The 57,671-nt window shown below is 59.5% G+C and carries 52 protein-coding genes and 1 pseudogene (1 of these 53 running past the window's edge); 11 read left to right on the top strand and 42 right to left on the bottom strand.

Annotated elements, in window-relative coordinates:
* A protein-coding gene (locus PQR62_RS23400; protein WP_408160476.1) for an ABC transporter substrate-binding protein crosses the window boundary here: on the bottom strand, window positions 1–907 show its 5' portion. 224 nt of this gene lie to the left of the window's left edge; the window shows 907 of its 1,131 coding nt (coding positions 1–907); its start codon is at window positions 905–907; its stop codon lies beyond the left edge, outside the window.
* Window positions 908–950: 43 nt separating this feature from the next.
* Window positions 951–1,736, bottom strand: coding sequence for a class II aldolase/adducin family protein (locus PQR62_RS23395; protein ID WP_408160475.1), 786 nt, complete (start codon window positions 1,734–1,736; stop codon window positions 951–953).
* A 495-nt stretch (window positions 1,737–2,231) separates the two neighbouring features.
* Between PQR62_RS23395 and PQR62_RS23390 the strand changes: the two genes are divergently transcribed.
* The 3 genes from PQR62_RS23390 (at window position 2,232) to PQR62_RS23380 (ending at window position 5,137) form a co-directional block, all read left to right on the top strand.
* On the top strand, window positions 2,232–2,945 hold the full coding sequence (locus PQR62_RS23390; protein ID WP_408160474.1) for a gluconate 2-dehydrogenase subunit 3 family protein: 714 nt from the start codon (window positions 2,232–2,234) through the stop codon (window positions 2,943–2,945).
* Window positions 2,946–2,975: 30 nt separating this feature from the next.
* Window positions 2,976–4,745, top strand: coding sequence for a GMC family oxidoreductase (locus tag PQR62_RS23385; RefSeq protein ID WP_408160473.1), 1,770 nt, complete (start codon window positions 2,976–2,978; stop codon window positions 4,743–4,745).
* An 89-nt stretch (window positions 4,746–4,834) separates the two neighbouring features.
* Window positions 4,835–5,137 carry a c-type cytochrome gene (locus tag PQR62_RS23380; protein ID WP_408160472.1) on the top strand — a complete coding sequence of 101 codons (303 nt, stop codon included), beginning with the start codon at window positions 4,835–4,837 and terminating at the stop codon, window positions 5,135–5,137.
* Between the two features lie 76 nt (window positions 5,138–5,213).
* On the opposite strand, the gene PQR62_RS23375 is transcribed toward PQR62_RS23380, so the two are convergent.
* From PQR62_RS23375 to PQR62_RS23335, 9 genes are all read right to left on the bottom strand, one after another.
* Window positions 5,214–5,993: an ABC transporter ATP-binding protein gene (locus tag PQR62_RS23375; RefSeq protein WP_408160471.1), complete on the bottom strand. Its 780-nt coding sequence runs from the start codon at window positions 5,991–5,993 to the stop codon at window positions 5,214–5,216.
* Between the two features lie 44 nt (window positions 5,994–6,037).
* Window positions 6,038–6,835, bottom strand: a complete 798-nt coding sequence (locus tag PQR62_RS23370; RefSeq protein ID WP_408160470.1) for an ABC transporter permease — start codon at window positions 6,833–6,835, stop codon at window positions 6,038–6,040.
* Between the two features lie 43 nt (window positions 6,836–6,878).
* Window positions 6,879–7,781, bottom strand: coding sequence for an ABC transporter permease (locus PQR62_RS23365; protein WP_408160469.1), 903 nt, complete (start codon window positions 7,779–7,781; stop codon window positions 6,879–6,881).
* A 128-nt stretch (window positions 7,782–7,909) separates the two neighbouring features.
* The gene (locus tag PQR62_RS23360; RefSeq protein WP_408160468.1) at window positions 7,910–9,265 is read right to left on the bottom strand and encodes an LLM class flavin-dependent oxidoreductase; all 1,356 of its coding nucleotides are present in this window, start codon (window positions 9,263–9,265) and stop codon (window positions 7,910–7,912) included.
* Between the two features lie 93 nt (window positions 9,266–9,358).
* The gene (gene tolR / locus PQR62_RS23355) at window positions 9,359–9,787 is read right to left on the bottom strand and encodes a protein TolR (protein WP_408160467.1); all 429 of its coding nucleotides are present in this window, start codon (window positions 9,785–9,787) and stop codon (window positions 9,359–9,361) included.
* A gap of 2 nt (window positions 9,788–9,789) precedes the next feature.
* Entirely contained in the window at window positions 9,790–10,608 is an 819-nt protein-coding gene (locus PQR62_RS23350) for a MotA/TolQ/ExbB proton channel family protein (RefSeq protein ID WP_408160466.1), read from the bottom strand.
* 68 nt (window positions 10,609–10,676) lie between these two features.
* On the bottom strand, window positions 10,677–11,402 hold the full coding sequence (locus tag PQR62_RS23345; protein ID WP_408160465.1) for a TonB family protein: 726 nt from the start codon (window positions 11,400–11,402) through the stop codon (window positions 10,677–10,679).
* A gap of 528 nt (window positions 11,403–11,930) precedes the next feature.
* Window positions 11,931–12,695 (bottom strand): SDR family oxidoreductase, encoded by a 765-nt coding sequence (locus tag PQR62_RS23340; protein WP_408160464.1) that lies wholly within the window; start codon window positions 12,693–12,695, stop codon window positions 11,931–11,933.
* Window positions 12,696–12,752: 57 nt separating this feature from the next.
* On the bottom strand, window positions 12,753–13,190 hold the full coding sequence (locus PQR62_RS23335) for a GNAT family N-acetyltransferase (protein WP_408160463.1): 438 nt from the start codon (window positions 13,188–13,190) through the stop codon (window positions 12,753–12,755).
* Between the two features lie 198 nt (window positions 13,191–13,388).
* Between PQR62_RS23335 and PQR62_RS23330 the strand changes: the two genes are divergently transcribed.
* On the top strand, window positions 13,389–13,523 hold the full coding sequence (locus tag PQR62_RS23330; protein WP_408160462.1) for a hypothetical protein: 135 nt from the start codon (window positions 13,389–13,391) through the stop codon (window positions 13,521–13,523).
* Between the two features lie 1,269 nt (window positions 13,524–14,792).
* Here PQR62_RS23330 and PQR62_RS23325 read toward each other — a convergent pair.
* From PQR62_RS23325 to PQR62_RS23315, 3 genes are all read right to left on the bottom strand, one after another.
* Entirely contained in the window at window positions 14,793–15,002 is a 210-nt protein-coding gene (locus PQR62_RS23325) for a hypothetical protein (protein ID WP_408160461.1), read from the bottom strand.
* A 367-nt stretch (window positions 15,003–15,369) separates the two neighbouring features.
* Window positions 15,370–16,170 (bottom strand): type I methionyl aminopeptidase, encoded by an 801-nt coding sequence (gene map, locus PQR62_RS23320; protein WP_408160460.1) that lies wholly within the window; start codon window positions 16,168–16,170, stop codon window positions 15,370–15,372.
* Window positions 16,167–16,442: a ParD-like family protein gene (locus PQR62_RS23315; protein WP_408160459.1), complete on the bottom strand. Its 276-nt coding sequence runs from the start codon at window positions 16,440–16,442 to the stop codon at window positions 16,167–16,169. Before PQR62_RS23315 ends, map begins: the two co-directional genes overlap by 4 nt.
* A gap of 410 nt (window positions 16,443–16,852) precedes the next feature.
* On the opposite strand from PQR62_RS23315, the gene PQR62_RS23310 reads away from it, so the two are divergent.
* Entirely contained in the window at window positions 16,853–19,372 is a 2,520-nt protein-coding gene (locus tag PQR62_RS23310; RefSeq protein WP_408160458.1) for a PAS domain S-box protein, read from the top strand.
* A gap of 87 nt (window positions 19,373–19,459) precedes the next feature.
* On the opposite strand, the gene PQR62_RS23305 is transcribed toward PQR62_RS23310, so the two are convergent.
* On the bottom strand, window positions 19,460–20,767 hold the full coding sequence (locus tag PQR62_RS23305; RefSeq protein WP_408160457.1) for a UDP-N-acetylglucosamine 1-carboxyvinyltransferase: 1,308 nt from the start codon (window positions 20,765–20,767) through the stop codon (window positions 19,460–19,462).
* Window positions 20,768–20,900: 133 nt separating this feature from the next.
* Here PQR62_RS23305 and PQR62_RS23300 point away from each other — a divergent pair, with 133 nt between their 5' ends.
* Window positions 20,901–22,202 carry a M20/M25/M40 family metallo-hydrolase gene (locus PQR62_RS23300; protein WP_408160456.1) on the top strand — a complete coding sequence of 434 codons (1,302 nt, stop codon included), beginning with the start codon at window positions 20,901–20,903 and terminating at the stop codon, window positions 22,200–22,202.
* A gap of 138 nt (window positions 22,203–22,340) precedes the next feature.
* On the opposite strand, the gene PQR62_RS23295 is transcribed toward PQR62_RS23300, so the two are convergent.
* The 16 genes from PQR62_RS23295 to PQR62_RS23220 form a co-directional block, all read right to left on the bottom strand.
* Window positions 22,341–22,709, bottom strand: a complete 369-nt coding sequence (locus PQR62_RS23295) for a response regulator (RefSeq protein WP_408160455.1) — start codon at window positions 22,707–22,709, stop codon at window positions 22,341–22,343.
* Between the two features lie 35 nt (window positions 22,710–22,744).
* Complete coding sequence (locus PQR62_RS23290; protein WP_408160454.1) at window positions 22,745–23,734, bottom strand: chemotaxis protein CheX; 990 nt, start codon at window positions 23,732–23,734, stop codon at window positions 22,745–22,747.
* Window positions 23,735–23,746: 12 nt separating this feature from the next.
* On the bottom strand, window positions 23,747–24,298 hold the full coding sequence (locus tag PQR62_RS23285) for a hypothetical protein (RefSeq protein ID WP_408160453.1): 552 nt from the start codon (window positions 24,296–24,298) through the stop codon (window positions 23,747–23,749).
* Between the two features lie 25 nt (window positions 24,299–24,323).
* Complete coding sequence (locus PQR62_RS23280) at window positions 24,324–25,043, bottom strand: methyl-accepting chemotaxis protein (protein ID WP_408160539.1); 720 nt, start codon at window positions 25,041–25,043, stop codon at window positions 24,324–24,326.
* Window positions 25,044–25,120: 77 nt separating this feature from the next.
* Window positions 25,121–27,544, bottom strand: a complete 2,424-nt coding sequence (locus PQR62_RS23275) for a HAMP domain-containing protein (protein ID WP_408160452.1) — start codon at window positions 27,542–27,544, stop codon at window positions 25,121–25,123.
* A gap of 192 nt (window positions 27,545–27,736) precedes the next feature.
* Complete coding sequence (locus PQR62_RS23270) at window positions 27,737–29,188, bottom strand: FAD-dependent oxidoreductase (protein WP_408160451.1); 1,452 nt, start codon at window positions 29,186–29,188, stop codon at window positions 27,737–27,739.
* A 10-nt stretch (window positions 29,189–29,198) separates the two neighbouring features.
* Complete coding sequence (gene phnX / locus PQR62_RS23265; protein WP_408160450.1) at window positions 29,199–30,017, bottom strand: phosphonoacetaldehyde hydrolase; 819 nt, start codon at window positions 30,015–30,017, stop codon at window positions 29,199–29,201.
* Window positions 30,014–31,144 carry a 2-aminoethylphosphonate--pyruvate transaminase gene (locus PQR62_RS23260; RefSeq protein ID WP_408160449.1) on the bottom strand — a complete coding sequence of 377 codons (1,131 nt, stop codon included), beginning with the start codon at window positions 31,142–31,144 and terminating at the stop codon, window positions 30,014–30,016. Before PQR62_RS23260 ends, phnX begins: the two co-directional genes overlap by 4 nt.
* Before the next feature lie 90 nt (window positions 31,145–31,234).
* A complete protein-coding gene (locus PQR62_RS23255) occupies window positions 31,235–32,914 on the bottom strand; it encodes a putative 2-aminoethylphosphonate ABC transporter permease subunit (protein WP_408160448.1) in 1,680 nt (559 codons plus the stop codon).
* Complete coding sequence (locus tag PQR62_RS23250) at window positions 32,911–34,035, bottom strand: putative 2-aminoethylphosphonate ABC transporter ATP-binding protein (protein WP_408160538.1); 1,125 nt, start codon at window positions 34,033–34,035, stop codon at window positions 32,911–32,913. Before PQR62_RS23250 ends, PQR62_RS23255 begins: the two co-directional genes overlap by 4 nt.
* 92 nt (window positions 34,036–34,127) lie before the next feature.
* The gene (locus tag PQR62_RS23245; RefSeq protein WP_408160447.1) at window positions 34,128–34,733 is read right to left on the bottom strand and encodes a phosphonate degradation HD-domain oxygenase; all 606 of its coding nucleotides are present in this window, start codon (window positions 34,731–34,733) and stop codon (window positions 34,128–34,130) included.
* 75 nt (window positions 34,734–34,808) lie between these two features.
* Window positions 34,809–35,834, bottom strand: coding sequence for a putative 2-aminoethylphosphonate ABC transporter substrate-binding protein (locus tag PQR62_RS23240; protein ID WP_408160446.1), 1,026 nt, complete (start codon window positions 35,832–35,834; stop codon window positions 34,809–34,811).
* A gap of 180 nt (window positions 35,835–36,014) precedes the next feature.
* Window positions 36,015–36,743, bottom strand: a complete 729-nt coding sequence (gene phnF / locus PQR62_RS23235; RefSeq protein ID WP_408160445.1) for a phosphonate metabolism transcriptional regulator PhnF — start codon at window positions 36,741–36,743, stop codon at window positions 36,015–36,017.
* A gap of 105 nt (window positions 36,744–36,848) precedes the next feature.
* The gene (locus PQR62_RS23230; RefSeq protein ID WP_408160444.1) at window positions 36,849–37,349 is read right to left on the bottom strand and encodes a nucleoside 2-deoxyribosyltransferase; all 501 of its coding nucleotides are present in this window, start codon (window positions 37,347–37,349) and stop codon (window positions 36,849–36,851) included.
* Between the two features lie 236 nt (window positions 37,350–37,585).
* Window positions 37,586–37,792 (bottom strand): hypothetical protein, encoded by a 207-nt coding sequence (locus tag PQR62_RS23225; RefSeq protein ID WP_408160443.1) that lies wholly within the window; start codon window positions 37,790–37,792, stop codon window positions 37,586–37,588.
* A 161-nt stretch (window positions 37,793–37,953) separates the two neighbouring features.
* The gene (locus PQR62_RS23220; protein WP_408160442.1) at window positions 37,954–39,228 is read right to left on the bottom strand and encodes an amidohydrolase family protein; all 1,275 of its coding nucleotides are present in this window, start codon (window positions 39,226–39,228) and stop codon (window positions 37,954–37,956) included.
* A gap of 239 nt (window positions 39,229–39,467) precedes the next feature.
* On the opposite strand from PQR62_RS23220, the gene PQR62_RS23215 reads away from it, so the two are divergent.
* The 5 genes from PQR62_RS23215 to PQR62_RS23195 all read left to right on the top strand — a co-directional run bounded on the left by PQR62_RS23215 (window position 39,468) and on the right by PQR62_RS23195 (window position 44,688).
* Complete coding sequence (locus PQR62_RS23215; protein ID WP_408160441.1) at window positions 39,468–40,676, top strand: extracellular catalytic domain type 1 short-chain-length polyhydroxyalkanoate depolymerase; 1,209 nt, start codon at window positions 39,468–39,470, stop codon at window positions 40,674–40,676.
* 191 nt (window positions 40,677–40,867) lie between these two features.
* Complete coding sequence (locus PQR62_RS23210) at window positions 40,868–41,062, top strand: hypothetical protein (protein WP_408160440.1); 195 nt, start codon at window positions 40,868–40,870, stop codon at window positions 41,060–41,062.
* A gap of 207 nt (window positions 41,063–41,269) precedes the next feature.
* Window positions 41,270–41,461, top strand: coding sequence for a hypothetical protein (locus tag PQR62_RS23205; RefSeq protein ID WP_408160439.1), 192 nt, complete (start codon window positions 41,270–41,272; stop codon window positions 41,459–41,461).
* Between the two features lie 150 nt (window positions 41,462–41,611).
* Window positions 41,612–43,900: a VTT domain-containing protein gene (locus PQR62_RS23200; RefSeq protein WP_408160438.1), complete on the top strand. Its 2,289-nt coding sequence runs from the start codon at window positions 41,612–41,614 to the stop codon at window positions 43,898–43,900.
* A gap of 77 nt (window positions 43,901–43,977) precedes the next feature.
* The gene (locus tag PQR62_RS23195; RefSeq protein WP_408160537.1) at window positions 43,978–44,688 is read left to right on the top strand and encodes an endonuclease/exonuclease/phosphatase family protein; all 711 of its coding nucleotides are present in this window, start codon (window positions 43,978–43,980) and stop codon (window positions 44,686–44,688) included.
* A 109-nt stretch (window positions 44,689–44,797) separates the two neighbouring features.
* On the opposite strand, the gene PQR62_RS23190 is transcribed toward PQR62_RS23195, so the two are convergent.
* From PQR62_RS23190 to PQR62_RS23140, 11 genes and pseudogenes are all read right to left on the bottom strand, one after another.
* Window positions 44,798–45,166: a hypothetical protein gene (locus tag PQR62_RS23190; protein WP_408160437.1), complete on the bottom strand. Its 369-nt coding sequence runs from the start codon at window positions 45,164–45,166 to the stop codon at window positions 44,798–44,800.
* A 254-nt stretch (window positions 45,167–45,420) separates the two neighbouring features.
* On the bottom strand, window positions 45,421–45,981 hold the full coding sequence (locus PQR62_RS23185) for a TetR/AcrR family transcriptional regulator (protein ID WP_408160436.1): 561 nt from the start codon (window positions 45,979–45,981) through the stop codon (window positions 45,421–45,423).
* 233 nt (window positions 45,982–46,214) lie between these two features.
* Entirely contained in the window at window positions 46,215–46,901 is a 687-nt protein-coding gene (lepB, locus tag PQR62_RS23180) for a signal peptidase I (protein ID WP_408160435.1), read from the bottom strand.
* A gap of 158 nt (window positions 46,902–47,059) precedes the next feature.
* On the bottom strand, window positions 47,060–48,472 hold the full coding sequence (locus PQR62_RS23175) for a CoA transferase (RefSeq protein WP_408160536.1): 1,413 nt from the start codon (window positions 48,470–48,472) through the stop codon (window positions 47,060–47,062).
* 195 nt (window positions 48,473–48,667) lie between these two features.
* The gene (tssJ, locus tag PQR62_RS23170; protein ID WP_408160434.1) at window positions 48,668–49,198 is read right to left on the bottom strand and encodes a type VI secretion system lipoprotein TssJ; all 531 of its coding nucleotides are present in this window, start codon (window positions 49,196–49,198) and stop codon (window positions 48,668–48,670) included.
* A gap of 31 nt (window positions 49,199–49,229) precedes the next feature.
* Window positions 49,230–50,237, bottom strand: a complete 1,008-nt coding sequence (gene tssG / locus PQR62_RS23165; RefSeq protein ID WP_408160433.1) for a type VI secretion system baseplate subunit TssG — start codon at window positions 50,235–50,237, stop codon at window positions 49,230–49,232.
* 140 nt (window positions 50,238–50,377) lie between these two features.
* On the bottom strand, window positions 50,378–52,153 hold the full coding sequence (tssF, locus tag PQR62_RS23160; RefSeq protein ID WP_408160432.1) for a type VI secretion system baseplate subunit TssF: 1,776 nt from the start codon (window positions 52,151–52,153) through the stop codon (window positions 50,378–50,380).
* A 504-nt stretch (window positions 52,154–52,657) separates the two neighbouring features.
* Window positions 52,658–53,662 (bottom strand): annotated as a pseudogene (locus tag PQR62_RS23155) (SEL1-like repeat protein); the annotation flags it as partial.
* 36 nt (window positions 53,663–53,698) lie between these two features.
* The gene (locus PQR62_RS23150; protein ID WP_408160430.1) at window positions 53,699–54,991 is read right to left on the bottom strand and encodes an SEL1-like repeat protein; all 1,293 of its coding nucleotides are present in this window, start codon (window positions 54,989–54,991) and stop codon (window positions 53,699–53,701) included.
* A gap of 3 nt (window positions 54,992–54,994) precedes the next feature.
* Window positions 54,995–57,025, bottom strand: a complete 2,031-nt coding sequence (locus PQR62_RS23145) for a phospholipase D-like domain-containing protein (protein WP_408160429.1) — start codon at window positions 57,023–57,025, stop codon at window positions 54,995–54,997.
* The coding region (locus tag PQR62_RS23140) for a DUF2345 domain-containing protein (protein WP_408160428.1) at window positions 57,022–57,671 on the bottom strand (650 nt) is incomplete at its 5' end. The genes PQR62_RS23140 and PQR62_RS23145, both read right to left, overlap by 4 nt.

The raw sequence follows: 57,671 nt of genomic DNA, 5'->3' as shown, positions 1-57,671 counted from the left end.
TGGCGTAGTCCTCGACGATGTATTTGGGAGGCAGCGGGCCTTCGCCCCAGATCTGCAGCAGTTCCTGCCGGTTCCTGTCTTCCGAGGCCCACCAGGCAGCCTTGACCAGCGTCTTCACCAGGCGCGCGGTAGTCTCGGGATACTTCTTCGCGAAGTCTTCGTTCACCAGCAGGCCGTTGTAGGACGTGAATGCCAGGGTATCCGGCCCGACATCATCGCGCGTCGAGTAGATGACGCGTGCCACGCCTTTATCGCGCAAGGCCAGCGCTTCACTGCCGATGAAGATGGCGTCGACGTCGCCGGTGGTGAGCACCGTGGCGGCATTGCCCGGATCCAGCTTGAGCGAGCTGATGTCCTTTTCGCTCAGACCGTTGGCGGCGAGGATGCGCAAGGCCTGCAGATGGATCTGATTGCCCTTGTTGTAGCCGACGCGTTTGCCGCGCAGCTCGCGAATGGAGCTGATCGGCGAATTCACCGGCACCACCACGTAGGCGTTCACCAGCTTGTTGAGCGGCAGGATCAGCCGCGTCTTCATGCCCGAGGAGCGGCCGATGATGGACAGCAGATCGCCCTGCCACGCGAAATCGATCTGGCCATTGGCCAGCGCCTGACCGACAAAGGGCGCCCCGCCCTTGAAGCCCGGATATTCAAAGCGGGTTTTTTCCCTGGCGAACTCCTGTTCGAACCAGTCCTTGTAGCGCACGATGCCCATGATGCCGCCGGATACCTGCTTGCCGTTCTGCCCGGCATAGGAAGGCGCGCCGATCCTGATCACCTCGGGCGGGTTCTCGGCTGCGGCATGAAGGCTGCACAAGGCCAATGCGATCAAGGCCGCCAGCTGCGCCGCCAATCCCATCCTGAAGCACACACGCAGCCGGAAATCCGGCACTGTCCATCTCGACTTCATCTGTTTCCTCTTGCTGATTGATAGGGGTGAATCCAGGGATTGCTTACAGCGCCAGTTCCGGATGCTCATGCAAAATGTGCTGGAAGGCCGGCTGGAAATTCAACCAGCCGAAATAAGGATCGGCACGTTCGGAGATAGCCCTGGCCTGGTCAGGCTCGATCAGTTTGAGCGGCCTGCCGCTGGACTCCGCCGCCAGTTGCGCCTTGCACACCTTTTCCAGGCAGAGAAAGAAATACACCGCTTCATCCACGCTCTGGCCGACGGTGAACAGGCCATGACTCTGAAAGATCAGCGCCTTGTTGTTGCCCAGGATGTTCGCCAGATTTTCGCGTTCGCCGTATTTGTAGGTGTCATACAAGGCGTGGCGCTGATAGAAAAATGCGGACTCGGAGGAGATCGGATCCAGCAGCCGGTTCTGCGCCGACCATGCGCTGCCGTAAGTGGAGTGCGTATGCGCCACCGAGACGATGTCGGGCCGCGCACTCAAAATGGCCGCGTGCGTGGGAATGCCGCCCGGATGCCGATAGCCGTCGCCTTCGATCAGTTCGCCCTTGAGATTGACGCGCAGCAGATCACTGGCCTTGATCCGGTTGAAGCTGACGCCGAAAGGATTGATCCAGAAATGATCGGGCACTTCCGGGTCGCGTGCCGAGATATGCCCCATCACGCCTTCGTCATAGTTAAGCCGGCCGAAAATGCGGAAGGCCGCCGCCAGTTTGATTTTCCGGTGCCGGCGTTCTTCCTCCAGAGTGGCAAACACCGGCTTGGGAATTTTCGGGAAGCTGCGTGGGTCGATCATTTCGGTTCTGCCTTCGTGTAAGAGGGGCATGGAGAATTTCTGCGGTCTTTTTCAGGTGATGTGAGGGGCCGCCTTATGCCGCATGGGTGTGAGGATGTCGCGCAGGCCTGCTCTTGTTGGCTGCGGCTCGCGCTGCGCAGGGCTCGCAGCCCCATCGCCATCCCCTCGTCTGATTTTGCAAAACGCAAAATATAGAAAACAAAACTTGCCGGGGGAACGAATAATTGCAACTACGGATATGCCATTTCCAAGTAGGCACGGAGGGTGATTTTCACTCTTCCAAAATCAGATATTCATAGAAAAAACTATTCGTTTTTGTGGCGGCGCGAGTTCCGTAACATCGCCTCCCAGGTTTTCATGGCGGTCGCTGAGACCGCCGGACTCAAGCTCCAGCGCGCTGCAGGAATGTGCAAGGCACACAGGTCCTGAGCCGTGCGGAGATCCATCAGCAAGATCCATCTGCAGCCCCAAGTTTGCCGCGGCCTCTGCAGCGCGCTGCAAACGCCACCTGAGGAATCAAGTCAAATGCCAGATTCAGTCCCGGACAGCCGCCGGCGCTTTCTCAAGACGGCGCTCGCCGGCAGCGCCCTGGCCGGCGCCGCGACGCACAGCAGCGCCGTCCTGGCCGCCGACCACAGCGCAGCGACCGCCGCCGAAACGGCCAGCGGCTATGTTTTTCTGACGCCGTCCGAAGCCAGTTTTGTAGAGGCGCTGGTTGACCACATGGTGCCAGCCGACCGCCACACAGCCAAAGGCAGCGATCTGCACATCAACGTCTATTTCGACCGCACGCTCAACGGCAACTGGGGCAAAGGCGACCGGCTTTATCTGGAAGGCCCGTGGAAGAAAGGCTTGCCGGGCCAGGGCTATCAGTTGCCCTTGACCCCGGCCGAACTGTTTCGCGCCGCCACGCTGGCGTTTGACGCGGTGCTGCGCAAAACGCACGGCAAGCCTTTCCCCGAGCTGGACAGCGCTGCCAAAGAGCGGGCGCTGCAGGCGCTGGAGCGCGGCGAGACCGACCTGGAAAACGGCATCGAAGCCCGGCTGTATTTTTCGCTGCTGTATCAGCTGACGGTGGAAGGCCTGTTCGCCGATCCGGTCTACGGCGGCAATGCCGGCAAGGCCGGCTGGAAGATGGTCGGCTTCCCCGGCGTGATTGCCACGCACACACGCAACATCGTGAGCTTCAAGAACAAGGATTTTCCACATCAGACGCTCGGCATCGCCGACGCCAGCTGATCCGGCAGCAAGGTTCAAGGAATAGACAATATGGCAAAGCAGTTAGCGGAAGTCGACGCGGTCATCGTCGGCATGGGATGGAGCGGCGGCATTATCGCCAAGGAGCTGGCGCAGGCGGGCCTGCGCGTCATCGGTCTGGAACGCGGCGCTGCGCGCTCCACCGAGGAAGAGTTTTCCATTCCCCACATTCGCGACGAATTGCAATACGGAGTGCGCCTGAACCTGATGCAGGACGTCAGGCGCGACACCCTGACCGTGCGCAATCAGATCAGTCAGGAGGCATTGCCGATGCGCCGCATCAGCTCGTTTCAGCCGGGCGATGGCGTGGGCGGCTCCGGCGTGCACTGGAATGGTCTCAGCTGGCGCTGGGGCGACATGGAATTCAAGATTCGCTCCATGTATGAAGAACGCTATGGCAAGAAATTCATTCCGGCCGACATGAGCCTGCAGGACTGGGGCGTGAGTTACGCCGAACTGGAACCCTACTTCGAACGTTTCGAGTCGACCGCCGGAGTTTCCGGCCAGGCCGGCGTGGTGGACGGCCGGATCATTGCCGACGGCAACCCCTTCGAAGCGCCGCGCCGCGCGCCTTATCCGCTGCCGCCTTTGCATCGCACGCTGTCCGGCGATCTGTTTGCACAAGCCAGCCGGCAGTTGGGTTTTCACCCCTTCAATGTGCCTGCGGCCAACGCCTCGCAGGCCTTCGTCAATCGCGATGGCATCGCCATGGGGCAATGCCAGTATTGCGGCTTTTGCGACAAGTTCGGCTGCGAGGCCAATGCCAAGGGCAGTCCGCACAACACGGTGATTCCGGCTGCATTGAAGCAGAACAGCTTCAGTCTGCGCACCCACGCACGGGTGACCCGCATCGAGACCGATCGCGGCGGCAAGCATGCGCGCGGCGTCACCTATATCAATATGCTGACCGGCGAAGAGACCTTCCAGCCGGCGCGCATCGTGGTGCTGGCGGCCTATGCCCTGAACAATACGCATCTGATGCTGACCTCCGGCATCGGCAAGGCGTATGACCCCGTATCGCAAACCGGTCTGGTGGGCAAGAACTACTGCTACAACACCGGCGCCCGCACGCAATTGTTCTTTGAAGACAAGACCTTCAATCCCTTCATGGGCGCCGGCGGCACCTCGGTGGCCATCGACGATTTCTATTCGAACTGGGATTTCGACCGCAGCGCGCACAATTACATCGGCGGCTTTGTTCCGCTGGCGGGATCTTCCGGCGGGCGCCCTATTGAATATCACCCGGTGCCGCCGGGCACTCCGCGCTGGGGCCCACAGTGGAAAGATGCGATGGCCAAGTGGTATCAGCGCAGCATGTCGATCGGTGCGCTGGCCAGCGTCATGCCCAATCGCTACAACTACTTCGATCTCGATCCGACTTACAAGGACGCCACGGGCGCCCCCATGTTGCGGCTCACCTTCGACTTCAAGGAAAACGAACACCGGATTTCCACCCATGCCGCGCAATTGATCGACCGCCTCGGCAAGGCCCTCAATCCTGTGCACATCACACCGCCCGCCCCTAAAGTCACGCCGTATTCGGTGGTCGGCTATCAGGGCACGCACAACACCGGCGGCACCATCATGGGCAGTCATCCCGGCGAGAGCGTGGTCAATAAATTCGGCCAGAGCTGGCAGGTGCCGAATCTGTTCATCGCCGGCGGCTCCATCTTTCCGCATAACTCGGCCTACAACCCGACCTCCACCATCGGTGCGCTGAGTTTCTTTGCCGCTGATGCGATTACCCAGCGCTATGTGAAACGGCCGGGGCAATTGCTATGAGGCGTCATTCATCCATGCACGCCTTCTGCCTTATCCCGATCGGCGCCTTCGCCCTCATCTGTTCAGGGGCGGCGCTTGCAGAGCCCGGCGTGCGGACGCTGGGAAGGCAGATCTTTCAGCAATGTGCGGCTTGCCACAGCCTGGCGCCCGGCGTCAACGGGCTGGGGCCGTCGCTGGCCGGCGTCATCGGCAGAAAGGCCGGCAGTCTGAGCGGATTTCGATTTTCCAACGCCATAAAACGCAGCGGCATTACCTGGGATGAGGCCTCGCTGGCACGCTTCATTCAAGAGCCGCAGCAACTCATCCCCGGCAACCGCATGCCCTTTTCCGGCGTCGAGGACGCGGCGCAAGCGCAGGCCTTGCTGGAATATCTGCGTCAGCCGGATCAGTGATCACCGGCACAACTGAAAAAGCCTGCCGATGGCAGGCTTCATTCATGCAGCCGACCGCCAGCCCGCAATCAGCACATCAGACGCTCACCGCCTGCCTTTGCTGCGGCGTCGAAAACTCTTCCAGCACCTCATTCTTGATCTGGGCAAAGTCATAGCTGCCACGGTCGCGCGGACGCACCAGCGGCACATCCACGATACGCCGGATGCGGCCCGGACGCGGTTGCATCACCACCACCCGGTCGCCCAGAAACACCGCTTCCTCCACATCGTGCGTGACCAGAATCATGGTGATGCCCTCCTGCTGCCAGATACGTTGCAGTTCTTGCTGCAGATGGGCTCTGGTCAGCGCGTCGAGCGCGCCGAAGGGTTCATCCAGCAACAGCACTTCGGGTCTGTTGACCAGCGCACGGGCAATCGCGACACGTTGCGACATGCCGCCTGAGAGCTGATACGGGTACGCCTTTTCAAAACCCTTCAATTGCACCAGCGCGATGTGATCCTTGATGGCGCGCTGCTTTTCGGCATCGCTGCCGGGCGCGTTGAGCAAGCCCAGACCGATGTTCTGCTCCACCGTCAGCCAGGGCAGCAGCCGGTGCTCCTGGAACACGATGCCGCGGTCGAGGCTGGTGCCGGCAATCCGTTTGCCGTCCAGCAGAATGTCGCCGCGATATTCCAGGTCGAGGCCGATGATCAGCCTCAGCAAGGTCGATTTGCCGCAGCCGCTGGAGCCGACGATACTGACGAATTCGCCGGGCCTGACCGACAGATTGATGTTTTCCAGTACCGGCAGCGCCGCGCCGTCCACGGAGAATTGCTTGCTCAGATGTTTGATGTCCAGCGTTGCTGCATGCGCCATGATGTGTCTTTTGATTGAGTTGAGGTTGCCGGACGAGTCCGGGATCAGCGTGCCGCCGGTCCGCGCCAGCGCAGCAGACGCTGCTCCAGCAGACCGGCCAGCCAGCTCAGCGCGAAACCGACTGCGCCGACGATGACGATGCCGAGAATGACCTGATCCATCCAGAAATTTTCGCGGCCGTCGCTCAGCAGATTGCCGATGCCGACGCCCGAGGTGAGCATGTATTCGGCGCCCAGCGTGGCCAGCCATGAATAGATCAGCGCCAGATAGATGCCGGTGAAGATGGACGGCATGGCCGAAGGAATCACGATGCGGGTGATCAGTTGCCAGCGCGAAAACGCCAGTACGCGCGCGACCTCGACAATCTCGCGCGAGACGCTGCCCACGCCTTCGAAGGTATTGAGCAGGACCGGAAAGAACACCGCCAGTGAAATGAACACGATCTTGCTGGTTTCACCCAGACCGAACCAGACCATGATCAGCGGAATCCAGGCAAACAGTGAAATCTGTTTGATGGTGTGCAGCGTAGGCCCGATCAGCAGGCGGCTCCAGCGTGACAGACCGAGCAGGATGCCGGCCGCGAGCCCGATGCCGGCGCCGATGACGAAACCGGCCAGATCGCGCAGCAGACTGACGCCGAGCGCCAGCCAGATCTCGCCGCCGATGCTCAGGCGCCAGCCGGTCTCCAGCACCTTCTGCGGCGAGACAAAGAGTTTGGATTCGGTCCAGCCGAACTGATAGGAGGCCCACCACAGAAGCAGCAGCAATAGCGGCAATGCCGCCCCGCGCAGATGCTTGCGATATCTGATGTAGCCGCCGGCCGGCGGGAGATGTGTGCTCATGCTTGTTCCTGGCTGTTAGGGATGATTGACGGTCGGCGCGGCTTCAGAAGGCATCGCGCCGCCAGCGCAGCAGTCTTTGCTCCACCAGCTCCAGCACCTTGTCGAGCACATAACCGATCGCGCCGACCATGATCACGGCGACCAGCACCAGATCGAGCTGAAACAGTTGCTGGCCGTTGGCCATCATGAAACCCAGTCCTTCCGACGAAGCCAGCAGTTCGACCACCACCAGAATCAGCCAGGAATGCGTCAGACCATAGCGTATGCCGCTCCAGATCGAAGGAAAGGCCGCCGGAAAGACGATGCGGCGCAACAGCTGAAGATGATTCAAGCGATAGACCTTGCCCATCTCGATGAATTTGGCCGGCACATTGCGTATGCCCTGATAGGTGTTGAGCGTGATGGGGATGAAGGAGGCCTTGGCGATCAGCACGAACTTCAGCGACTCGCCGATTCCGAACACCATGATCAGCAGCGGCAGCCAGCCCAGCAGCGGTACGTAGGCAATCATCTTGAAACTGGGATAGAGATATTCCTTGAGCGTCTCGGACAAGCCCATCGCCACACCGAGCAGCAGGCCGAAGCCGGCGCCGAGCAGAAATCCGTTGATCACGCGCACCATGCTGACCGCCACATTGGCCTTCAGCTCGCCGCTCTCCAACAGATTGAGGAAGGTGTCATAGACCATCTGCGGCGGCGGCAAGGTCTGCTGCGCAATCCAGCCTTGCCCGGAGCCGAGCAACCAGATCAGCAACAGCGCCAGCGGCACCGGCCAGGCCAGCACGAAGGCCAGCGTGCGCTCGCGCCAGAGGCGGCCGAGCAGACCGCTGCTGCGGCTGCGCTCAGGTGCTGCGTGCTGATTGGCGTGCTGCTGATGCAGTTCATAGACCTCCGTCTCCTGTTGCAGCAAGGAGATTTCCGGATGGGCGGTGACTGCTGGTGGCATGGGGTACTCCTGTGTATTCAATTTCTCAGCACGCGCGCACGATCTCGTTGACCAGACCATTCGTGCACGCGATTTCTTTCATTGCATCCAATACGTCCGATCTGCTGCTGCGGTCTCGGGCGTGGTTCTCACGCAGCCAGCGCCTTGGTGGCATCCTGCTGCTGCACATAACGGTTGACCGGATACGGCAAGCCCAGATTGCCGCGCAAGGTGGCGGCCTCATACTCGGTGCGGAACAGGCCGCGTTGTTGCAGCAGCGGCACCACCTTGTCGACGAAATCTTCCAGCCCCCTGGGTTGCAGATAGGCGTGAAGAATGAAGCCGTCCACCACTTCATCTTCGAACAGCTGCTGCAGGCGATCCGCGATCTGCACCGGCGTGCCGACGAACTGATCGCTGGGATTGGAGGCGTATAGCGCCAGCTGCCGCAGCGACCAGTTGTTTTCTCTGGCCTTGCGCTTGTAATGCTCGGCGGTGGATTTGAAGCTGTCCTTGCCGATGTCGCCCAGATCCGGCAAGGGCTCGTCCAGCGGGAACTGGCTGAAGTCGAAGAAGCTGAAGTAGCGGCTCAGGTATTTGATCGCCACGTTGACGTCCAGCAGCTGGCTGACCTCGTCGTATTTGCGGCGCGCCTCTTGCTCGGTATCGCCGACCACCACGGTGATGGAAGGGAAAATCAGAATCTCGTCGGCAGCGCGGCCATACGCCGCCGCCCGGCGCTTGATGTCCTGGTAATACGCCTTGGCGGCGGGCACATCTTCGACGCTGCCGGAGAAGATGGCATCGGCTTCGCGCGCGGCCAGATCACGGCCCTCTTCGGAGGCGCCGGCCTGGAACACGATGGGCCGGCCTTGCGGCGAACGCTCCATGTTGAGCGGCCCCTGCACGCCGAAAAACTCACCCTTATGATTCAAGGTATGCATCTTGTCGAGATCAACGTACTGACCGGTCTGCTTGTTGCGCACGAAGGCATCGTCTTCCCATGAATCCCACAGGCCCTTCACGACCTGTATGTATTCGTCGGCGATGCGGTAGCGCAGGCTGTGTTCATACAGTTTCTCGCCGCCGTGGTTGCGGGCGTGCCCTTCCAGCGCGCCGGTCACGGCATTCCATGCCGCGCGGCCGCCGCTCAGCTTGTCAAGCGAGGCCAGCTGGCGCGCGGTGGTGAACGGCTCGCTGAACGATGTGGTCATGGTGCCGACCAGCCCCAGATGCGTGGTGGTGGCCGCCACTGCGGACAAGGCGGTGATCGGCTCCAGGCGGCTCAGAAAATACGGCGTTGAATCGCGCGTGATGAAGGTCGAATCGGCGATGAAACCGAAATCGAATTTGCCCTTCTCCGCCAGCCGCGCCGCCTCGATGAAGGCTTCGATGCTGACCGGACTATTGGAGGCGGTGTCCGGATGGCGCCATGCCTGAACATTGGCGCCTATGCCCGACAGAAAGGCCGCCAGTCTGAGTTGTCTTTTCTTTGTTTGCGACATGTCGTTTCTCCTGCTTCTTGAAGAAATAATTGAATGTATCGAGGCGGCAGCAGGCTCTTTGCGTTCAGCCTGTGCGCCGCATCGCTGCGCGATTTACTTTGGAACCGGCTCCGAGACCAGCGCGATCTTCGAGAACCCGGCGTCGTTGATCTCGCCCATGGTTTCGATCACCTTGCCATAGGCCAGCCCCTTGTCGCCGCGGATGTTGATGCGTCGCTCCTTGTCGCCGGCAGCTTCCTTGGCCAGCGCCGCCACCAGGGTTTCATGCGAGACCGGAGTCTTGTCCACGAACAGTTTGCCTTCGGCATCCAGGCTGACTGCAATCGGCGGCTTCTCTTCCTTGAGCGGCTTGGCGTTGCTGGTCGGCAGATCGACCTTGACGCCTTGCGCCATCAGCGGCGCGGCAACCATGAACACGATCAGCAGCACCAGCATCACATCCACCAGCGGTGTGACGTTGATGTCGCTGACCGGTCCGCCGCCGATCTGATTGCCGGTGCCGTGTGAAAGTTTGGCGCCCATGTTCAGACTCCCTGCGCCGCCAGCTTGCCGCCGGCTTTGTGCGCGTGCGCATGCTGATCGATGCTGACGGTGCGGCCCGATTGCGCATCGTGGTAGCCGGCGTCGGCATCTTCCGGAATCGGTTCGCCCGCTTCCAGCTGACGCGACAATTGCACTTCGGTGATGCCGATCAGGGTCGCCAGACGGTTGTTGTAGCTGTTGAGCGCACCCGAGGCGCGGTTATAGGCAACCACCGCCGGAATCGCAGCGACCAGTCCCAGCGCCGTGGCAAACAGCGCTTCGGCAATGCCCGGCGCCACCACGGACAAGCTGGTGTTGTTGGATGCGGCGATGCCCTGGAAGGAATTCATGATCCCCCACACGGTGCCCAGCAGGCCGATGAAGGGCGCGACGGAGCCGACCGTGGCGAGGATCGACAGGCCGGATTGCAGCCGCTCGATTTCAATCCCGGTGGCGATCTGGCCGACGCGATTGATGCGTTCCTTCAGACTGTTGCGGCCGGACTCGCTCAGATGCAGATCGCGCTTGTGGGTCTCGCGCCACTCGCCGACGATGGCGCGATAGATGCGCGAAAACGGATCTTCCGGCTGCGCTTTCAGTTCATTGCTCAGACGTGCCAGCGAACGCTGGCCGGCCAGCGCAGCGATCCAGTTGCGGGCGCGTTTTTCCAGGGCGCGGAAGCGGAACAGCTTTTCCAGCGCCACACCCCAGCTGGCGATGGAGGCAACTGCGAGCACCAGCATGATGCTCTTGACGATGACGTCGGCTTGCAGAAACAACTGCAAGGGCGAAAGATGGGCTGCAACTTCAGTCGGGTTCATGACCGGCTCCTGAGAATGAATGATTCAAAAAATATGTTGTCGCTGCAACGGCGCAGAGCACCGCCTTTTCAGCGCAACGCGAAGACGATGGCGCCGCTCAGCAGATAGGAACTGCCGCCGAGATCGGGCAACCTGGGAAACGGGGCCGCAGCCTTGATGGCTTCAACCGCAGCCTTGTCCAGTACTTCATTGCCGGAGGACTGGATGTCGTATTTCAAGAGCTCGCCCTGAGGATTCAAGGTGATCTTGTAGCTCACCCGACCTTCGTCGCCGCGCAACTTGGCCACGCGCGGATAAGTGGTCTTGCCGTTGATGCGGCTGTAGACCTGATTCACGTAATCGCTGGGAATACCGTCGTTGCTGATCACGCGTGGTCTGGGCGCCGGCGGTGGCTCCGGCGGCGCAGCCTTGACCGGTTCCGGCGGCGGCGCCGGGGGTGTCGGCGGTGCCGCCACTTCAGCCTTCTCTGCTGCGACCGGCGCGGTACGTTGTACCGGCACCGGTGCCGGACGCGGCACAGCCGGTTTCGGCACAGCCTTCTGTGGCTCAGGCTTCACTTCAGGTGGCGGAGGCGGCGTCAGAACCTTAGGCTCGGGCGGCGCCAGCACCAGCTCGATGGCACGCTCCGGCGTCGGCGTCGGCGCTGTCTGGGTCGACAGGAAATAGACTGCGGCAATCAGCAGCACATGCAGCAACAGCGATCCGGCCGTGCCACGGTTTTGCCACCAGCGTTTGCCCGCGTGCAAGGACTCGGCAAAGATATCGTTGGGGTGAGGTAAAACAATAACGCTCATTGATTCTGCCAATGCAATTTGGCAAGGACTTGCGGCAGTGCTGCTTGCCGTCAGATGCTCGCCGTTGAAGAAACGAAACAGGCAGCAGCACAATGGAATCTGCCAATGTGCTGACGAGGCGCTAAGTTACCCCCTGAGATCACGGCTGAAAACGTATCTATTTTTATATTGATATGCAGTCTCTCGCGACCGGAACGCCTGCATCAGAATAAAACGCATAAGCCTTGGAAATCGCGGATCGCGATCCGGAAATCCTTTGTGGCAAAGGCTTTTCAGAGAGTCATGAGACAACGGAGATGGACCAGCATGGCGATCACGCGCCGCTTATGTCATTTTGAAAATTGCTAAACCGTTTTATGCATAAGCTGCTATTTCTCATGTTGGTGCAGTCTCAGCACCATTTTCGCCGCGCACTCGGACGTGGCGCGCAGGAGAAAAACAAACGCCCGGATAAAAAAAGGGCGACCGCGATTAAGCAGCCGCCCTCGTGTATCACCCAACATAGCGCTCAACTCAGAGCAGACCGGCTCAACCCCGTCCTACAAACGGCATATCGCTTGCCATTACCGTCAGGTTAAGCACATTGGCGCTCAGCGGCAGCGACGCCATGTAACGCACGGCATCGGCCACATGTCTGACATCCATCATCGGCTCTGTCGCGGTAGCACCGTTCGCTTGCAATACCCCCTTGGTCATTCGTGCCGACAGCGAGGTCAGTGCGTTGCCGATATCGATCTGGCTGCAGGCGATGTGGTAAGCGCGGCCATCCAGCGCGATGCTTTTGGTCAGACCGGTAATCGCGTGCTTGCTGGATGTATAGGCAGAACTCAGGGGCCGTGGCGTGTGTGCCGATACCGATCCATTGTTGATGATGCGCCCGCCTTGCGGTGTCTGGTTTCTCATCAGCTTGAAGGCGCCGCGGGCGCAAAGAAATGCGCCGGTGAGATTGGTATCGATGACGTTTTTCCATTGTTCGACGCTGAGTTCGTCAAAGGGAATGGCCAGCGCATTGACGCCGGCATTGTTGAACAGAACATCCAGCCGGCCAAATGCCGATATGATCTTTTCAAACATGGCATCGACGCCGGCCGGGTCGCGAATGTCGACCTGTATCGCCGTTGCGCGCTGCCCGGCGGCCTGCGCAGCGGCGACAGCCTCTTCCAGCAATTCGATGCGCCGGCCGGCGAGTATCACCGTGAATCCATCGGCCAGCAAGGCCTGCGCGACGGCCAGTCCGACCCCGGTTCCAGCCCCGGTCACGAGAGCAATTTTCGATTCGACAGTTTGATTCATGAGCGATCCTTTAATGTGCAGGCGGGTGTTTGCTATCGGCTTCCCGAAGTCAGCAGATTACACTTCTCTGGAAAAACGCTGACCGTCCCTTTCGAAGCCCAGGGACTCATAAAAACGGTGGGCATCGAGGCGCTGATCGGCGCTGGTCACTTCCAGCTTGACGCACTCATTGTCAATAAACCACTGATGCGCCGCCGCCATCAGCGCCTTGCCGATGCCCTGCCCGCGGTGCTCCCGATCTGCGACCAGACTGGTTATTCGCCCCAGAGAACCGGTGCGGTGAAACATGGCGAGCACGTGCAGGCTGATGCAGCCGATGATTTTATCCTCCTTGCTCGCAAGCAGCACGAGGTCGGCCGAGCTGCCTTGCATCGCGTTGAGTTTCGCCAGAACCTGGGCGGCATCGATTTTATAACCCAGCTGGCACAGCAAGCCGGCAATCTCAGCGTGGTCGGCCGGAACTGCCTGGCGCGTGTGGATGGGCAGATGTTCCATGTCAGCAATCCTGATATAAGAAATGAAGATTATAGGCACCTGCACCGGATCGGATAGACGGCTGCTGCATTCTTTGACGTTCCCGCGCATGGAATGCCGGTTGTCAGAATACGATACGCGCTTGCAGCCAAGCCTACCGTCTGCGCGCCGCACAGACCGACCCGCGCCAGCGATACGCCGATCTGCAGACCGGCAAAGATGTCGCCCGGCTATTACTACCCGGTCACGCCTGCGGTAATCGCTTCGCAGCAAAAAGTGGCTGATTTTTTCTTCAAGGGCGGCTACATCCAGAACCAGATTGCAGTGGGTGATGCAGTGATTGCGATGGGATGAAATGAATGATTGGGCCGTTAATGACGTGGCATGAAGAATGTTCATGGAGATCAGGCCAGGAAAAAGCCGGTCTGAGGTAGTCAGGATCCCGGGCAGACGAATCCGATATACGGAAATGTGTGCGACAAAAACAAATCGCCTCTGTACTAGCAGGCCGTCAATGACGTTTGAGGGAAAATTTAGTGCAACCGGTCAACGCGGCAGCTGTGACAAAGAATATTCGCGGCTCTTGAAGAGTCGCGATGAAGAATGTATTGACTGGTTAACTATTTCGCTCTGCGGCGAGCTGTCGGCATCGATGCGAAAACATGCAACTCTGTTCGCGCCTAACTTTTTGCGTGCATGGCCGTATCGGTGTCCCTAGCTTTTTCAACTCTAAACACCAGCCGCCAGATCACCAGACCACACACCGCGGATGCGATCGTTACATAGAACGCATACCAGACAAGTAGCTGCATCCCGTACGACATCAAGGTATCCAATAGCGACATCATGGCCTCCCACCGATAGAATTTTTATTTGAATCTGCTACTTATGACGCGCTTCATCAAACAGGCCCGACGATTTAAATCACACCTGATTTACGAAACCCGTTTCCACACCACCGCGCCGAAAGCACAGCTGGCGATTACGACGTATGTTGCGTACCAAACCAAGGCCTGAGTGCCATACGAAACGACTGATTCCATGATATTCATTGCCTGCTCCACTATTCTGTTGCGCAAAAGCACGTTGTTGAAGAAATATGAATTTTGGGTCACTCAAAAAGATTAAATCTTCTTATCTTTTTAAGTTGACGAAAGAATAACAAAATTATTATTTATTCGACAACTAAAATTAATTAATCGATAACATAATTTTAATTAATTAACTTTAAAAGTAATGTTGAATTTTGTTTCTTCGCAGCCTCTTTTTTTGCGATGAACTTAAATAAATTACTAATTTTCGCGTTTCTTCTATTGGGCTTTTCTGAATCCTGCTACTGACAGAAAGTGCTGTAAAGAATTGTCTATGACGCAACGCAAAATTTTCTTGAGAGACTTGGAACTATTTTGGGAATATGCACCTTCATGGATCACATATAGGGAAAGCCGGCTGGACAGCCACGGTTATCGCGCGTCTCCCGGGTTTCTGCTTAAGCTGGCGCTGATAGCGCGAACCACCAGCGAATCTAGTTGCAATTCAAATAATTTCTGATAAGCAACGATATGGGGCCATTTTTTATGTCAGTAGCGCGTCTGCTGGCAGATGGCTGTCGCTGCAGATAAATCAGCTCTCGTGGATCGCCCCGCCGGTCGCCTTCAAAGCCTTGTGTTGCTGGCCTCTCATGAATACCGACACCTGCCATCCCTGGTTGAGCTTGTTGTCAGTATGTTCACGACCGAAAAGCCTGCTGCTCTTGCAGAAACGAGAACAGAGGTTCAGATGAATGTCAGGAGCGACGCGCGTCCCTGTCAATACTTGATTGCTTTTTGGCATACCTACTCCCACGAGCAGCGGCAAGCCAGGCCTGCCGGGGAACTCGCCGGACTTGAAAAATGATCTTTCTGGCAACGCCTGCCTGTAATTTCTGCGCCGCAATATCGAAAGTTTGAAAAATCGTCGCCGGACAGCGACAAGCGTATGTCGCTGATCTGCGACTGAGAAAAAAAAGCCCCGAGGTCGGGGCTTTTTTCTTGGCGAAGATTTTCAGGATGGGCCGGTTTGCGGCGTCAAAGCCATCCTGGCGAATGTTTTATATTGTTTAGCAGCGCCACCAGCTCAACATCGACACTTCCTGGTCAAACTGCGCTCATCCACTATGTCTGCCGCAGTGATCCGAGCACCATCAGTCGGCTCGGATGCATCAGGCCGCCTTTTGAGGAATCGACATATAAGAGCCGAAGCCATCCGGCCAAGGCGTCAAGATCTCAAAGCCATCAGCGGTCACCGCGACCATGTGCTCCCATTGGGCCGAGAGCGATCCGTCTTCTGTCACGACGGTCCAGCCATCGTCCAGCTCGCTGCAATTGCGCTTGCCGGCGTTGATCATGGGTTCAATGGTAAAGATCATGCCCTCTTTCAGACGCAGGCCGCCGCCGGCGTGCCCATAATGCAGCACTTGCGGATCGTCGTGATAGATGGTGCCGATGCCGTGTCCGCAATATTCGCGCACCACACTGAAGCCTTCACGATGGGCTACCGTCTGGATTGCATGCCCCACATCGCCCAAGGTAGCGCCCGGCCGCACTTTCATGATGCCGGCGCGCATTGCTTCGTAGGTGGTCACCACCAGCCGGCGCGCCAATGCGCTCGGCTGGCCAACGAAGTACATGCGGCTTGAATCGCCAAACCAGCCATCCTTGATCACGGCGACGTCGATATTGACGATGTCTCCGTCTTTCAAGACCAGGCCAGATGGAATGCCATGGCAGATCACTTCATTGACCGACGCGCAAATCGTTTTCGGGAAGCCGTGATAGCCGATATTGGCCGGAATAGCGTGCTGCACGTTGACGATGTGATCGTGGCAGAGCTGGTCGAGCTGATCGGTAGTGACGCCGGGCTTGATGTGTTCGGCGATCATGTGCAGCACGTCGGCCGCCAGTTCTCCGGCCGCACGCGACAAGGCAATTTCAGCGGGCGTTCTGAGCGTAATTTTTCTCATTGCCGCCCTTTCGCCATGACGCGCTTGGCGCCCGCTGCACTGGCGCCGACACCTGCCAGGTGAGCGATCGCCGTCAGCTGTTCGCCCTCGTGCGCGATTTCCGCGCGGATCAGCAATTGACACACTTCGCTGTTGGTCAGCTCGGGATGCAATTCAGCCAGCATGCCCAGCCGCATCCAGTGCTCCGCCTGCGCGTTGATGGAGCGATGAAGCGCGTTTCCTGCGATACGCACGTTATCGTGCATCGCATCCGATATTTTGACGATTCCCATTATGGCCACCTATATATAAAACGTATACGTTACGTATATTTTACATGCAAATGCCGCTCGGTGTTAAGCGTGTTTTTCATCGGAGAAATTCATCCGCAACTGGCTTTGTCTGCCCTGTAAATCGAGGTAAACGAGACGGCAAGGAAGGCAATTCAATTGACTTGGCCTTTACACTGAAACGCTTCCAATAAAGCAACTGACTTGGAATCCACGGCTTTTCTGGCTATTGCACCAAGCAGTTGCTAGACTTGTCAGGGATGCATGCATCAGGAAATTCCTGATAGGCCCAATGTGGGGCCGCCGCTACTATTCAACGATTAAGATGTTGCGCCATGGCAAGGCGGTGCATTAATATGACCCGCCGAAAAAAAGACAATCGCGGAATAGCTGCGCCAGGGGGAATAAAACAGATGAAAAATCATCGGCAAAAAGATGAGTTGGCAATCTGGCATCGTGCGCCCTCCGTGACCAACGGTGATCCAGATGAGGTGCGCGCGGATGATCTGCGTTCACCCAACGGCCACTTCGAGGCGATCGTCCAGTCTTCTCACGACGCCATCATCAGCAAGACTCTCGACGGCATCATCACCAGCTGGAATCCCGGCGCGCAGCAGGTCTTCGGCTACGACGAACAGGAAATGCTGGGCCAGCCGCTGACACGACTGTTCCCGCCCGGCCGCGAACACGAAGAACTGTTCATTCTGGCGAAAATCCAGAACGGCGAAAAAGTTGAGCACTTCGACACTGTACGCGTCAAAAAAGACGGTAGCCTGATCGACATTTCCGTCACGATTTCCCCCATCCGCAATGAGCAAGGCAAGATCGTCGGCGCCTCCAAGATTGCGCGTGACATCAGCAATCAGGTGTTGCTGGAAAACGCGGCCGAGCAGTTTCAGGCGCTGGTCACCTCTTCCGATGACGCCATCATCAGCAAGTCGCTTCAGGGCATTGTCCAAAGCTGGAACGCCGGTGCCGAAAGAATTTTCGGCTACACCGCCGAGGAGATGATAGGCCAGCCCATGCTGCGCCTGTTTCCCGCCGATCGCGAGCATGAAGAGTTGTTCATCCTGGAACAGGTTCTGGCCGGTGAAAAGGTCGATCACTTCGACACCGTGCGTGTCCGCAAGGACGGCGCCAGCATCAGCGTTTCCGTCAGCATCTCGCCGATCCGCGACAAACAGGGGCGCATCGTCGGGGCTTCCAAGATCGCTCGCGATATCACGCTGCAGAAATGCGCTGAAGAAAATTTCAAGCTCACCTCCTCCGTCTTCACTTACTCCAGCGAAGGCATCGCCATTACCGATCGGCATGGCGTCTTTATCGAAGTCAATGAGGCGCTGACGCAGATCTCCGGTTACAGCCGTGAAGAATTGCTGGGCAAGACCTATCAGATGTTCCGCTCCGGGCAGCAAGGGCCGGACGTGCATCTGAAGATGCTCAACGAGTTGCGGCAGACCGGCAACACGCGCGCAGAGATCTGGAGCCGGCGCAAGAATGGCGAGCCTTATACCGGCCTGCTGACGATCAGCGCGGTGCAAGACAAACATGGCGATGCCCAGAAATATGTGGCGCTGTTCAGCGACATCACGCCGCTTCGCAAGCAGCAGGAAAAACTCGAACGTCTGACCAATTTTGATGACCTGACCGACCTGCCGAATCGCCTGCTGTTGCTGGATCGCTTGCGCCAGGCGATGCTGATGAGTCGCCATCGCGACCAGAAGCTGGCGGTGCTGTATCTGGATCTGGACGGTTTCAAACCGATCAATGACGAACATGGACACGATGTCGGCGATGCGCTGCTGATCGCGCTGTCGCGGCGCATGTCGGCCACGCTGCGCGATCTGGACACCATGGCGCGCATCGGCGGCGATGAGTTCGTCACCGTGCTGGTCGATATCAAGAGCCCCGAGCAGCTGAGCGCCCAACTGGATCGCATCCTGCGCGCCTGCTCCGATCCGATCAAGGTCAACGGCCGCCTGTTGCAAGTGTCGGCCAGCGTCGGTGTTACCACTTATCCGCTGGACGACGTCGACGAAGATCAGTTGATCCGCCATGCCGACATGGCCATGTGCGACGCCAAGAAGAACGGCAAGAACCGTTATCAGTTATTCGATGCCGCCCGCGACGCCAAGGAAAAAGGCCGCGATGCACAATTGCGCCGCCTGACGCAGGCGCTGGCCGATGAAGAATTCATTCTGCACTACCAGCCCAAGGTCAACATGCGCACCGGCCGCATCATCGGCATGGAGGCATTGATCCGCTGGCAGCATCCGCAGCGCGGCCTGTTGCCGCCGGCTGATTTCCTGCCGCTGATCGAAGGCCATCATCTGGGCGACGACATCGGCGTGTGGGTCATAGGCCATGCACTGGCGCAGATGCACAAATGGCAGCAGATCGGCATTCAGGTGCCGGTCAGCGTCAACCTCGGCCCGCGCCAATTGCAGCAGGAACAATTCTGCACCACGCTCACCGGCCTGCTACAACGCTATCCGCACATCTCGCCGGAATACCTCGAACTCGAAATCCTCGAAACCAGCGCGCTGCACGATATCGAAGCGGTATCCGCCATCATGCAGGCCTGCCGCAAACTCGGCGTGCAATTCTCCATCGACGACTTCGGCACCGGTTATTCATCGCTGACCTACCTGCGCCGCCTGCCGGCGGAACTGCTCAAGATCGACCAGACCTTCGTGCGCGACATGCTGAACGATCATGAAGACATGGCCATCGTGCGCGGCGTCATCGGTCTGGCCGAAGCCTTCCACCGCAAGGTGATCGCTGAAGGCGTGGAGACTGTCGCGCATGGCCTGAAACTGCTGGAACTGGGCTGCGAACTGGGCCAGGGTTACGGCATCTCACGCCCCTTGCCGCCGGAACAGCTACCGCAATGGATGGCATCGTGGACGCCGCCGGCGGAGTGGCTGGCCTAAGTATCTCGCCGGCGCTCAGTCAAGGGAATGCAGACAGCTTGCTCTGCGCATTCCTTTATTTTCTGGCCCCTCTCTCGCTTTATCCCGTCACTCCGTCTCGGAATCGGTCCACTCCACGCTGGCGCCGACCGAGCGTAGATTTTCCACGAACTTGGGATGCGCGCGCTTGATCGGCAAGGCATTTCTGATTTCAGATTTTCCCTCGATGCTGGCCGCCACCATGAACAGCGCAATCGCCACCCGGATGATGTACGGGCTTTCCACCGAGGCAGGGCTCAGGCGAATACCGCCGAAGGTAATCAGGCGGTGCGGATCGGACAGGAAGACATGGGCGCCGAATTTGGACAGCTCGCCGGTCCAGCCCATGGCGCCGTCGTAAATCTTGTTCCAGAACATCACGCTGCCCTCAGCCTTGACGCCGAGTGCAATGAAGATCGGCAGCAGATCAACCGGCAGATACGGCCATGGCGCGGCTTCGATCTTGGTCAGAATATTCGGCGTGAACGGCTTGTTGACCTTGAGCTGCCCATCCACCTCCGTATACGACCAGCCATCCTGATGGATCACGCGCACACCGAATTTGGCAAAGGTTCTGTCGATCAGGGGGAACTGCTCCGGCGCCGTATTTTTCACGCGGATCTGGCCGCCGGTGATGGCGCCCAGCGCCAGGAAGGTGGCGATTTCGTGGAAATCCTCGCTGAAGCGGAATTCGCCGCCGCCGAGTTTCTTGCCGCCTTCGATCGACAAACGGGAGGTGCCGATGCCGTCGATCTCCACGCCCAGCATCGCCATGAAGCGGCAAAACTCCTGCACGTGGGGCTCGGAGGCGGCGTTGACCAGCACCGAATTGCCGCCGGCCGACGCCGCGCACAGCACAAAGTTTTCAGTCGTGGTGACCGATGCATAGTCCAGCCAGTGGCTGTTGGCCCGCATCTGCGTTTCGGTGCGCACGATCAGCGAGTCGGCAGTTGCCTCGATGGATGCACCGAAGCGTTCGAACACCTCGACATGCGGGTCGATTTCGCGCACGCCCAGGGTACAACCTTTGACATCGTTTTCCAGCCGCGCCACGCCAAAGCGCGCCAGCAAGGGCGGCACCAGCATGATGGAGGAACGCATCTCCTCCGGCAGCCTATGCACGGCCGGATCAAAGCTGGTCAGATGATGATGCAGCTCCAGGATGCCGGTGGAAAAATCCATCGCCACGTCGCTTCCGAACACACGGAAAATATCCAGGATCTTTTTCACGTCGGTGATCTCCGGCACCCCGATCAGGCGCAGCGGCTGATCGGTCAGCAAGGTGGCGCACAGAATCGGGAGGACGGCGTTTTTGTTGGCCGACGGGATGACTTCGCCGCGTAAAGGGCGACCGCCGTGAACGATGAGATTGGACATATTGAGCGCTGAGGGGGAAGAAAGTTGTTGAGCCTGAATCATATCCCGGCCCTGCGTACCGCGCATCGCCGATATAATTGCCCGGCAACAATTTCAGCCCAGCCATTCACGAGCCCGTAGAGAGAATCTCCCCATGACTTTATCCGCAATGTCTTCCCGCCGCGCTAACCACAAGCTTCTGAAACTGCTGATGCTGCCCGCGCTGGCCTTGAGCCTGCAGGCGGCGCACGCGGCGCCTGTTGCACCGATCTTCGATCTGGCGCAGAAAGAGAAACCGGCCATGATAGACACCATGCGTGATCTGGTCGGCATCGAGTCCGGCAGCAAGGATCTGGAAGGACTGGCGCGCATCGCGGCACTCATCAAGGAGCGCCTGACCCAGCTCGGCGGCAAGGTCGAGCTGCTGGACGCGCCCGAGGTGTATCGCATGGACGACACGCAGCCCAAGCTGGGCCAGATCGTGCATGCGGAATTCAAGGGCAACGGCAAACGCAAGATCATGCTGATAGCGCATATGGATACCGTCTATCTGCGCGGCATGCTCAAGGATCAGCCCTTCCGCGTCGACGGCGACAAGGCTTACGGACTGGGCATCGCCGATGACAAGCAAGGCATCGCCACCATCCTGCACACCATCGCAATCCTGCAAAAGATGGGCTTCAAGGACTACGACACGCTCACGGTGCTGATCAACGGCGATGAAGAAGTCAGCTCACCCGGCGGCCGCAACCTGCATACCAAATTCGGCGCCCAGCAGGATGCGGTGTTTTCGTACGAAGGCGGCGGCACCGACGGCCAGTTGCGCCTGGCGACCAGCGGCATCGGCGCCGCTTATCTGGAAGTCGCCGGGAAATCCTCGCATGCCGGCGCCTCTCCGGAAAAAGGCGTGAACGCGCTGTATGAACTCTCGCATCAGCTGCTGCAACTCAATGCGCTGTCGCAGCCTGAGCGCGGCCTCAAGCTGAACTGGACCGTGGCGCAGGCCGGCACCAACCGCAACGTCATTCCGGCCACCGCCAGCGCGCAGGCCGATGCGCGCGCGCTGAAAGTCAGCGACTTCGACGAACTGCAGGCGCAACTGAACGAAGGCATCAAGAAACAGCTGATTCCCGACGCCAAGGTCAGCGTGAAGTTTGAAGTGCGCCGCCCGCCGCTGGAAGCCACCCCGGTTTCGCGCAAGGTCGCGGCCCACGGCAAAGCCATCTATCAGGAAATCGATATGCCGCTGAACGTGGCGGAAATTGCCACCGGCGGCGGCACCGACGCCGCGTTTGCGGCGTTGAAGTCCAAAGGCGCGGTAATCGAAGGCATGGGCCTGAGCGGCTTCGGCGCGCACTCCAACAGCGCCGAATATGTGCAGCTCAATACCGTGGTGCCGCGCCTGTATCTGTCTGCGCGTCTGATCATGGATGTGGCGCAGGACAAGGTGAAATAAGCCAGGCAGCTATCGCGCCGGCAGCGGCGCCGTAGCGGAATCAGGTGCATGAAAATGAAAAAGGAAGGGCCTTGCGGCACCTTCCTTTTTTTATGGCGAGTTTGCGTTGCGCAGCCCCGACAGCCGCCGGGATCAAGATCAGACGCCGACCAGCTTCTTGAAAGTCGGCAGTACGGCATCGCCCTTGAACGGCTTGACGATCCAGCCCTTGATGCCGGCCGCCTTGCCGCGTTCTTTCATGATCGGCGAATTTTCCGTGGTCAGCATGATGATGTTGACGCTGGCGTTGCCGAGTTCGCTGCGGATCTTCTCGGCCATGGTCAGGCCGTCCATGTTGGGCATATTGACGTCGGACACCACCAGTTTGATGGCCGGATCGCCCTTGAGTTTGTTGAGGCCATCGCGGCCGTCTACCGCCAGCGCCACGTCGAGGCCGTTCTTCTTCAGGAAATCGCCCACTTCTGCGCGGACGGTGCTTGAATCGTCGACTACCAAAATCTGTGCCATGAGTGTTCTCTTGTGAGGTGCGTGATTAAAATGACTTAAAACAATTCCAGTTCGCCCGAGTTGCACAGGTCTTCGACTGAGGCCTGGTTTTCTCTGAAGTCGTCGGGCGACCAGCTGAGGTTGAAAATAAAGCGTTGCTGCAGGCAGACCGGGCGACGGTCGCTGCCCTCCTTGGCGCTCAGCACATACTTGAAACAGAGCTGTGCATCATCCGAGCCGAAAGAGATGTAGCGGCGACCGTGGTTGACCACGATGGGAACTTGCGCCAGATGGCCGGCGCCGGCCGCTTGTATCTCATTCTGTGCAATGAAGCGGTTCTTGAACCAGCCCCAGATCAGATTGGTGATCTCTGCCAGCGTATTGTTGAGCTGGCGGAAATTGTCTTCATCGCCGTTGCCGGAACTCTCTTCCCCCAAAGGCGGCGCAATGCGCAGCAGCGACTCTTCTTCCGCCTGCAGCATCATGTAGCCGCGGCACCAGTTGCTCTCCAGCGGAATCAGCGTGAACAGCTCGCCGAAGATGATGCGGTCGCGCACCAGATAAGGCGTTTCGACCTCGACGTTCCAATCCTGAAACTGGTTTTCCAGCACACTCTTGCTAAGTTCGGCAATGCCGCGCACCAGCGCATTCGGATAGCGCAGGCTGAAGATGGATTTATCCAGCGCCTCCTGCAAGGAATCGATGTCGTCGATGCGGTAGATCGCCGCAAACAGACGGGCGTCGCGCGCAGCGATCTGTACGCCGTCGGCTTCGCGCTTGCGCCGCAGGAACAGCGGCAACTCGGGCCGGATCTGATTGATCTGGCGCGCCAGACCGCCATCGCCCTGCGCCAGACCGGCACAGCTTTCCGACAGCATCACACCGCCCAGATCGACGTTGCTGCGCAGCACCGTCATCAGATGTTCTTCCTGCACCCTGAGCCCGACCAGGCCGCTGCGCTCGCAAAAACCGCGAATGGTGTCGTGGCAATCGGCGTCGTTGTCGAGCACCAATACCTTGCTGATGAGTTCGGCTTGCCGATCCATGGTTTTCTCCGTTCAGAACAATTCGAGTTCGCCGGTACTGCCGCCCAGTTCTTCCGCACTGACTTCGAAATCGATATCGGCATAGGCAGACACCGTCAGGCTGACGTGAAAACGCCGGCTCTGGTCTATGTCCACCGCGAAGTGCTGGATGTGCTCGCAGTTGAGCGTTTGCAGATAGGCGGCGCACTGGGTGTCGATGACGTTCGGCGTCGACATGCCGATATGCGGAAAGAAGCTGCCCAGATCGCGGTTGAGAATCCCGCAGCACAGGTTGCCGGCTTCAGCAATGGCATCCATGAAGCTCTGCTCATCCATCTCGGCCGACTCCAGCCGGTTCAGGCGCGCGAAGTGTTCCTGGGTGCCGCGGTCCGGATTGAAATAGAACATCACCATCAGGCGGAACAAATATGACGAGACCGTCAGCACCACCATTTTTTTCTCGGGGATGTCACCGATATTGGCCAGCACGCTGACTTCACAGGCGGCGTCGGAAGGCACCAGGCTTTGCCTGAGCGCTTGGGTCAGCAAGGTGTCGAAACCGTCTTTGGCTGATTGACTGAGCATGATGATCGATGGGATGTGAAGTGAATCAGGCTGCCAGCGCTTCCTTGGTCTTCTTGTTGATCAGGTCGAGGCCGATGATGGCGCCGATGATCATCTTGCCGCCGGCCTGCAAGTCCTGGAAGGTAGTGGTCGTGATCAGGTCGTTCTGATACAGATTGCTGCGATAGCTCTTCGAGAGTTTCTCGGCGCGATGCGCCAGATCGCGCACTTCCGACGCCACGACGGCAAAGCCGCGGCCATGCGCGCCGGCGCGCGCCGCCTCAATTGAAGCATTGAGCGCCACGATCACCACCTGATTGACGATCAGCGAAAACTCATCGTTCTTGCGATGCATCTCGCGGTTATGCGTGATCAGCACATTCATGTCGTCATGCCAGCGCTCGAAGGTGCGCATCAGCCCCAGCAGATTACCGATGGTTTCCTGCGAAGCGTCGCAGTTTTGCAGAATACGGGCCATGCTTTCCGAGTTCTGCGAACTCAGGCGGGTCACCACTTGTTCGTTCTCACTGCGCATGCGCGCGAGTTCCTGATCGCTCTCATGTCGCTCTCTGTACAGTTCCAGCTGCTGCTGTTCCAGATTGGCCTGCTGCGCCTCCAGCGTGAGCTGCACGTTGCGCTTGAGGATTTCGACCTGTTCCAGATCGATCATGCGCGCCAGTCGCGCCTTCAAGCGACGCATCTGCAGCAGCCAGGGAAGGCTTGCCGCCACGGCGCCAAGCAAGACCAAGAGAATGGAATTCAACATCATGATGCTTTCAACTTTCCGGAAACATGAACCGCCTGTGGTCCGCCCATGCGGACTACAGGCTTACAGCAAAACGCTCAAGCCACCTGCGGATCGCCGCTCAGCGGCAGATTGACCAGGGGGGCTGGCGGCTCCTGACCAGCCAGCGGGTAAGGCACATCGATGCCATCGACTTCAACGGCGACGTTTTCCGGCAGCATCACGATGATCTGGAACGGTCGGAAGTCAGCCCCCTCATTGCGATCCAGGAAGCGGATTTCAATCTGGCCATGCTCGCGGGTGACGAAGTCCAGCACCGCATCCATGCCGACACCGCGACCGGACACGTCAGTCACTTCGCTACGCGTGGAGAAGCCGGCGCGCATGATCAGACGTGCTATGTCGGCATCGCTCATGACCTGATCGACGCTGATCAGATTCTTTTCGATGGCGATGCCGCGAATCCGCGCCAGCGCCAGACCGCGACCATCATCGGTCAAAGCCATGTGCAGCAGATTGTCCATCACGCCCAGTTCCAGCCTGATGGTGCCGGCCTCCGGCTTGCCCAGCGCCACCCGTTCTTCGGTGCTTTCCAGGCCGTGATCCATGGCATTTCGGATCAGGTGCATGAAGACATTGGTCAGCATCGACGAAGAATGCGCGTGGATCACGTAGCCGTTGTCTTCGATCTCGACATTCGGCGCCGCCTTGCCGAGCTCGGCCGCCAGCGCCGGCAGCGATTCGATCACGCTCCTGAGGGTCTCGCCGACAGGTTCCGTGCCGAGCAGGCGCAGCGTCTTGCGCACCGCGTTACGCACGGCCACCAGCTCATGCAGATTGGCGGTGTTGACGGTTTCCAGCTTGTGCAGGCTTTCCTGAATGTGCTTGCGGTCGATGGTCAGCGTGTGGCGTTCCTCCACCTGCAGCGCGTTCGCGTCCTTGCTCTGACGACCGAGCGTCACTTCGCTGATGCGTGCATAGCGGTCGACGATGGCGCGCACGCGCACCAGCTCCTGCAACAGATATTCCTGATCCCAGACTGCACCGCTTTCAGGATGGCGCAGATCTTCGTAGTGCTGCTCGGCGTCGTGCACGGCGTTGGCCAGATGCAGCAGGCCGTAGGTGCGGCCGTTTCCCTTGATGGTGTGCATGTTGCGGAACAGTTTGGCGACCGCGAAGGCAGTCGCTTCCGGGTTCTGATGCACGATCTGCTCGTTCTCTTCCAGGAAGCGGCGCGAGCTGGCGATGAAGTCCTGGAACTTGACGGTGCTGACCGCGAGGATCTCGCCTATCATTTCCAGTTCATGTTTCTGCTCGTTGGCTTCGGCCGCCAGCTGGCGCAGCTCTGTGACGTCGCGTACGCACAGCATCAGACGAATCACCTGATCGGCGTCGTCGGTAATCGGCGACCAGCTCAGATCGAGAATCTTGACGCGGCCGTCGGCCATGGTCTTCTCGACTTCGCCCACCATCAGGTGTTCGTTGAACGCGAAGTTCATTACGTCTTCGCCTATGCAGGCGCCGCCGATGGCCTCGATCTGCGACAAGGTGTCGGCGCCCAGCGAGGTGCCGGAGAACACCAGTTCCATCACATCGCGGCCGCCGATGTCGGTGGTTTCGAATACGGTTTCAAGGAAGGCCGAATATTCCGGATGCACCTTGTTGCCGTCGACGATGGTCAGAATGCCCTGCGGAATGTTTTGCAGCATGGCCTGCATGTCGGCGGTCTTTTGCCTGAGCTGAACCGAAGCCTCCTGAATCTTCTCTATCATGCCGTTGAAGGCGACGATGGAATGCCCCACTTCATCCATGCGCTGCACCGGCAGACGCCGCGTGAAATCCTGGCTGGCAGCGATCTCGCTCATCATCTTCTGCATGCGGCTGATCGGGCCGGTGATCTGGCGGTACAGCAGCAGACCGAAGCCGCCCAGCAGCAGTACCGCGACCGCCGTGACCATCGAGATCGCGGTAGTAGTCGTGGCGAGATTGCTGTTGAGCGAAGTGATGGCGCTGTCCTTGCTGCGATTCTTTTCGATGCGCAAGGTGTTGACGATGCCTTCCAGCTCCGCCTGATACTGCACCACGCCGCCGAAGAAGGAGGCTTGCGCAATCTCGTTCTTGCCGGCCAGCTTGAACTTGGCGGTGTTGTCGATGGCGCCGAAATAGTTGTCCAGACTTTCCTTGGCCTGATCGATCAGACCGCGCTGCGCCACGCCGTCAGCGTGTTTCAGTTGCAGCGCCAGTGCACTTTCAAGAGCGGCTTTTTTTTCGCTCAGTTTTTCGTTTTCCTGCACCACCAGCTGGTTGTCGGTTTCAGTGACCATCACCATTGCCGCCAGCTGAACATCCTTGAGCTGCCCGACCAGATCGGACGAGGCCAGCACGCTGGGCACCACGCCTTCGGTGACGGATTTGACTTCAACGGCACTGCTGCGTGACTGAAATACGGCGTAACCGCCGATGGCGGCAATCGCGATAAAACTGAGAATGACAAGCAAGGTAATGCGCAGGCGGATAGTCATGTTCTTGTTCCCCGATATCAGAAGCGACTCGTTGGTCGCGCTGATGCCGGCCGCAACGAATCTGTTAGCGGGCGCATTGTTGCATCGTAGTATTACTACTCAATGACAGTAAATTTCTGATCAGCAATAAAAAATTGCCATTTGCACATCAATGGAAATCGTTTGCCATGGCCGCTCAGCGGCGCTTCGGACTCATACGCCCTGCTTGCCCGCATCCACCTTCTCGGCTTCATCCGCCTTGGATGCCATGCGCGCAAATCGCGACAGATAGCGATCGATGGCATGCGGCGCCGTACCTGCATCTTCGCAGCGCTCCTTGCGGCGGATGGCATCGCGTACCAGCATCGCGCCGCACCAGCGCACCGGTTCAGGCGGAAACGAGGCCAGCGGTCCGCGCGTCAGGACGGAACGGGTCCAGGCGTTGTCGGCGCCCAGCAGCAGCGAAGACAAAATGCTGCCGCCCAGATAGCTTTGCACCACGCCATTGCCGGAATAGCCGAAGCCGTAAAAGATGTTGGCATGCTTGCTCAGCCGGCCGAAGAAAGGAAAACCGGTGGCCGAACGGTCCGAAGCGCCGGTCCAGCTGGCGGCAATCGGCACCTCTGCCAGCGCAGGGAAAAATGTCTGCAGCGCTTGCTGCAATGGCGAGCGATAGCGGCTGGGCTGGTCGAAACGCCGCAGCATGCGATTGCCGAAGGCGATTTCATTGCCGCCTTTGCCCAGCATCAGGCGACCGTCCGGCGTGCTGCGCCAGTAATGCACAAAGGTGCGCAGATCGCATACCGCCTGGCCCCGATCAAGTCCGATGGCGGCGACCAGATCAGGCCGCGGCTCGGTGATGACCATGTCGGAGGACACCAGCACCACGTCGCGCGCAAATTGCGGAAACTGGCGCGCCATGTCGGCATTGGTCGCCAGCACAATTTGAGTAGCGGTGATGCATCCGGCGCCGGTTTGCACTTGCGGACGTGCCGACTGGCGCAACTCCAGCATGGATGTTTTTTCATGGACGGCAACGCCCATCGCCAGCGCCACACGACGCAAGCCACGCACCAGCCTGGCCGGTTGCACGCTGCCCGCGGCATCGGTGAACACGCCGTGGCGCATGCGCGCGCTGCCGGCCAGCGATTCACATTCTGCGGCATCGACGCTGCGCCAGCGATTGATGCCCTGCTTTTGCAAGGCCTGCAACACGCTGTCGATGGCGCCGACCTGGGCATCGTTGCTGGCCGCATATACAGCGCCTGCGGTACGCACTTCAGCGTCGATGGCATGCGCGCGGCAGAAGTCTGCAATCTGGGTCACCGCCTGCTCGGAGGCCTGCACCAGCCGCGCTGCTTCGGCTGCACCGAACAGTTGCGCCAGCGACAGAAACTTGGTCGACCAGGTCAGCATGCAACCGCCGTTGCGGCCTGAGGCGCCGGCGCCGCACAGGTCGCGTTCGATCACGGCGATGCGCCAGTCCGGCCGCGCCTGACGCACCATGATAGCGGTCCATAGTCCGGTGTAGCCGCCGCCGACGATGCATATATCGACATCCAGATCGCCTTGCAGCGGCGTCGGCGCATTGCCTTGATTGGCCGGATCACGCTGCTCGGCGGCCAGGGCCTGCTGCAGCCAGAAGGGCCGAAAAGTCTCGCTCATGCCTGTCCCTTCAGGGCCGTTCGCCGCTCAGCAAACGCTGCTCGATCAGATCCAGCACGGTCGGCAGTTCGGCCACGGTGTCGATCACGTAATGCGCCCCCGCTCCTTGCAAAGTGGCCGTGGCCGGACGGCGGCGTTGCTCGCGTTCCGCCTCATCCAGCGCCAGCCATTGCTGCGCATTCAGACCGACTTCATTGCCGCTGGCCGCCAGACCGACAGTCCACATGCCGGCACGCAAGCCCTCGACGATCCCGGGCGCAGTGTCGTCTACCTTGACGCAGCTGCGCACATCGCCTACGCCCAGTTCCAGCACATTGGCCAGAGCCATCCACGGTCCCGGGCGCCCGCCGGCGCGCAGATCATCGGTGGCAATCGTGCAGTCGGGCTGATAGCCGGCGGCAGCCGCAATCGGCAGCAAGGCATCCATCACCACGCGCGGATAGCCGGAGCAGGAACCGATCTTCAGACCGCGCTGACGCAGACAGGCTACGGCATCGAGCGCGCCCGGAATCGGCTGCGAATACAGGCCGACGCGCGCCACCTGCAGCGGCATGAATTCGGCATACAAGCGATCGACGTCGGCGTCGCTCATGCGTGCGTCGAAACGTTTGCGCCAGCGCTCGGCGACGGCCGGCAGATTGCCCAGCGCGCGGATGTGATCCCACTTGGCCAGCCCCATGGGCACCCGCGCTTCCTGCATGCTGATCGGCACGCCGACGCTGGCGAACACATCCAGCAGCACCTGAGTCGGCGCGAAGGATCCGAAGTCGACGATGGTGCCGGCCCAGTCGAAGATCACTGCTTCCAGTTGTTGATAGTGCGATGTCATGCGAATGCTCCGGTTTCAGCTTGCCACTCCGTGCTCCAGCCCAGCTCATCGATGGCCTGCGCGATGGCGGCCACGGCCTGATCGATTTCCGCGTGGTCGATGGCGCCGATGCAGCCGACGCGAAAGGTTTCGATCTGGGTCAGCTTGCCCGGATACAGCACGAAGCCCTTGTCGCGCACCGCCTCATAGAAGCGGCTGAAATCGTAGCCGGGATGTCTGGGCGCGTGGAAGGTGGCGATGATGGGCGCCTGCAATTCGGGCGGTAGCAGACTGCGAAAACCACTGCGCTGCATGCCGGCCAGCAAGCGCTCACAGTTGTTGCGATAACGCGCCAGGCGCGCCGGCTGACCGCCCTGTTCGATGTATTGATCGAGCGCCGCGCGCAAGGCCGCAACCACATGCGTCGGCGGCGTGAAGCGCCATTGCCCGGTCTTTTGCATGTACTCGTATTGGGCCAGCAGATCCATGGACAGCGAATGCGAATTGCCGCGCGAGGCCAGCAGACGTTCGCGCTGCACCAGTACAAAGCCCATGCCGGGCACGCCTTCCAGACATTTGTTGGCGGAGGCGATCACGGCCTCGGCCTGCAGCGTCCTCAGGTCGATCGGCAAGGCGCCGAAGGACGACATGGCATCCACGATCAGCGCGCGGCCGGCCTCGGCCACCACCGCTGCCAGTTCGCGCAGCGGGTTCAGAATGCCGACGCTGGTCTCGCAATGAATCACGCCGACGTGAGTGATGGCAGGGTCGCTTTGCAGAATGCGGGCCAGTTCTGCAGCATCCGGAGCTACGTCATCGGCGCTGTGGCTGAGCACCACCTGGCGCCCCATGATTTCTACCGCCTGCGCCATGCGTTTGCCGTAGGCGCCGTTGGCCAGCACCAGCAACTTGCCGTCGCGCGGCAGCAGTGTGCCGATGGCGGCTTCCACCGCGAAGGTGCCGGAACCTTGCAACGGCACGCAGACATGGCTGGCGCCGCCGTTGACGATCTCCAGCAAATCGCGGCAGACGCTGGCGGTGAGCTGATTGAAGGACTGGTCCCACGAACCCCAGTCGGTCAGCATGGCCGACTTGGTGCGCAGGCTGGTGCTCAGAGGTCCGGGTGTGAGGAGGATGGGATCGCGCATGCTTTTTCCTGACATCTAGATGAGTTTAAAGATCCAATAAAACCGGGAACGTGTCCCGGTTGGGCGGAGTTTGCGAAGCTCAGAGATGGCTCAGCGTGCTCCGTTACGCCAGCGCTGGCTGCGCCGCATCAGGCCATTCGAAGCCAGTGCCAGCAGCAGACATACCAGCGCCGAGCAGGCCACGATCAGCGTCGCCATGGCGGCTGCGGCCGCGGTGTCGCCGGCATCGTCCATGTTCAGCACCGCCACCGAAGCCAGCATGGTGTCCGGCGTGTAGAGAAAGATCACGGCCGAGACCGTAGTCATGGCGGAGACGAAGAAATAGCGCGCAATCTGCAGCAAGGCCGGCAGGCAGCTGGGCAGACTCACCCGCCACAAGGTCAGCCACACCGAGACCTTGAGCGAGGCCGCCACTGCTTCGAAATCGGCATCCAGCTGTTTCAGGGCCGTGGTCGCCGTGAGATGGGCGGTGGTGTAGAAGTGCGCGATGGAACAGCACACCAACAGCGCCATGCTGCCGTACATGCCGTGCAGCGGATTGCCGGCGGCGTTGAAAAAGAAGATGTAGCCCAAGCCCAGCACCAGCCCGGGCACTGCCATCGGCAACATCGCCAGGGCATGCAGCGCGCGGCGCGCGGTGCCGGCCACGCGCAGTTTTTCACTGCACCAGGCGCCGAGAAACACCAGCAAGCAGCCCAGCAAGGCGGTGCCGCCCGCCAGCTTCAGGCTGTTGAAGAAAGCGCCCCAGCCGCCGCCATCCACATCATCGAAGTTGAAATGCGCAAAGGTCAGCGTCAGCTTGTAGGGCCACATTTTCATGAAGCCGGCCGCCACCGCCGTCAGCAGCATCGCCAGCAGCCATACGCCGACCAGCACGCAGCACAGCAAGGCCAGCGCGCGCGCCAACGGGCTGGCCAGCGGCCGCAGCGGTTGCGCCTTGGCGGTCGCCAGCGCCGCCTGCCGCTGGCGCAGCCAGCGATCCACGGCAAACGACAGCACCGCCGGCAGCAACAGCATCAGGCCGATCACCGCGCCGCGTGCAAAATTCTGCTGGCCGATGACCTGCTTGTAGGCCTCCACCGCCAGCACCGGAAAACGGCCGCCTATTACTTTCGGCACACCGAAGTCGGTAATCGTCAGGGTAAACACCACCAGCCCGGCCGATACCAGACCGTAGCGTGTGGCCGGCAAGGTGACTGTAAAGAACTGACGCAGACGACCGGCGCCAAGCGCCGTCGCTGCTTCGTACAAACGCGCATCGCCGGCCGCCAGCGCAGTCAGCAGAATCATCACCGCGTGCGGAAAGGTGTAGAAGGCTTCGCCGATCAGAATCCCGGCAAAACCGTAGATTCCGCCATTTGGAAACCAGCTGTTGAGCACGCCCTGATTACCGAACAGGTAGACCAGCGAAATCCCCGGCAGCAGCGAAGGCGCCAGCAGCGGGATCAGTGCAATACCCTGAAACAGCGGCTTGCACGGCATGGTGGTACGCGTAATCGCCATCGCATACAGATAGGCCAGCGGCAGCACCAGGAACGTAGTCGCCAGCGAGACGGCGACGCTGTTGCCTATCAACAGTCCCAGCCCTGGTTGCTGCAAGGTGCTGATCAGCGCCGAACCGCCGAAGGCTTGCCCGAGGATCGCCACCAGCGGCAGCGCCATGAAGACGAGCATTAACAGCAGCAACAGCCAGGCCAGGGCGCCGGCCGAGTGTTCGCCCGGCGCCGCCAGGCTGCTGGGCTTCCAGGGCCAGTGCAAACTCAAGATCATGCCTGGGCTCCTGCCGCAGAGTGCTCCGCCTGTTTGGCGGCGCTCGCGGGGTAGGCCTTCAGGCGCGCAGCGGTCAGCGACAGAGGCAGGCTGGCGCGCCCCGGCAAGCCGAGCGCGGCCAGTTGCTCATGCGTGACGTCGGCGCGCAGTTGTTGATGGTTCCAGGCCGCCACCGTGAGCCCGATGCGATAGATCGGGCCCAGCAGCTCCAGCTTGTCGACGCTGGCCATGACCTGCCCCGGCAAGGCCGCATCGCCGCCATGCAGGCTTACTTCTTCCGGCCGCAGAAACAGCTTGAGCGGCTGTCCGTCCTGCAGTTGCGGCTGTTCGGCATGGCCGGGCCAGACCGGCATCGCCATCTCTTGCATGCCGATACGCAACCCGCCTTTGCCGTCGGCGGTGGCATCCAGCCAGTTGCCCTGCCCCACAAAGCCGGCCACGAAACGGCTGGCCGGGTCGCGATAGACCTCCAGCGGCGCGCCGATCTGTTCGATGCGGCCGCCATTCATCACCACCACCCTATCGGCCATCAACAAGGCTTCTTCCTGATCGTGGGTGACCATGATGGTGGTGACATGAAGTTTTTGCTGCAGCGATTTGATTTCCAGTCGCAGATGCTCGCGCACGCGAGCGTCGAGCGCCGACAGCGGCTCATCCAGCAGCAACAGGCCGGGCGCAGTCGCCAGTGCGCGCGCCAGCGCCACGCGTTGTTGCTGGCCGCCCGACAATTGCGCCGGATAGTGGCCTTGCAGATGCTCCAGCCCGACCAGCGCCAGCAGTTCGGCGACCCGCGCCTGACGCTGCTTGCGCGGCCCGCGCAGGCCGTAGGCGATGTTGTCTGCGGCGCTCAGATTGGGAAACAGCGCATACGACTGGAACACGATGCCGTAGTCGCGCTGGGCCGGCGGCAGGCGCGTGATGTCGCGCCCCTGCATGGTGATGCTGCCGGCGTCGGTCAGGTCCAGTCCGGCGATCTGGCGCAGCAAGGTGGTCTTGCCGCAACCGGAAGGGCCGAGCAGGCAAACGAACTCGCCCTTGGCGATATCCAGATCCAGATGTTGCAATACGGTGCGCGCGGCGAAGCTTTTTTCCAGGCCGCGAATGCTGAGGTAGGAAGACATGGCGGCGCCCGCCGGCGCAGCATGACGGCCGCTGCCCGCGCCACGGCCAAAGACGTCGGCCGGCATGGATTTGAGAAAGGCGAAATCGTTTTTCATGCCGGGTTCTTTGCCAGTGTGCTTGCGATGGAAAGGAAGTGCGCCAGCCCCGGCGTCTGCGCCTCGGGCTCCTTGGCCAGCTCATCGCAGCGTCGCAGCAGGATCGCCTCGGCGAAATAGGCGCGCTGCTCGAAACGATCGGCCTCCGCAGCGCTCATGACGCCGCCCTGCAGTTGCAAGGATTGCAGCGACGTCGGCGACAACTGCTGCAGATAGCCCGGTTCGCGCGCGCACAGATAACGCTTGGCGGTCACGTGCAGCGCCATCGGCTGCAGCACCTCGGGCCCGAACAGATGCTTGAGGGCGGTGACGCCGATGGCTTCGTGATGATCGTCGACGCCATTCGCAATATCCTGCTCGCCCTGCTGCGCCAGCAGATGCCCGACATCGTGCAACAGCGCCGCCACGATCAGCGCCGGCGCCGCACCGCCTTGCTCGGCCGCATGCGCAGATTGCAGCGCATGTTGCAACTGACTGACGGCTTCACCGCCATACAGCGATTGGCCGCGTTCGGTGTAGAGCCGCTCCAGCGCTGCCACTGACGCAACTGCTGTAAATGACGCAGCCGGCATGACCTTGGTTTCATGAAGAGAAGTATTCATTGCATAGGCTCCGCGAGGACGACTTGCGTCGCCCCCGCTGCTTTGTTGCTGATGTCGATTGCTTGTTGCGGGTGCTTATGGCTTCGGCTTCGGTTCCGACTTGCCGTCGTAACGCTTGGTCCATTCCGCCAGAATGGCGTCGCGATTTTCAGCGGACCAGCGCAGATCCTGCTTGATCAGCAGTTGCTCGTAGTTGGCCGGAATGAAAGGATTCGGTTTGACCACACCCGGCAACGCCACCACAGCGAAGTTCTTTTCGTACAGTTCGTTGGCTGAACGCGATGCGGACCAGTCGGCCAGACGCTTGGCGGCTTCCATGTTCTTGCTGCCCTTCATGACGCCGGTGGCTTCCACATCCCAGCCCAGGCCTTCTTTCGGAAACACCAGGTCGATCGGCGCGCCGCTTTCCTTGAGCTTGGCGGCGCGGTATTCAAACGCGATGCCGATCGGGAATTCGCCGGCGGCTGCTTGCTTGCATGGCTTGGAACCGGAATGGGTGTATTGCGCAATGTTGTCGTGCAACTTGTCCATGTAAGCCCAGCCGCCCTTTTCACCGAACAGCTTGAGCCAGGCGGTGACGTCGAAATAACCGGTGCCGCTGGAAGCCGGGTTCGGCATCACGATCTTGCCCTTGTATTCCGGCTTGAGCAGGTCTTGCCAGGATTCTGGCTTCTTCAGGCCCAGCTTGGCAGCCTCGGCGGTGTTGAAGCAGATGGTCGAAGCCCACACATCCATGCCGACCCAGGCCGGTGGATTCTTGTCATCGACATAAGCCTTGTTCAGCTTGGCGACATCCTTGGGCGTGTAGTGCTGCAGCATGCCTTCCTTGTTCAGCACCAGCAGCGACGAGGCTGCCACGCCCATCACCACATCGGCTTGCGGATTGCTCTTTTCCGCCAGCAGACGGGCGGTGATGATGCCGGTCGAATCGCGTACCCACTTGATCTTGATGCCGGGATTTTCTTCTTCGAATTTCTGCTGGTAGGGCTTGATCTGATCGGCTTCCAGCGCGGTGTAGACCGTCAGGGTAGTGTCGGCATAGGCATGCGCACCGAACAGCGTGAGCACGGCGGCGGTGATGCGGGAAAGTGTTTTTTTCATGTCAAAGCCCGTTTCAGGTGGTCAATGACACGCAGAATAATGCCCCAATATGACACCCCAATGACATCTAGATGTCCTGGCGAATGTCGCTACCGGAAACGATTCATGAGGGAAATACTCGGAGTTGGGAAAGCCGCCCGAGCCGGGTGCAGGTGCGCATCGGAGCTCAGCTCAGCCTTGCTAGGCCTCGGGCTCGACCACCACCTGCACGCTGTCGCCGGCGAAGCGCGTGATGCCGTATTCAATCGGCACGCCCTCGTCATCGGCATACACGCTTTCCACATACAGCACGGGCAGACTCTTGGCCTGCTGCAGATCGCGCGCGACTTCGGCGCGCGGCAGACGCGCCGAGATGCGGCTCATCTTGCGTGCGAAACGCAGGATGCCGAGCCGTGCAAAGGCCTCGGCGGTGCTGCGGCTTTCGCGATACAGATCGATGAAGCCCGCGAAACGCGGCAAGGGAAAATACTGGGTGCAGACGCTGACCACATGCTCATCGGCCAGATCGAGCAGTTCGACCTTGAGGACCGGCGCGCCGGGTTCTATTTCCAGCAATTGCGCGACGTCAGCGCCGGCGGGTAGCTCTTCCCACGATCGCAGATCGACGTCGCTCAGCAAATGCTGGGCCGCCAGACTGTGCGAAAAGCGGCTGCTGCGTCCAAGCCGGTAATCGATCATTTCGTCGCGCACGAAGGTGCCGCGACCGTGTTCGACGCGCACCAGTCCGCGATTCTGCAGGGATTGCACCGCCTGCCGCACGGTATGGCGATTGACCTGGAAGCGCTCGGCCAGCGCCTGCTCGTTCGGCAGGCGGCCGCGCAGTTTGCCTTTGAGGATATCGTCTTGCAGAGAGGTTTCGATGAGCGACCAGAGTGTGGCTCCGGAGGGTCGCGTGGCGCGGCTGGACATGGGATTGAGCTGGCCTGTGGACTGGCTTATTGGGCGTGCAGGCAGAATGAAAAACGCTGCCAACATAACATATCCGCGCCGCTTTCTGTGTTGAGCAAGGCCGGCCTAGGTTTGCTGATGACTGTGCGCAATCATTTCCAGACAGGCCTGCACCGGTCCGCGCACCAGCGTACAGGCATGCGCGATCATCAGATTGCGCGGCAGGCCGAAGTCCTCGATCAGCATGCCGTCCTGATCGAATCCCGGCCTGGCTTGCGGCACCTGCGCCAGCAGATCGATGGCCGGAGTGTTGTAGCACCATACTTTTTTGCCGAGGCCGACGGCGTAGCCGATTTCGAACACGGTGCCGGAATCAGGCTCACAGCCGCGGAAGTTGGCGACGTTGGCGGCGATGTAATCGGCCTCGCGGATCAGTGCCATGTTGAGTTCGAAAATGCCTTGGGAAATTGCTTCCCTGGAATCGCCTTCGACCACGTCATCGCCCGGGCACAAGGCAGTCAGGCCCAGTTGTTCGCAGTATTGCTTGAGCCGGAGTTTGTAGTCGGCATAGTCCGGCTGAAACACATCGGGGCCGGCCATGTACACCGTGGGGAAGCGCTTGGTCATTGATGCGAAGGCGGCATGCGCCTTGGGATTTGAAGAGCCGCCATGTTACACGCTGGCGGTGCCGATAAGGCACGCACAATCAGCAAAGCGCAGATCGACCGAAAACAAAAAGCCCGGTGTCATTTAGCGCTGCACTGCAAAATGACACCGGGCCGGATCAGCTGGCTGGCTCAGCTGGCTGAACTTTGCGGCTGGCCTGCCGGATGCGTTCAGGTAAGCGCCTGGTTGCCTGGGGCTCAGACGCGATAGATTTTCTCTCCGGTCTGGACGATCTTGAACTTGGCGTCCGAGAGCGGATCGAGCGCACGTCCGTCGGTGAGTTTGTAGGTCTTGAGGCCCTCCGGCGCCGTTGCATCGGCTTCTTCAATCGGCGTCAGATAAACCTCAACGTGGTAAGGGGCTCCGGTTTTGCCTTTGGCGTCGAACTTTTCAACCAAATCCATGCGTGTCTCCTTGTGTTTTGGGCGAATGCCGGTTTAAAGATAGCAGATTTGGCGCGCTGTGCCAGACTCCCGCACTGCTTTTTACGCTGATTTTTCAGAGCCGCTTGATGCGCATCAAATGTGCTATTGCAGCATGAACCAATGGATTGCTAGGTCCGAATTCAGCGTCCCAGCCGGAAATCCACCTGCGCCGGACGCCCCGGCAAGTCCAGTTGTACCTGTGCCGCCGGTGCCCTGCTCACCACTTTGCCGCGCCGTATCACGAAGCGCCGCGCTGCCCGCAGGCGGATCGCCTCGATCGTGCTGCCCGCGTCCAGCACCACCAGATCGGCATGACAACCGGGCTCCAGTCCATAGTCCTCCAGCCCGAGGATGCGCGCCGGAGTTTCCGTCACCGCGCGAAAACAGGCCAGCATGGCGTCCTGCCCGGTCATCTGCGCCACATGCAGGCCCATGTGCGCGACCTCCAGCATGTCGCCCGAACCCAGGCTATACCATGGGTCCATCGCACAATCGTGGCCGAAGGCGACGTCGATGCCGGCCGCCATCATTTCCGGCACGCGGGTCATGCCGCGCCGTTTGGGATAGGTGTCGTGGCGGCCTTGCAGCGTGATGTTGATCAGCGGATTGGCGATCGCGGCAACGCCGGCCTCGCGGATCAGCGGCAGCAGTTTGCTGACGTAATAATTGTCCATCGAATGCATGGAGGTCAGATGCGAACCCGTGACCCGGCCCTGCATGCCGAGCCGGTGCGCGTGGTAGGCCAGCGTCTCAATATGGCGCGAGAGCGGATCGTCGGATTCATCGCAATGCATGTCGACGCGCAGCCCCTGCTGCGCCGCGAATTCGCATAGCAGCCGCACCGACTCGGCGCCGTCGTCCATGGTGCGCTCGAAATGCGGAATACCGCCGACCACGTCCACCCCCATCGCAATCGCGCGCTTCAGATTGGCAAAAGCGCTGGCGCTGCGCAGCAGACCGTCTTGCGGAAACGCGACCAGTTGCAGATCGAGATACGGTGCGACCTGGCGCCTGACATGCAGCAGCGCCTCCACCGCCAGCAGTCTGTCGTCGCAGATGTCGACGTGCGAGCGGATCGCCAGCAAGCCACGCCCGACCGCCCAGTCGCAATATTGCAGCGCGCGCTCGACCAGCGCCTGCTGCGTGAGATCGGGTTTCAGCTCGCCCCACAAGGCGATGCCTTCCAGCAGTGTGCCTGAGGCGTTGACGCGCGGCAGACCGTAGCTGAGCGTGGCGTCCATGTGAAAGTGGGCATCAACGAAAGGCGGCGACACCAGATCGCCTGCGACGTCGATTTCGCTGGCGCCGCGCAGCTGCAGTTGCGGCCCGAGCGCGGCGATGCGCCCGTGTTCGATGGCGATATCCATATCGCGGCGACCATCCGGCAGCGTGGCGTGACGTAGGACCAGATCCATCTGATTCTCCTGTGCAAAGACGGTGACGGCTATACGGTAACACCGGATACGACGTCGATGGGAGCCCTGCCAGCAGGAAAATGATGCAATGCAGCGCAAGTTACTGATCCACGGCGCATACTGAAGTGCATTTGCGCGGCATAGGGCACCGAGGAAAGTGCCGAATATCCACGAATTACTGCAGCCAAACCGGCGCGCCGGGTTCATGGTCTTGCCTTTGCCTCCCATACAGGAACTTCATGCTGAAACATCTCAATCGTCTGTGGCTCAAGGGTCTGAGGCAAGCAGGCAAGATCCAGCGGCGACAGACAGGAAAGCTGCTGCGCAGCATCTTGTCCAAGCCCGCCAAAACCACTTCGGCCAAAAAGAAAACTGATGCAGCAAAGCCGTCGCCGGCGTCGGCGCCCGCTGTGCGCCCCAAAGCCGGGGCGGCGTCGAGCGGCACTGCAGCAAGCAAAAAACCAAGGCCCTTGCCCGGCCAGTGGCTCAGCGCCTATACCGTGAGCAAGGATACGACCCGGCGCCGGATAAGCTATCGCCTGTATTGGCCTTCGAGTGCCGGCAAGGCCGGCAAGGCCGGCAGCCGCTCGGCACAGCGGGTGCCACTGGTTCTCATGTTGCATGGCTGTGCGCAGGATGCGCAGGAATTTGCCGACGGCACCCGCATGAATGCGCTGGCGGAGCAAAAAGGCTGGGCGGTGCTGTATCCGCAGCAATCGCAGCGCATCAACGCTCACCGCTGCTGGCGCTGGTTTGACGCCGCCAGCCAGCGCGGTGACGGCGACGCCGCCGCGGTCATCGCCGCGCTTGAAAAAATCCTGCAGACCTATCCGATTGATCGCAGCCGCATCTACGCCGCCGGCATCTCAGCCGGCGCCGGCATGGCGCAGATCGTGGCCTTGCTGCGCCCCGATCTGATCGCCGCGATTGGTCTGCATTCAGGCCCGGTATTCGGCGGCTGCCGCAGCGTGATCGGCGCATATCGCGTGATGCAGCACGGGGCACTGGGCAGCGTGCGCGCGATTCAGCGCATCGCCCTGGCCAGGCCAGACTTCCCGCCCATGCCGGCCTTGCTGATCAGCGGCCGCGACGATGACATCGTGCGTCAGATCAATCAGATGCAATTACTGAACCAGATGCGTTTGCTCAATCGGCACAGCGAGCTGCAACCGCGACCGCCCGACGTGCGCTTGTTCGGACGTATCTCCAAGGCGCAGCCGAACAAGAACCGGATGGACACGCAGGACTTCGTCGCCGGTAAAAAAACCATGCTGCGCGCCATCACCATTGATCGCCTGGGCCACGCCTGGAGCGGCGGCGACAGTCGCCTGCCCTTCAATTCTGCCGGCCCGGACGCGAGCAAGCTGATGCTGGCATTTTTTGCGGGCCACCGGCGTGATGCAAACGCCCCCCTCAACGCAACCGAGGACGTAAGCGCCCAAGACTGAACGTTGCCGTCAAAACATCTTTTCGATTTGCCTTACAGCGCCGCACCAGACTCTTCCTACAAGAGCATGCGACGCTGTCCGATGCCGGTTTTCTCCGCAGCAGCTTAAGGTGACAGAGCTGAAACAGGATCTTGTTTCAGTCGATGTGCAGTCGCGCATTGTCCAGTTGCTTCATCGACAAGGAGATTGCCATGTCAGACCAACACGACGCCCCACAAAAGAGCACCCATACCCCGAATCCTCCGGGCAATCCATTCGCCGCCGAAGCTGAACAGCGGCAGGAATCGATGGCTGCCGAGAGTGAACAGCACGCCACGCAGACACCGCATATCGACAAGGGCAACACCCATATCAAACAGCCGGACAAGAGCCGTAACGGTTCCTGATCCGATCCGCTTGATTTGATGCAGTCAGCCTCACTGCGAGAGGCCGGCCCGAGCTCATACCAATCAGCACAGCCATGCATGAGCGAGTGAGGTCGCGGTCGGCAATCTCGGCGATCTCTGCGGCATCGGCGTCCAGTCAGTTGCATTTATGCAGTTGTCTTTCTCATCAAGCAGCGCAAGATTTCACAATCCGACCAGGAGCTCATCATGTCCGAACTCAACACCAAGCAGCCTGTGCCTCCGTCCGGCAAGATCGATCAGGAAGATGAAGGCTATATCGATTCCACCGAAGGCCAACTGGATCGCAGCAAGCCGGCCAAGCATGAAGACAGCAGCGGCATTCCGCGCAAGGGCGAGCAGCATCCTGAGGAGCCGCAGATCGCGATAGGCAAACCATAAGGCAGCAGAGCCTGATGCTGTCATGCCGCTAGCTGGCATGTAAGTGAAGTGGCTTGTCTGCGGCGACAGGTATCAATGCCTGTCCCGCGTACTGCCGAAACCAGACATTCCAAAAAAAATCATATCGTCCAAGTTCAGACCACTGCCATCATGCAAACGGAATCTTCACCCCGCCTCCCGCTCTCACGCGCCGGCAGCAATTGCTGGCGCGTCGAACATGCCGACCGTTTCAAGCTGCTGGTCGATGCCGATGCGTATTTCAGCGCGGTACGCGCGGCCATGCGCGAGGCGCGCGAGAGCGTCTATATCCTGGGCTGGGACATCGATAGCCGCACCCAGTTGGTGCCGGGCGGCGCCGATGATGGTCTGCCCGGACAACTGGGCGAATTCCTGTTCGCGCTGGTGGAGGCGCGTCCGCAATTGACAGTGCATGTCCTGAACTGGGACTTCGCCATGCTCTACGCTCTGGAGCGCGAATGGATGCCGGCCTACAAACTGGGGCTGGGCTGGCGCAAGCAAAATCGTCTGATTTTTCGGGCCGACGGTCAGCATCCGGTGGGCGCTTCGCATCATCAAAAGATCGTCGTGGTGGATGACCGCATTGCCTTTGTCGGCGGACTTGACCTTACACGCTGCCGCTGGGATACCTCGGACCATGCCTGCGACAATCCGCTGCGCATCGATCCCGACGGCAAGCCTTATGCGCCCTTCCACGATGTGCACGCGATGGTGGACGGCGATGCGGCCAGGGCCCTGGGTGAACTGGCGCGCACGCGCTGGCAGCGTGCCGCGCAATCGTCGCAGTCCAATGTGGCGCAGGACGTATCAACGCAGAATCTCCCCGCAACTGATACCGCAGCCATCGTGCTTGCGACAGCCGGGCAGCAGCCGGATATCTGGCCGGACGGCTTCGCCCCCGATCTCACAGATTTTCACATCGGCATCGCGCGCACTGAACCTGCGTTTGACGGTAGCGCAGGCGTCTTTGAAATCCGCCAGCTGTACCTGGACGCCATCAGCCGCGCACGCCGGTTTCTGTTCTTCGAAAACCAGTACTTCACCTCCAATGTGCTGTGTGATGCCCTGGGGACGCGCCTGGCGGAGCCGGATGCGCCCGAGGTGATGATGATCTCGCCGCATACCCAGAGCGGCTGGCTGGAACAGGCCACCATGGGCGCTTTGCGCGCGCGCATCCATCAACGGCTGAAAGCTGCGGATACGGTCAATACGCGGGAACAGTCGGGCGCAGGATCAAGCTTATCCGACACAAACGGAAGCGCGGATGCTTCGACGCGCCGCTATCGTATGTACTGCCCGCACCTGCCCGGCCTTGAGAACGGTTGTCTGAACGTACACAGCAAAGTGTTCGCGATGGATGACGAATTGTTTTGCGTGGGATCGGCCAACATGAGCAATCGCTCCATGGCCTTCGATACCGAATGCAATCTGATTATTGAAATTCAGGGCGACGAGGCCAAACAAGCCGAGATTCGCCATGCCATAACCGGCATGCGTAATCTGCTGCTGGCCGAACACCTCGATGTGACGGTAGAACAGTTGGCGCAAAGCCTGCAACAGACGGGCAGCCTGCACGCGTCCGCCGCCGCTTTGCACAAGGATGGCCGCACCCTGCGCGAACTCGACCCACAAGTCATTCCCGAACTGGATGCGCTGACCCAGGACAATGCAGTATTCGATCCTGAGCGGCCGGTGGATGCCGATCAGGTGGTGGCGCAATACATACCGCATCACGCCCGCAAACCGGTGCCGCGCCGCATGATAGGACTTGGCCTGTTTGCCGTGGCGCTGGTGCTGCTGACGCTGGCCTGGCGTTTCACGCCGCTCAAGGACTGGGTCAATCTGAGCTCCTTGATCACATTGGCGCGCAGCCTGGATAAGCTGCCGTTTACCCCCGTGATCGTGATTGCCGCCTTCGTGGTGGCCGGCACCCTGATGGTGCCGGTGACCTTGCTGATCGCCGTGGCGGGCGTGGTATTCGGGCCGCTCGCCGGGGCTTGCTACGCCATCGTGGGCGTTACGCTGAGCGCGCTGCTGGGTTTTCTGATCGGCCAGTGGATGGGCCATGATGCGCTCACCCAGATGCTGGGCAAACGCATCAACAAGCTGAGCAAGAGAATGGCACAGCGCGGCATTGCCGCCACGGCGGTCGTGCGCCTGCTACCGATTGCACCGTTCACCATCGTCAACGTGGTGGCCGGCGCCTCGCATCTGAGCTTGCGCGATTATCTGATCGGCACCCTGATCGGCATGGTGCCGGGCATTTTGCTGACGGTCATTTTTTCACACAATCTGGCGGAGGCGATTCGTCACCCGAGCATGGAAACCGTCGCCGTGCTGGCCGGCGTTACGCTATTGCTGATGCTGGCGGCGTTCGGCCTGCAACGCTTGTTCAAGCCGCGTAATGCGGCAGAGGCGTGATGCCTATGTCGGAGATGCTGGAGTCGGCTCACCTCACCGAGATCGAAGATGCGGTGCACATCGAAGATGTCGCGGGCATGCCGCCCACTCCCGACCTCAATCCCTGGCCGCTGACCGTCGCCACCTACAACATTCACAGCGCGGTCGGCACCGACGGCCGCTTCGACCCCAAGCGCATCGGCACTGTGCTGCGCGAGATCAATGCCGATGTGATCGCCCTGCAGGAAGTGCCGCTGGGCGGCAACGGCAGGCCCAACGTCCTGGAGCTGCTACAGCAGGAAACCGGATTTCATGCGGTTGAAGGACCGACTGAAGATTCGGCCAGACGCCGCTACGGTAATGCAGTGCTGAGCCGCTATCCGATACTGCAAAGCCAGAGCATCGATATCTCTTTCGGCAGTCGCGAACCGCGCGGCGCGCTGGATGCCGACATCGATTGCCACGGCCATCCGCTGCGCGTGATTGCGGTGCATCTGGGCTTGCGCCCGGCTGAGCGGCGCGATCAGATCAGGCGTCTGCTGCAAGCCTTCGATACCGATCTGGCGCCGGTGATTCTGCTGGGGGATGTGAATGAGTGGTTTGTCTGGGGCCGGCCGCTGCGCTGGCTGGTGTCGCATTTTGAAGCAGCGCCGGCGCCGCGCACCTTTCCCTCGCGCTGGCCGGTGTTTTCGCTCGATAGAATCTGGATCAGCCCGCGCCACCGCTTGCAGCATGTCAGGGCGCATGCGACGCCGCTGGCGCGGATCGCGTCAGATCATTTGCCGCTGGTGGCGCATATCGATGGCTAGCAGGAGGTGGGATGGAGCTGACGACGCAACCGGTAGCACGACCGGGCTGACCTGATCGCCCGCTATTCAGAACGTATGGGAAACATATTTGCAGAATGCGGCCCGGCATTCATTTGCCGGCATGGCGACGGCCACGCTGACGACAATTCCATACCCGCACACCCAGGGCGCACCAGATCAGAAACAGGATGGTGTTGGCGGGCAACCAGATCAGCTGGTTCCAGACGACTTCGCTGATCCAGCTGCGACTGCTAGGCACATAGCATTCGCAAATGCGGTCGAGATAAAGGTAGCGTTGCGGATTGGGCATTGATGCCAATTGCAGCCACATGACGCCGGCCATCACCGGGATCAGCAGGAAAAACCAGAAAAACCAGTTTTTGATCAGACTGACGCGCTGACATATCGCCTGCACCGCCTCCCGTTCCGGATCGCTACGGTGCTGACGACAGCCCTCATTGATCTGCACACTTTGCATTTTGCCCCCCAGGCATTTGCATATCGTTGTTCCCTACGCTGGCGGCAGACCGATTTTTCCCAGAAATCCGGCATCTGACGGGCGTCTTTCGCAATGGAAACCTCCAATACGATACGTTTCGTCTCGGATTCTAGGTGTAAAAATTCCCTAACTCAATAAAATTTACTCTTGTTAGCCTGAAAATTTACGTGCGCGTGCCAGTAAAGCGTCTATGCCAAGACGCTCTGCATCGCCAGCGATGTGGTGAAGAGTTCTTACTGGGAGGATGTTTGGGCGATGGCGATGCCGCTCAGCACCAGATCAAGCTGGGAGCTGACCTGAAGTTCGTCGATGTCGATCTGACGGGTAAGCAGACGCTGAATAAGGGGGGCATACAGCAGGTCGAATACCAGTTCAACATTGAGATCGGGCTTGAACTCGCCCTGGCGTACGCCGCGCCGCAAAGCCTGAACCACCGCCGAACGACGCGGGCCTAGGTAGTTGTCGTTGAAGATGCGCATGGTCTCTTCATCGAACTGGGCCAGCGCGATCATCTCGCGCACCACGCGACCGGCCTTGCCGCGCAACAGCCGCGACAGCGTGGAAATATGCAGTTCGATATCCTGCCGCGCCGAGCCGCTGTCGGGGAAACTGCCCATCGGCTCGGCCGCGCGCAGCAAGGCTTCCATCGCCAGCGCGCTCTTGTTCGGCCACCAGCGATAGATGGTGGCTTTGCCCACACCGGCCCGTGCCGCCACGCCTTCCAGCGACAGCTTGTCGAAACCGATCTCTTCAAGCATGAAGTAGGTGGCGTCGAGAATTGCGTCGTGACTCACCGCGTTGCGGCGGCGTCCAGTAGCGGGGTCGGATGTGAAAGTGAGAGAAATGATCGTGCTCCAAGATGCGCAATACAGGCATTCAGCCTGATATAACGGACCGAATCCGGATAACTTGAGCACTTTCGGAGCAATTCTTTACAGGTTTCAAGGATTTCGCAGCATTTAAACCCATGAAAATGCTTTGTTGACAACAATCTGCAGTATTCAGCTGCAGATTGTGAAGACGCGCGCTATTGCACAGAGGTGTCGAGCAGATGCCCGATGCGATCAAAGCGCGGCATGTAACCTCGCTCGGAATCCAGCGAAAACGCGATGCGGCGCGTACGTCCCATCAGCTCGTCGCGATGGAAAAAGCCGTAGTAGCGCGAGTCTGCGCTGTTGTCGCGATTGTCGCCCAGCATCAGATACTGATCCGGCGGCACCACCACCGGCCCGTAACTGCTGCGCAAGCTTGGCGCAGCCTCCGACAAACGTACCAGGTGCGATTCGTGGCCGATTCGTTCGGACAGATAATCGGCTTGCGCCGCCACGTCGCCTTCCAGCGGCGCGACCTTGGCATTGGTATAAGACGCCGGCTTGCCGTTGATATACAGCACATTGTCGCGCAGTTCCACTACGTCGCCCGGCAGACCGATCACGCGCTTGAGCAGCAGCTCCTTGGCCTCCTTCGAATCCACCGTGACGATGTCGCCGCGCTGAGGCTGGCTGATACGCAGCAGGCTGATGTGCGTGAGCGGCACACGCAGGTCATAGGCCATCTTGTTGACCAGGATACGGTCGCCGATCAGCACGGTCGGCATCATCGACCCGCTGGGCACCACGTTGTAATCGGCAATCGCGCTGCGAAACACCACCATCAGCGCGACAAAGGCCAGCAAGCCCTTGTATTCACCTAATAATTTCTTGCCTGACTTCATACGGACTCCTGCAATTGCGAGGTTGGATTCGGCGGATCATTGTAGCCAGTCGCCTGCAGGTCTGCTGCAGGACGCCTCATTTCGCCTGGAGAACCGTCCTCGCTCACATGGCTGCTCGCATCGCCGCTTGATGGCGCAGACCTATTGATCAGCGACTCTCACCAATCCGCCCCGGCGGAACCCAGCTTGCTTGCCGGACGATCCCACTGCATGGCGACACCCGCGATGCAAGCGGGTCCCTGAAGTCGCTGTGCCGGCCCCCATGCGGTGGCTTCAGGCGCAGGATTGAGGTCTGACGGCGTTTCGGGCGCGAATGCCGCGCCCTCCTCGCTGCGGCTGCCCAGCGCGGTCAGCAGCGAGGCCGTACGCGCCAGTGACAGACGCGCCAGAGTGCCCGCGCCTTCGCGCAGCCGCAGCCTCAGCCCGCGTATCGCCGCAGCCGCCATCAGATAACCGGTGGCGTGATCCAGCGCCTGTACCGGCAAGGGCTTGGGACGATCGCTGCCTGCCAGACGCATGCCGGTGTCGGCAATGCCCGAGCTCATTTGCACCAGGCTGTCGAAACCGCGCCGCCCCTGCCAAGGGCCGCTCCAGCCGTAAGCATCGAGCGAGACATCCACCAGACCCGGGTTAATTGCACGCCGGCGATCGGCGCCCAGTCCCAGCAATTCCAGCGCATGCGGGCGATAGCCATGAATCAATACATCCGCCTGGCTCAAAAGCTGCTCCAGACGGGCGCGGCCGTCTGCGCTTCTCAGGTCCAGATGGGAGCAGCGTTTGCCCAGCGTCATTTCAGGCACTACTCCGGGCTCATCCCAGCTGCTGGGGTCGATCCGCAAGACATCCGCGCCGAAGGCAGCCAGAAAGCGCGTCGCAGTCGGCCCCGCCAGCACGCGGGTCAGATCCAGCACACGGATCCCCTGCAGCGGCCGTTGCGGCGACTTCAGCACCAATGGCGCCGCCCCGTCAAAGCGGCTCAAGTGCACCAGCGGCTCCGCTGCGATGGCACGCCCCTGCGGATGCTGCGCCCACTGCTCTTGCGTGCGCATGGCGGCGGCACAACCCTTGGCATCGACAATGGCGGCTTCCAGCTCGTCCTTGCGCCATTTGATCACAGCGTCGGCAACCGACTGCCGGTCGGATGCTGCATGCAAGACCTTGAGCGCCGCTACCCGGTGATGCTGCGCATTGGTATGCAATCTTATCCAGCCGTCCGACGTCGGGTAATCGCCGGCCACCGCATCCCACAGCGCCGGAGCCTTCCAGCCTTGCGGTCGTAATGAGGACGAAAACCAGAACGATGCCAGACGCCGGTCGATCGCGACCTCTGGCATCGCCGCCCCGCCGGCCGCGATCAATTCAGCCATGGCCAGTCCAGCGCCGCCGACCGAGGCGGCGGCCAGGTCGCTGACGGCAAAATAAGAAGGCAACTCACCTGCGTTTGTAAATTTCAGTGATGACAGCGCAGCAGCCGGCGCGCCTAGCGCAGACCAGATTTGCTCCGCCAGCAGATAGTCCTTTGTCGAGCCCGAGGATGGGGCTTTTTCGGACGATGCGGCGGAAGAGGAAATTGTTTGACTCATGCTGATGCTCCGATTCCGATGGGTGCGCACGCGGCGGAAACCTGTTCACCCGCCGCGACAAATCGCACCTCGTTACTGGGACTACGGTCACCTGTCAAGAACAGGCGAGCGCAGTGCGCCAGTATCGGACAATTTCTGGATTAGTGCAGAACGAGCTCGAAGCAGCATCGCCCCCTGGCTGCCTCAGCGTGCAGGACGCTCGCTCAATGGATCGCCGGCGACGATCAATTCGCTGTCGAGCAGTTCAAGTCTGAGCGGCTCATCGGCGGACAGCATCTTTTTGGGAAGCACGCGACGCCAGTGCGTGTCCAGCGCGGTCTTGCGGAAAAACACGGCGACGCCAATGAAGCGCGTACCCTCCTGCATCGGCTGCGACAAGCTGGCCGTAGTCCCCGGCAGTAGCATCAGACCACGCGAATCGAGCAGATCGCCTGCCAGAATGCTTTTGTCGTTCCTCAGCAAATCCCGATAGCTCGCGCTGTCAAAAGTTTTGTGATCCTTGAGCTGGTACACACGCACCACCACCGAGAGCGATTTCTGATTGTCGTCAGGATTGAGCTGCTCACGTGCCTTGAAGTCGATATTGAGCACCTTGACCTGTTTCGTGAATACCGACCTCGCCACGCTGACGGTGGTGTCGGAGACCGCTTGCCAGGCGCCGCAGCCCGAGAGCAATGACGCGGCGCAGACCGCCGCGATGAACTTGAAATGCATGACTATCCTTTGAATACTGAAACCTGATGGCCTATACCGGCAGGCCGCGATAGCCGCCCAGCGAGATGGTGACGACGCGCTCGGCGACCGGTTTGAGCAGGCTGGTCCAGCCCAGACGCGGCCTGGCTGCGGCATCCTCGCCCTTTGCCTCTGCTTCGGTCCGTCCCCCTCTCAATGCCAGCACCGGCGCCAGCCTGACCGGCAAGCGCAGTTTCAGCTCGACATCGACCTTGTAGCCCAGGTAGACGCGCATCAGATTCATCATGTCGGCATGCAGACTTGCGCCGGGCAATAGTGCATTGACCTGAACCGCATCGGCGGGCTGTATGCTCAGACGGACGGTCTGCGTTCTGTCCCAGAGACCGCGTCCCAGCACATGACCGTCGCCCAGGCCCTGCGGAGCAAGGCCGTCTTTCGGACGGCTGCCCAGGCCCTGCTGTATCGACAGGCGAATCCACACAGGCTGGAACTCGGCAACCACGACCAGCGCCCCGGGCAACATTTGCCGGATAACGCCGACCAGCCCTTCGGCCGTACGCGTGCGTTGCATCAGCAGTCCCAGCAAAGCAAGCAGACGCGCCGACGGTATACCCTGCTTGCGATGAGCATTGCCGATGCCGAAACCGGCAAGGCACAGCAGATAGCCCGACATACTGTCCTCTCCGCCGGGGCGGAAGCCCAGCGGATAGCGATACTTGCGCCAGCTCCGATAGAACAGCGTGGCGATGCGGTGGTTAAACATATCCAGAAAAGCCGCAACAGCTTCGCTGCCTTCGCGCCGCAACACGATGTCGTCGGTGAAGTAGTGCGGCATTCTGGCGTTGACGCCGTATAGCCCCAGAAAGCTGGTCAGTATGGAAGGCGGTGCATGAGGCCGCTCACGCTCCAGCTCGACTTTGATCACTTCGCTGCCGGGAAAACCCGGCAGGGGAAACGGACGGAAACGCACCACATCAAATTCGGGCGTATCGCCCTCCCCCAGCAGGGGCCGGTGCGGTGCCTGTGACTCCAGAAGATGACAGAGCTGAAAGAAGTTCATGCGCGGCGCCTGATGAAACAGGGTGCGCAGGAATGGCGACAGTATCGCGGCAGGGACCAGCGGGCTGCTGCTATTTAAGCGCTCGCCGACCTCCCTTCCAGCGTGAGAATCGGCGGAGGCCTGCGGATGCAGGCGATCGTTCATAACGGCGCCGCCTGACTTTTGCTGGCCGGCCAGCAGATGCGCTGTCCAGACGGCAGACTGATCAGCACCAGCTGCGTGAACAGATTCATGTCGGCATACAGGGCAAAGAAACGCTGCAGCAACTCGCCGAACAACATCATGTCGCCTTCACCTGAAAACGCATGACTGTCCAGCGTGACTTCGATCTCTACACCGCGCTCTAGTGCGCCGGCCCGCACCTGGCGCAGCGTCTTGTGCGCTACCTGCCGGATACCGTTAAGTCGGCGCCGGTTCAGTTCGCCATCGGTCCAGTCATAGAGCGCCAGCGTACCGCGCAGTACCTCGGCATCCATCAGCGAAAGAAAATTCGGCGCCAGATGCGACAGCACGCGCCACTGAAAGCGATCGCCGGTCGGTGGATACAAGGGCAAGGTGGGTGCTGCCAGATTATTCACCGCAATGACATGGGGCGCGCTGCCGCTCAACTCATTGATACCGGCTTCGCGCAAGCCCTTGCGCGGCAGCATGCCGTTGGTGCCGGTGACCTGAAGGGAGAGCGTCTCCTCGGGCAACGCGTCCAGATTGTTCCAGGCATGCCCACCGAGAATCACCCAGGTATCGAACAGCCCCTGCGTGCCCTGTCGCACGCGCGTATGAAAGAAACGCTCCGGCGCTTCATGCCGCAACATCCCGCCGCGATGACGGAAGCTGGCGAACGGCACATAGTCATAGCGCTCGCCGCTGGCGTGATCCAGGGCATTGACCGAATCCACCGAATAGGCCTCCACATGCCGGCCGTGATGCAAGACCGGCAGCACCCGATATTCGGTCTCGTGGTGGTTGACACGAATCGGCTCGGCATCGAGCTTGAACAGATTGATCACCGGCGTGCAGAACAAGCGCAGGTTTTCGGCGGAGAAGCGCAGATCAGCCGGGTAAGTCTGGCTCAACACCGCTTCGATTTCGATAGTGCTGCTGTGCTCGGGCACGACGCTGAGATCCAGTCCCGCCAGTTCAACGAAGAAGAATTTCTCCGGAAAACTGAAATATTCAAGCAGCAACTGATAACCGCCGAATGCATTATCAGCCTTGGGCCACAAACGCTCCGTAGCGCCGAAGCCGGCGGCAGTGAAACACGCCTGCGGCAAAGGCTGCAGCGCGCCATCGTGTACGCCCGGAATCCGCATCTCTATCATGCTGACCTGCCGCGTCAACGCCAGATGCAAAGCAGATGCCACCGGCCGGTCGGCATTCAGATACAGTCTCAGACTGACTGCGGGCAATGACTCGCGGCGCGCCTGCGGTGCGATGTCGAAACGCAGACGAATCGCCGAACGGCCATCATGACGCGTGATGGCGCCGGCCTCGGCCAGCGCCAGCGGCAGCAATTGCACAGGCTGCGTGGTACGGTAAATGCAGCGTGTGTTGTCCGGTCCGATTGCATCGGAACGCACCTCGATCCCGCCCGGCAGCTCCTCCATCTTTTGCAGTGAGGCCATGTCGGGTTGCAGCGCCAGGATCGACAAAGAGGGAATCATGCGCAGGTAATGCGGCCACAGCAGGCTGACGAGGCCCTCGGTCAACTCCGGCAATTCATCGTCCAGTTTCTGCCGCAGGCGCCCGGTCAGAAATGCAAAACCCTCGAACAGGCGTTCGACGTAGGGATCGCGCTCCCCCACCCGGTCCATGTTCAACAGCCGCGCCCGATCCGGATGCGCTTCGGCAAACTCTTTTCCGGCTTCGCGCAGATAGCGCATCTCGGCTTCGTAGTAACGCAGGATGTCGTCGTTCATCGTATTCATTTTTTACAGGACCTTGCCGGCTTAGATCATGCCTGCATGAAAAAGCGCATGCCCGGGGAAGAGCAAAGGGAATATTTCCATGAGCAGGATTCTGGATTCACTTGGATGCCTATCGGCGCCCCGCAATCCAGAGCGTCGAAAAAGAAAATGTGGTTCGCAAAGGAGATTTAGAAAAAACCAGGCTGGTGTTCTTCACAGAGGAAATACGTTTTACTACGCCCCTCTAGGAAGCGACGCGCCTCTTCATGCGAATTGCATTACTTTCCGTCATGAACCGAGGAAACGCCAAAACCATTTTGATTTCGTCTTAAAGATCGCCGCGCTGATGACATTTCAGTCCACTCGATTTATTGCGAGGCAGGCTTAATTTTGTTTTTTTGCGTGCGCAGAAAATGGCAGATGCCTCGTCTGTTCACAGGATTCTCACAAGGAAGGCGCATCACTGCAAGATCTGATCTCCTGGTCACATTTATCTCAATGGGGAAGCTTACGCAGCAAGCCCGTTGCCGGATCCAGATTTTTTTCCTTGCTCAGCCGATTGATCAACTCATCGGATGGTTTCTCCGGAGGCACGGCAGCATCCTGTTCTTTCTGCCATTGGAAGGTGCCGTCCCATGGCGGCAACTTGGCCGGTGGAAGCGGGACGATTTGGTCGATGTCGGGGACTTTGGGGTTGCGGCCGTCGTTCCGATCAAGGAACTCTCCTATAAGCTTGTAACGCCAAGAGCGTTCCGAGTCTTTTGCAAGGGCAAGGTAAAAGAGTCTTTCACTTGAAAGCGGACCATTAAAGCCATTTTGCAAAAAAAAAGCAGATTGTGGATCTCCATTCTTAACACCAGTTTGAAAAGCTTCCACTGCCAGGGTGTAGTGGCTGTCATTTGTCAAATTAATACCTAAGGTGTTTGCCGCTGCAAGATGCCCTTGATCCATTGCACACTGCCGCATCTGTTTAGCGACATCGGGAGCGATATCAGCTGGAGCCAATATCTCCGCTATATAAAACTGAGCCTCCGGACTCCCTAGGTCTGCGGCCTTACGAAAATAGCGTAGAGCCATTTCCCGATCGCGCTTGAAACCATAGCCGTGTTCCAGATAGTGACCAATATCGTAATAGCCCCCAGGAATTCCTTGGCCTATCAGCTGAGAAGCCAGAGCAGTAACCTCGTTTTGAGCATAGGGTGATCTTGCGCTTCCCTCCGAGATCAATCTCTGCAAGTTTCCATTCGCTTTGTAGTGACCATGCGCTACTGCGATACGGTAATAGCGAGCAATGTCATCCCCATCTTCATGATGGCCTCTTTTTTCAAGATAACGTGCGTAGCTGAACAATTGATCGGCATCAGAATTCAAGACGGGAAAGCTATTCACCTGATGCGTACATGTAAATTCAAGATTAGCCTTTACCGCATCGATTGGAGGCAATTCAGGTTGCGCTCTTTCCTCGCGCGTACAAGCGAATAACCCGCATACAAATAAGACATTGAACAGCGTCTTGATCATGCGAATTCAGAACCGGAAAAGTTCCGTCGCATCGGCTTAGGCGTCCCTCTCATCATCCGCCTCCCTCTTCCAAGTCACTTGCACAACCTCACGTCGTTCACCCAATACATGCTGCAACCACCTTGGACTGCGCGGATGCGATATCGCAACCGAGGGCATGATTTGCCCTTCAAAAAAATGGTGGCGGATGTTTTTTTCTTTTTCAGGATGGCGCTGCGAACACCAGACGCCGGTTTCAGGACATGGCTCGCCACTGTGCACGACCATGTCCTTGTTCGAACCAAGTTTCTGGCTATGCGCATTCCCAGGCGTGCCGGGAAGCGGCAGCCCTGTTGCCGGATCCAGATTTTTTTCCCGGCTCAGCCGATTGATCAACTCATCGGATGGTTTCTCCGGAGGTACAGCGGCATCCTGCACCTTCTGCCATTGGAAGGTGCCGTCCCATGGCGGCAACTTGGCCGGTGGAAGCGGGACGATTTGGTCAATGTCGGGGACTTTGGGGTTGCGGCCGTCGTTAACAACAGCGAACTCTCGAATCAATTTGTAGCGAGAGGAGCGCTCTAAATCGACACCAAGGCCGAGATAATTGAGTTCATCCGCTGGTAGCGGCCCTTTAAAACCTTCCTCCAACACCAATGCAGACAATACGTCCCCACCTTTAACCCCCAGTTGAAAAATTGCAACGGCCTCTGGATACTGCCTCTTAATGCTAAGGTAAATTCCCAGCTTGCTTGCCGCTTTTCCAAAACTTTGATTTGCAGCACAAGCTCTCATTTTTTGTGCAGTTTCTGGATCTCTATCTGCCGGGCGAAGGAGCTCTGCAACATAATATTGCGCGTCTGGACTTCCCAAATCGGCGGCTTTACGAAAATAACGTAGCGCCATTTCTTTGTCTTGCTTTAGTCCATAACCTAATTCCAGATAGTGCCCAATGTCGTAATAGCCGCCTGGAATACCTTGATCAACCAATCGCGCTGCCAATGCCAGCGTTTCTTTAGGTGCATCAAGTGATAGAGCGTTACCTTGTGAAATCAATTTCTGCAAATTTCCATTCGCTTTGTAATGGTCGTGAGCAGCGGCAATTCGGTAGTAACGGGCAATATCGTCAAAGTCTTTAGAGCCTTCTTTTTTTTCAAGATATATGGCGTACTTGAAAAGCTGATCTGCCTCAGCGTCCAAAGATGGAAGACTGTCGGCTTGATGAATACAGGTGAACGCGAGGTTGGCCCGTACAAGATTAGGATCAGGTAAATTAGCCACAGGATTTTCTTTCTTTTGACAACTGGAAATTGAAAGGAAAATTAGAAGTGAGATAGCTATTTTCATCATCGTTTAGTCCGATCTACTTCGATTGGCAGACTCATACCTAAACTGAACAAGCGAAGCATACGGTTGGCTATTTCTTTCTTCCCGAAGCTCCGTGTTACGTGTAGCAACATGCTCCCACTTACGAAATGCCTCCGCTACATCATCCTGCGCCCCCAACCCATTCGTATGCAAATTCCAAAGTCTGGTTCGCAGCGGATGACTGATCGCTGCGTTTTCATGACAGATGTTCATTTCGCTGTCGACCATCATGCTTCGCGTGTTGATATTGGCGGAGCCCAGGGTCATGAAAACGTCGTCGATGATCATCAGCTTGCTGTGGATGTAGACGTATTGCCACTTATCGGGCGGTGAGTCGGGCGCCACCAGGCTGCAGATATGCACTTTCAGACCTGGAATTTCCTGCGGCAGGATGGCGCCTACCGGCTCCTCCATCTGCTTGCGCAGTTCGACTTGCTTCGCCTTGGCACGCGCCTGTTTTTCTTTCGCGGCCTTCATCTCGGGCTTGAGTTCCGCCACGCGTATGTTATCCGTCAGCCGATAGGCATTGACGATCTCCTGCTGCGCTTGCCGCTCCTCAATGACGGCGGCCTCGTATTGCTTTTCCAGCTCTGCCTTTTTCTCATCTTTTCTTTCCAGTTCTGCAACGGCAGGAATGAAATTGGCGCGCCCCAGGGCATTGAGCATGCGATAAGTGTTGACCGTGCCCGGCCCCATGCCTTCATCATTGTCATTGGTCACGACGAAAAGATGTATCGGGCCGTGCTTGCCGGGATCGCGACCGCATAGCACCTGACGTTGAACCGCCGCCTTGATTTTTTCAACCAGCGGGGGAAAGCGGAAATACTGGTTTTCGATGTAGATGTATTTGGTCGCATTGTTGAGCGCCTGCATGTACATGGCTTCTATGTCCTGCTTGGCTTCGTGCCAGCGGCCTTTCTTGACCATTTCGCCGATGTCGATCTGCGATTGGGTGCGCAGCAACTGCGCCATGGTCCGGGTATCGAATTTATCGCGCAATTCGATCTGCTTGCGTATCGGCTCTCTTTGCTTTTCCAGATTCTGCCCGGTGGCCTTGTCCCACGCCTGACAGAAGTTGTGATTCAGCCCCGCAAGCACCGGACCGCTGACCCGGCTTGATATGTCTTGCCGGGGCGTCAGACCATTGCGACCCACGCGCGGATGCATGCGCACCGCGCTGTGGCTATCCTTGTCCCAATACGCATCAAGCATGTTATGCCCCATCACGAAGCCGAGCGAATGCTCAGGCATCTCGTAATCGATCAGTACCGTTTTCTGATGATGTGTGGGTTCAAGCGCCATGATCAGACTTTGCTGATTCTTGTCGCCGCTGCTGCGCTGTATATCCTTGCCATACAGCCGGGTGCGATAGGCAATTTCATAGCGGTCAAGAAGATCGAAGCCACGCGTCGCCATTTCTATATTCCTGAATCCTGCGGTCGATTGCTCTGACCATAACGACCTGACCTGGGCCTGCTGGCGAGCGATTTTTCCTTGCAGGTCCGACCTGGCATTATTCAGATTCGCGATGGCATACCACTGCCGATCAAATTCGAGTTGCGCTGTGGTCTGGTAGTCACGCTGCACTGGACTTCCGCTCGAAAACAGAGCGTCCGGCATATGAGGTTTAATCACAGTCGCGAGATTGTCACCCGGGGCCATGTTCTCGCTCCAGGCGGCCAGCGGCAGATCGTCGGCCCAGCACAGCAGGCGCACCTTGACGCCCTCTGCGCCCTTGCGCACCAGCAGTTCGCCGATGGACAAGCTTTTGTTTCCGGGCCCGCGCTTGAAATACATCGAGGGCTGGAATCCCCAGCAAAGAATGTCGACAGATTTGCGGGCTGCGGCGATGGCGTCGTAGACGGCGCCAAAGGTCTCTTCGCCATTGACCAGCGGCTTGAAGGTGGCCAGCGCGGGATTGTATTCGGTAGCCTGCACGAACCAGGGCAGACTGACCGTGACCTGTCTGGTGCAGAATAGCGCCAGCGGGCTGATGATGGGGCGCAATTGACTCATGGTGACTCCTGATTCCGGCCCTGCCCCTGATTGCCAAGTCGTACCAGGCGGCTATAGACCTGACGGTTCTTTGAGCGATCCTCGCTCTCCTCTCCGCTATTGAGCTGAGGCTCGTGATAATGAATGCCGTGGTTTGCAAGCTCGCCGTTGCGGTCGTCGCTGTACTGTTCAGGCACTGGAATCCTGAACGTGAGCAGGTTCGCCAATTCCAATTCATACTTCTTCGTTCCAACACGATGTTCCAGTGCCATTTGGCCGATGTTGTCCATGATCCCCTCTTGTATTTTCACGCCGTCTGCCAGCAACTTGAACGGCATGCCGCTGGGCAAATGGGAGCGCGATATCGGTGAACTGACAGTACGCAACATCAGGGGGGTTCTGGGCAGGCTATGCGGCACCACACTGGATATCTGCTGTGCAGCCGGCGCCACCTTGTCCCAATAGGCACAACGCTCATAAATCTCCCCCAGCGTCACGTTCTCAATGCCTGAAGCTGTAATGCGGATGTAGGAGCCACCGGCGCCTATCCAGACTTCTTTTGTGCTCGACAACACCAGCTTGCCGTCCACGCTGGCGATCTGGATGTCCTTCAGGGCCGTCAACTCCATCGCATCGTTCTGCGCCTGCAGTTCCACTTTTCCTTTGC

Source organism: Herbaspirillum lusitanum, assembly GCF_046025995.1.
Lineage (GTDB): Bacteria > Pseudomonadota > Gammaproteobacteria > Burkholderiales > Burkholderiaceae_D > Herbaspirillum > Herbaspirillum lusitanum_A.
This window is presented reverse-complemented; position numbering and strand designations above follow the sequence as displayed.

Excerpts from the sequence above, each read along its gene's own strand:
- PQR62_RS23395 (WP_408160475.1), bottom strand. The coding sequence starts at position 1,736 with ATGCCCCTCTTACACGAAGGCAGAACCGAAATGATCGACCCACGCAGC.
- PQR62_RS23390 (WP_408160474.1), top strand. The coding sequence starts at position 2,232 with ATGCCAGATTCAGTCCCGGACAGCCGCCGGCGCTTTCTCAAGACGGCG.
- PQR62_RS23385 (WP_408160473.1), top strand. The coding sequence starts at position 2,976 with ATGGCAAAGCAGTTAGCGGAAGTCGACGCGGTCATCGTCGGCATGGGA.
- PQR62_RS23375 (WP_408160471.1), bottom strand. The coding sequence starts at position 5,993 with ATGGCGCATGCAGCAACGCTGGACATCAAACATCTGAGCAAGCAATTC.
- PQR62_RS23370 (WP_408160470.1), bottom strand. The coding sequence starts at position 6,835 with ATGAGCACACATCTCCCGCCGGCCGGCGGCTACATCAGATATCGCAAG.
- PQR62_RS23365 (WP_408160469.1), bottom strand. The coding sequence starts at position 7,781 with ATGCCACCAGCAGTCACCGCCCATCCGGAAATCTCCTTGCTGCAACAG.
- PQR62_RS23360 (WP_408160468.1), bottom strand. The coding sequence starts at position 9,265 with ATGTCGCAAACAAAGAAAAGACAACTCAGACTGGCGGCCTTTCTGTCG.
- tolR (WP_408160467.1), bottom strand. The coding sequence starts at position 9,787 with ATGGGCGCCAAACTTTCACACGGCACCGGCAATCAGATCGGCGGCGGA.
- PQR62_RS23350 (WP_408160466.1), bottom strand. The coding sequence starts at position 10,608 with ATGAACCCGACTGAAGTTGCAGCCCATCTTTCGCCCTTGCAGTTGTTT.
- PQR62_RS23345 (WP_408160465.1), bottom strand. The coding sequence starts at position 11,402 with ATGAGCGTTATTGTTTTACCTCACCCCAACGATATCTTTGCCGAGTCC.
- PQR62_RS23340 (WP_408160464.1), bottom strand. The coding sequence starts at position 12,695 with ATGAATCAAACTGTCGAATCGAAAATTGCTCTCGTGACCGGGGCTGGA.
- PQR62_RS23335 (WP_408160463.1), bottom strand. The coding sequence starts at position 13,190 with ATGGAACATCTGCCCATCCACACGCGCCAGGCAGTTCCGGCCGACCAC.
- PQR62_RS23330 (WP_408160462.1), top strand. The coding sequence starts at position 13,389 with ATGTCGCCCGGCTATTACTACCCGGTCACGCCTGCGGTAATCGCTTCG.
- PQR62_RS23325 (WP_408160461.1), bottom strand. The coding sequence starts at position 15,002 with ATGCCAAAAAGCAATCAAGTATTGACAGGGACGCGCGTCGCTCCTGAC.
- map (WP_408160460.1), bottom strand. The coding sequence starts at position 16,170 with ATGAGAAAAATTACGCTCAGAACGCCCGCTGAAATTGCCTTGTCGCGT.
- PQR62_RS23315 (WP_408160459.1), bottom strand. The coding sequence starts at position 16,442 with ATGGGAATCGTCAAAATATCGGATGCGATGCACGATAACGTGCGTATC.
- PQR62_RS23310 (WP_408160458.1), top strand. The coding sequence starts at position 16,853 with ATGAAAAATCATCGGCAAAAAGATGAGTTGGCAATCTGGCATCGTGCG.
- PQR62_RS23305 (WP_408160457.1), bottom strand. The coding sequence starts at position 20,767 with ATGTCCAATCTCATCGTTCACGGCGGTCGCCCTTTACGCGGCGAAGTC.
- PQR62_RS23300 (WP_408160456.1), top strand. The coding sequence starts at position 20,901 with ATGACTTTATCCGCAATGTCTTCCCGCCGCGCTAACCACAAGCTTCTG.
- PQR62_RS23295 (WP_408160455.1), bottom strand. The coding sequence starts at position 22,709 with ATGGCACAGATTTTGGTAGTCGACGATTCAAGCACCGTCCGCGCAGAA.
- PQR62_RS23290 (WP_408160454.1), bottom strand. The coding sequence starts at position 23,734 with ATGGATCGGCAAGCCGAACTCATCAGCAAGGTATTGGTGCTCGACAAC.
- PQR62_RS23285 (WP_408160453.1), bottom strand. The coding sequence starts at position 24,298 with ATGCTCAGTCAATCAGCCAAAGACGGTTTCGACACCTTGCTGACCCAA.
- PQR62_RS23280 (WP_408160539.1), bottom strand. The coding sequence starts at position 25,043 with ATGTTGAATTCCATTCTCTTGGTCTTGCTTGGCGCCGTGGCGGCAAGC.
- PQR62_RS23275 (WP_408160452.1), bottom strand. The coding sequence starts at position 27,544 with ATGACTATCCGCCTGCGCATTACCTTGCTTGTCATTCTCAGTTTTATC.
- PQR62_RS23270 (WP_408160451.1), bottom strand. The coding sequence starts at position 29,188 with ATGAGCGAGACTTTTCGGCCCTTCTGGCTGCAGCAGGCCCTGGCCGCC.
- phnX (WP_408160450.1), bottom strand. The coding sequence starts at position 30,017 with ATGACATCGCACTATCAACAACTGGAAGCAGTGATCTTCGACTGGGCC.
- PQR62_RS23260 (WP_408160449.1), bottom strand. The coding sequence starts at position 31,144 with ATGCGCGATCCCATCCTCCTCACACCCGGACCTCTGAGCACCAGCCTG.
- PQR62_RS23255 (WP_408160448.1), bottom strand. The coding sequence starts at position 32,914 with ATGATCTTGAGTTTGCACTGGCCCTGGAAGCCCAGCAGCCTGGCGGCG.
- PQR62_RS23250 (WP_408160538.1), bottom strand. The coding sequence starts at position 34,035 with ATGTCTTCCTACCTCAGCATTCGCGGCCTGGAAAAAAGCTTCGCCGCG.
- PQR62_RS23245 (WP_408160447.1), bottom strand. The coding sequence starts at position 34,733 with ATGAATACTTCTCTTCATGAAACCAAGGTCATGCCGGCTGCGTCATTT.
- PQR62_RS23240 (WP_408160446.1), bottom strand. The coding sequence starts at position 35,834 with ATGAAAAAAACACTTTCCCGCATCACCGCCGCCGTGCTCACGCTGTTC.
- phnF (WP_408160445.1), bottom strand. The coding sequence starts at position 36,743 with ATGTCCAGCCGCGCCACGCGACCCTCCGGAGCCACACTCTGGTCGCTC.
- PQR62_RS23230 (WP_408160444.1), bottom strand. The coding sequence starts at position 37,349 with ATGACCAAGCGCTTCCCCACGGTGTACATGGCCGGCCCCGATGTGTTT.
- PQR62_RS23225 (WP_408160443.1), bottom strand. The coding sequence starts at position 37,792 with ATGGATTTGGTTGAAAAGTTCGACGCCAAAGGCAAAACCGGAGCCCCT.
- PQR62_RS23220 (WP_408160442.1), bottom strand. The coding sequence starts at position 39,228 with ATGGATCTGGTCCTACGTCACGCCACGCTGCCGGATGGTCGCCGCGAT.
- PQR62_RS23215 (WP_408160441.1), top strand. The coding sequence starts at position 39,468 with ATGCTGAAACATCTCAATCGTCTGTGGCTCAAGGGTCTGAGGCAAGCA.
- PQR62_RS23210 (WP_408160440.1), top strand. The coding sequence starts at position 40,868 with ATGTCAGACCAACACGACGCCCCACAAAAGAGCACCCATACCCCGAAT.
- PQR62_RS23205 (WP_408160439.1), top strand. The coding sequence starts at position 41,270 with ATGTCCGAACTCAACACCAAGCAGCCTGTGCCTCCGTCCGGCAAGATC.
- PQR62_RS23200 (WP_408160438.1), top strand. The coding sequence starts at position 41,612 with ATGCAAACGGAATCTTCACCCCGCCTCCCGCTCTCACGCGCCGGCAGC.
- PQR62_RS23195 (WP_408160537.1), top strand. The coding sequence starts at position 43,978 with ATGCCGCCCACTCCCGACCTCAATCCCTGGCCGCTGACCGTCGCCACC.
- PQR62_RS23190 (WP_408160437.1), bottom strand. The coding sequence starts at position 45,166 with ATGCAAAGTGTGCAGATCAATGAGGGCTGTCGTCAGCACCGTAGCGAT.
- lepB (WP_408160435.1), bottom strand. The coding sequence starts at position 46,901 with ATGAAGTCAGGCAAGAAATTATTAGGTGAATACAAGGGCTTGCTGGCC.
- tssJ (WP_408160434.1), bottom strand. The coding sequence starts at position 49,198 with ATGCATTTCAAGTTCATCGCGGCGGTCTGCGCCGCGTCATTGCTCTCG.
- tssG (WP_408160433.1), bottom strand. The coding sequence starts at position 50,237 with ATGAACTTCTTTCAGCTCTGTCATCTTCTGGAGTCACAGGCACCGCAC.
- tssF (WP_408160432.1), bottom strand. The coding sequence starts at position 52,153 with ATGAACGACGACATCCTGCGTTACTACGAAGCCGAGATGCGCTATCTG.
- PQR62_RS23150 (WP_408160430.1), bottom strand. The coding sequence starts at position 54,991 with ATGATGAAAATAGCTATCTCACTTCTAATTTTCCTTTCAATTTCCAGT.
- PQR62_RS23145 (WP_408160429.1), bottom strand. The coding sequence starts at position 57,025 with ATGAGTCAATTGCGCCCCATCATCAGCCCGCTGGCGCTATTCTGCACC.